The following is a 44,947-nucleotide window of genomic DNA, read 5'->3' as shown; positions in this document are numbered from 1 at the left end:
GCAGGTCGCCCAGGTGCTCAAGCCGGGCCAGTGGATCAAGCTGATCGACCGCATCGCCGGCATCGACAACCCGACCGTGCTGGAGACCCCGTCCACCCGGTCGTCGGTCGTCCACCCGCCGGACCGTACCCCGGCCGCCACGGGACCGCCAGCGCCCCGTGGACCGGGTGGCGGTGGGCCGGGTGGCGGGGCGGCACGGGCGTCACTCGTCGGCGCGGGGGCGGGGCCGGTCTGGAGGCCGGACGGCCCGTTCCGGCTCGAGTTCGCCCCGGTATGCGCGGACAACTCGGTCCGAAGCGCGGCGGCCGCACCGGCCCGCGTGCGCCGGAACGGTGGGGGCGAACCCGGACCGGAGCCGGGACCTACACCGTGCTCCTTCGCGTGGACGCCCCGTGGAACCCGACGAGGACATCGATCCACGCGACGGACCTGCGGTGCGCGTGGCCCGCCCGAGCCTCGACTTCAGTCGCCACCCACCCGTTTTGTGGGTCGCCCACAGCCCGTCGATGTGGCGCACCGCAGGGTCCACGGGCGGGTTCGGTGCGCCTATCCTGGTCGCCCGATGGCCCCCGTGACCACCACCGAGGACGCCCGCCGGTCGGCCGCGGACCAGGCCTCCGACGCCCGCGACGCGCTGCTGCAGCGGCGGACCGCGCTGTGGTCGCTCGCGGCCGCAATGGTCCTCGTCGTCCTGAAGCTCGGCACGGGCCTGATCACCGGCAGCCTCGCGCTCGTGTCCGCCGGCATCGAGTCGTCCGGCGACGTCATCGCCGCGTTCCTGACGCTCGTCGCGATCCGGATGGCGATGCAGCCCGCCGACCGCGACCACAACTACGGGCACCGGCGCGCGGAGAACATCGCGGCGCTGGGCGAGGCGGCGATCGTCTTCGTCGGCGGCGTGATCATCGCGTTCGAGGCGGTGCGGCAGCTGATCCAGGGCGGGAACCACGTCGACGCCTCCTGGTACGTCTTCGTCGTGATCGCGCTGGCGCTGGCGATCGACGTCAGCCGCATCGTGATCTCGCTGCGGGCGGCCAAGCGGTGGGGCAGCGCGGCGTTCCGCTCCAACGCGTTCAACTTCGCCGGCGACATGGCGGGCTCGATCGCCGTGCTGCTCGGGCTGGCGCTCGTCGCCGCGGGCTTCGAGCAGGGCGACGCGCTCGCCGCGCTCCTGGTCGCGTGCGTCATCTTCGCGGCGGTCACGCGGCTGGCGTTCGAGAACGTCCGCGCGCTCATGGACTTCGCGCCCGCGGCGTCCCGCGACGCGATCGAGGCCGCCATCGCCCAGGCCGCCCCCGACGCCGAGGTCCGGCGCCTGCGCCTGCGCGAGGTCGGCGGCCAGGTCTTCGCCGACGTCACGCTCGGCGTGGCGCCCGCCACGACGGTCGCCGCCGACCACGAGACCGCCGACCGCGTCGAGGCTGCGATCCGCGCGGTCGTGCCGTCGTCCGACGTCGTCGTCCACGCCGAGCCGCGGATGGCCGGCGCCGACCTGCGCGAGCAGGTGCTGGCCACCGCGCTGACGGACCGCGACGTCCGCGACGCCCACGACATCGCGATCTACACGGACCGCGGGGACGCGATCGTCGCGCTGCACCTGAAGCTCGACGCGGAGAGCTCGCTGCGCGACGCCCACGACGCGGCCGAGCGCGTGGAGGCCGCGATCGCCGCGCTGCGCCCCGGCGTCCGCGCGGTCCACACGCACCTCGAGCCGCTCGAGGGTCCGGTCGCCCTGCGCCCCGACGCCGTCCACGCGGACGAGGTCGACGACCTGCACGCCACCGTCCGCCGGCTGCTCGGCGCCGAGCCGCTGGAGTGCGACCTGCGCGAGACCGACGTCGGCCCGGTGCTGTTCCTGACCGTGGCGACGGACGCGGCGGCGGGCCTCCTGGCCGCCCACGACCTGGCCAGCGACCTGGAGCGCGACCTGCGGATCGCGCACCCGCGCCTGGCGGACGTCGTCGTCCACACGGAGCCCGGGGCACCGGCCGCGGGCTGACGGCGGCGGCGCCTGGAGCGACGGATCGCCCGCCCCGGCCGATGCGCAGCGGGGCGGCGCGATCCGCCGCGGCCGAAAGAACGCCCGTGCCGGGGGACGGACGCGGAGCACCGGCTGGACCTGCCGCGACCGACGGCCCCACCCGCCCGGGGGAAGAACGCGGAGGGGCGGCGGGGCAGGAGCACGCGGACGTCGCGGCCGCGGGCGCCGCCGAAGGCGGGGAGCCTTCGGCGGCGCCGGCGTGCGGGGACGGGACAACACGTAACGGGTACGCATCCTTAACAACGGGCGGGCCTCCCGGTTTGTGACGAGAATTCGCAAACTCGCCCGGGGCGCGTCCCGCGGCCGGGGTCCGGGAGGGGAACGGGCCATCGTCGGCCGTGGGGACGATCGCGGTCCGTCGTCCGGCGGGCCGCCCAGAACGGTCGCGAGGCCATCGTCTGCCGGCCCCCGAGAACGGCCGCGCCGCCCTCTCCCGACGGGCCGCCGGACGGCTCCAACCCGCGTCCGGCCCCGCCGCGGGGATCCGGTGGGGGAATGGGTAGCGGCTCCCCGGCACCGGGATCGGTGAACGCCGGTCCGGGATCGTGTCCCCTGGATCGTTCGAGTGGACGGGCCGTTCCGCGACAGGGCGGCCCGTCGCCGAGCGGGCGCGCCGGAGCCCGTTTGGCGCCCTCGCGGGTGCGGTGTGGCGCCGCGCCGCCCACGGCGTGGGACTTCCGTCGCACGCGCCGGGACCGGGGGCCGCGGGGGCGGGGGAGCTTCGGCGCATGTCCGCCTCCCGCACCGCCTCGCTGTCCGCCGTCCTGATCACCGCCGCCCTGACCGTCGCGGGCTGCGGGAGCGACGACTCCGACCCTACGACCTCGACGGCGGCCACCGCCGCCTCGACCGCCGCGACGACGACCGCGGACACCGCGTCGACCGTCGCGCCCTCGTCGTCCGGTGCGGTCGCGGTGTAGGGCGGCAGGATCACGATCGACGCGTCGGAGTTCGACTTCGCGCCCAAGGCGATGACGGCGAAGGCCGGCAAGCTGACGATCACGATGCGCAACGTCGGCAAGGTCGAGCACGAGCTGGTCCTGCTGAAGACGACCACGAAGGTCGACGGACTGAAGGTCACCGGCGGACGGGTGAGCGAGGACGACTCGGTCGGCGAGGTCTCCGAGACGGAGTGCGGCGCCTCGAAGTCGCACGCCTTCACGCTGAAGCCCGGCACGTACGTCTACGTCTGCGACATCCCGGGTCACGACATGCAGGGCATGCGCGGCACGCTCACGGTGCAGTAGCGGCGGACTGCACGCGGCGCATCCCGGCGATCCAGCGGTCGTGATCGGCCGCCCGCCGCTGCGCGAAGGTCGCGACCTCGGGGTGGGGGAGGAGCAGGAAGCGCTCCTCTCGCAGCCCGTCGACGACGACCCCGGCGACCTCGTCCGGGGACAGCACCGCGCCCGCGCCGCGCACCGCGGCGGTCGCGGCCGACGGCGCCCCGTCCGCGCCGGCGAACCCGCCGTCCAGGAGCGGCGTGTCGACCCCCATCGGGCAGAGGCACGACACGCGCAGCCCGCGGTCGCCGTAGGTCACCGCGAGCCACTCCGCGAACGCGACGGCCGCGTGCTTGGACACCGCGTAGGGTGCCGAGCCCACCTGCGTCAGCAGCCCGGCGGCGGACGCGGTCGAGAGGAAGTACCCGCGTCCGCGGGCCAGCCAGCCGGGGACGAGCAGCCGCGCGGCGGTGACGTGCGCGCGGACGTTGACGCCGAGCGCGAGGTCCCAGACCGCGTCGTCGCTCTGCTCGTCCTCGCCGACCGCCACCCCGGCGTTGGCGCAGAAGAGGTCGACCGGGCCGAACGCGTCCTCCGTCGCGGCGATCAGGGCGGCGACCGCGTCACCGTCGGTCACGTCGCAGGCCACGCCGAGCGCGCGGTCGCCCCACGGCGCGGCGACCGCCCGCACCGCCCCGGCGTCGAGGTCGGCGACGGCCACCCCGCGGGCGCCGTCGCGGAGGAACCGATCCGCCAGTGCCCGGCCGATGCCGGACGCGCCCCCGGTGACGACGACGACCTGCCCGGCGATCTCCATGGGGCGATCGTAGGCGGGCGCGGGTCCGGCCGGGGCGGGACGGGGCCGGGCTCCGCCGGTCGGCCGAGCGGGGCAGGGCGACGGCGCGCCCCGCTCGGCCGTCCTCGGATCAGCCCTGTGCCACCTGCGCCAGCGTCGGGTAGTCGGTGTAGCCCTTCGGGCCGCGCGAGTAGAAGGTGTCCTCGTCCGGCGTGTTCAGCTCGGCGCCGGTGCGCAGGCGCTCGGGCAGGTCGGGGTTGGCGAGGAAGTCCCGGCCGACCGCGATCAGGTCGAGCGTGCCGTCGCCGATCAGCTCGTCGGCGCGCGCGTAGTCGTACGCCTCGCCGAAGCCGTGGTTGCCGATCAGCGTGCCGCTCCAGCGCTCGCGGGCGAAGCGGGTCTTCGGCAGCGCGTCGTCCGGGGCGGGCTCCAGCACGTGCAGGTAGGCGAGGCCGATCTCCCCGAGCCCGGCGATCAGCAGATCGTAGGTCTCCTCCCAGCCCGCGTCCTGCATGTCGTTGAACGGGTGCTCGGGCGAGATCCGGATGCCGACCCGCTCGGTGCCGATCGCGTCGGCGGTGGCGCGGGCGACCTCGAGGACGAAGCGGACGCGGCCGGCGGCGTCGGAGCCGTAGCCGTCGGTCCGCAGGTTCGTGTTCGTGCCCAGGAACTGGTGCAGCAGGTAGCCGTTGGCGGCGTGCAGCTCGACGCCGTCGCCGCCCGCGGCCACGACGCGCTCGGCGGCCTGGACGTAGTCGTGCTTGACGCCCTCGAGCTCGGCGGTCTCGAGCTCGCGCGGCTCGACGAACGGGACCATGCCTTCGGGCGTCCAGACCTCGCCGTCGGCCAGGACGGGCGACGGCGCGACCGGCGTGACGCCGTCGGTGTAGTGCGGGTGCGCGACGCGGCCGCAGTGCATGAGCTGGACCCAGAGCCGGCCGCCGGCGTCGTGGACGCGGTCGGCGACGTGCTTCCAGCCCGCCTGCTGGGCGTCGGTGTGGACGCCGGCGATGTCGAGGTAGCCGTGCCCGACCGCGGCCGGGGACGAGCCCTCGGAGATCGTGATGGCGGCGGTCGCGCGCTGGGCGTAGTACTCGGCGTTGATCTCGGCCGGCACGGTGCCGACGGCGCGGTTGCGGGTCAGCGGGGCCAGGGCGATGCGGTGGGGCAGCTCCAGGCCGGGGGCGGAGTAGGGCGCGAAGAGGTGCTCGTAGGGCATGCGGGGGCCTTCAGGAGGGGAGGGCGGACCCTGGTCCGCTACCCGCCGAGGCGCCCGCCGAACTCGTTGTGTGCGCAATCGACCGCCGAGGCGCGGGCCTTGGCGACACCCGCGTCCGGCGCCGGCCGGGGTCCGGCGTCTCGGCGACCCTCAGCCCCGCGCGCTCGGCCGCAGCCCGTCGAGCGCGAGGTCGAGGATCCGCGCGTGCTGCTCCGGATCGGCGGTGCGGACGGCGGCGATGCCGACGACCATCCGCGCGACGTCGAGGAAGACGGCGTCGTCGCGGACGACGCCGGCCTCCTGGGCGCGCTTCAGGAGCGGCTCGCCGGCCTCGGTGATCGCCGCGCCGCTGCGCTTGAAGACCGGGTCGTCGCGCTCGACGTAGACCGCCAGCGCGTCGCCGATCGCGCGCTTCGTCGCCGCGAAGGTCGCGAACCGGCGCAGCCAGGTGATCAGGGCGTCCCACGGGTCGAGGTCCTCGAGCCCGTCGACCCGGGACATCTCCTCGACCTCGCCGGCGTAGACGGCCTCCAGCAGGTGCTGGCGGGACGGGAAGTTGCGGTGCAGCGTCGCGCTGCCCACCCCCGCGTGACGCGCGACCTCCTCCAGCGACACCGCCGCGCCGTCCTTCGCGAACAGCTCGCGGGCGGCCGTCACGAGCTTCTCGTAGTTGCGGCGGGCGTCGGCGCGCATCGGGCGCTGGGCGGGATCGGTCGGCGTGCTCATGGCTGTGTGCGCTCCCCCACTTGTGAAGTGGGGTGGTCCTCCGTATCGTAAGTGGGGCGGCACCCCACTTCAACTGATCGCCCCGCGGCCTATCCGGGGTGTCGCCCCACTTTAGCGATCTTCGCGCCCAGAAGGACCACGTATGACCACCTCCCTCGCACCGAACACCCGTCGCGGTCGCCCCGGCGCCGCGGCGACCGGCGGCCCCGCGCCCGGCAACGGCGCCCCCGACGGCACCGCCCGGCGCGCCGGCCCCGCCGTCCTCGCCCTGATCGTCGTCTCGTACCTGATGATCATCCTCGACGCCTCCGTGGTGATCACCGCGCTGCCGGACATCGAGACGTCCCTCGGCTTCTCCCCGACGGGGCTCTCCTGGGTCCAGAACGCGTACACGCTCGCCTTCGGCGGGCTGCTCCTCCTCGGTGCCCGGGCGGGCGACCTGCTCGGCCGGCGCCGCATGTTCATCGTCGGCATCGGCCTCTTCACCGCGGCCTCGTTCGCGGGCGGCCTCGCCCAGAACGCCGGCTGGCTGCTGACCGCCCGCGCGGTCCAGGGCATGGGCGCCGCGATCGCCGCGCCGGCGACGCTGTCCCTCCTCATGGTGAGCTTCAGCGAGGGCACCGAGCGCGTGCGGGCGATGGCCGCCTACAGCGCCGCGGCCAGCGCCGGGGGCAGCCTCGGGCTCGTCCTCGGTGGCATCCTCACGACCACCGTCTCCTGGCGCTGGGGCCTCTTCATCAACGTGCCGATCGGCATCGCGATGGTCGTCCTCGCCCCGCGCTGGCTGCCCGAGACGCCCCGCCGCACCGGCGTCTTCGACCTGGCGGGCGCGATCACCTCGACGGGCGGCATGACCGCGCTGGTCTACGGCTTCGTCCGCGCGGCCGCCGACGGCTGGGGCGACACGGGCACGCTCGCCTCGTTCGCGGTCGGCGTCGTCCTCCTCGCCGCCTTCGTCCGCGCCGAGGGCCACGCGCCGCAGCCGATCACGCCGCTGCGCCTGTTCCGCGACCGCCGGCGTACCGGGGCGCTCGTCACGCGCATCTTCGTCGTCGGCGCCATGTTCTCGACGTTCTTCTTCATGACGCAGTACCTGCAGGGCGTGCTCGGGTTCACCGCGCTGAAGGCCGGCCTGGCGTTCCTGCCGATGACGTTGATCATGTTCGCGATGGTCCGGCTGGTCCCGCGGCTGGTCGCCCGCTTCGACGGCGCGCACCTCGTGATCGGCGGCCTGGCGACCGCGCTCTTCGGTCTCGCCTGGCTGAGCCGGATCGACGTCGGGACGGACTACTTCCCGCAGATCGCCCTGCCGCTCGTCCTGCTCGGCACCGGCATGGGCGTCGCCTTCGGGCCCCTGACGACGGCCGGGATCGCCGGCGTCTCCGAGGCCGACGCGGGCGCCGCCTCCGGGCTCGTCAACGTCGCGCACCAGCTGGGCGGGTCGCTCGGTCTCGGGATCATGGTCACCGTCTTCGCGGCGGCCACCCGCTCGGCGGCCGACCACCCCGTCGCCGGCGGCGCCGCGGCCGAGTCCCGCTACGAGCTCGGCCACGCGGTCGGCGTCGCGATGACCGGCGCCACGATCTCGATGGCCCTCGGGCTGCTGGTCGCGGTGCTGGTCATGCGGCGGCCGTCGGCCACGACGGTCCCGGTGATCAGCGGGGCGGCCTCGCCGGCGCGCTGACGGACGGCACGGCGGGCGTCAGGTGACGCCCGCCGAATGCTCTTGTTGCAATACCCGATGGGGTTTGGGTATATTGCGTCGCGGTCAAGAGTGCCAGCGCGAAGCCCCGGCTCGCTGGCCGGCAACCCTCCACCGCGGTGGGGTGCCCCGGGTGAACGACCAGGCCGCGCAGGCCCCTCGAGGTCCTGTGCACGCAAGCGCGGACCCCTCGGTGTCGATGTGGGTCCGGAACCCCACGGAGACCCCCATGAGCACGACCCTGAGCACCGTCCCGCACGTCCTCTGCGCCGAGGAGCCCCTGCTGCCGGTCGTCGGCGGCGACCTCCAGGTGCCGCTCCTGGACGGCAGCACGGTCCGCTTCGCGAACCTCGACTACGCCGCCACCGCCCCGGCGCTCGCGTCGGTCGCCGAGCGCGTCGCCCGGGTCCTGCCCTACAGCGGCAGCGTCCACCGCGGCGCGGGCCTCCCGTCACAGGTCTCCAGCGCGCTCTACGAGGCCGCGCGTCGCAGCATCGGCGCCGCCCTGGGCGCCCGCGCGGACGACCTCGTCGTCTTCACGCGCAACACGACGGACGCGACGAACCTGCTGGCCTCGGTGGTCCCGATCGGCTCGGGCGACGTCCTCACGCTCGATCTCGAGCACCACGCCAACCTCCTGCCCTGGCACCGCGCCGGCGACGGCCACCGCTGCGTCGCCCACGCCGACACGGTCGACGGCACCTTCGAGCGGCTCGAGGCCGAGCTCCGCCGCCGCCCCGTCGCGCTCCTGGCGCTGACCGGGGCGTCGAACGTCACGGGCGAGCTGCTGCCGATCCGCCGCGCCGTCGCCCTGGCCCACGCGCACGGCGCCCGCGTGTTCGTCGACGCCGCCCAGCTCGCGCCGCACCGCGCGATCGACCTCGCCGCGATCGGCGCCGACTACCTCGCGTTCTCCGGCCACAAGCTCTACGCCCCGTACGGCAGTGGCGTGCTCGTCGGCCGCCGCGACTGGCTCGACGCCGCCGAGCCGTACCTCGCCGGCGGTGGCGCCGTCCGCGAGGTCACGACGACCGCCGTCGAGTGGACGACCGGCCCGGCGCGGCACGAGGCCGGCACGCCGAACCTCGTCGGCGCCGTCGCCATCGCGGCCGCCTTCGAGGCCCTCGGCGCGCTGCAGCCCGAGGCCCGCGAGACCCACGAGGAGGCGCTCCGCCAGCGGGTCCTCGACGGGCTCGCCGCGATCGACGGCGTCGACGCGCTGCGGATCTGGGAGGGCGACGGCGAGGCCATCGGCGTCGTCGCGTTCGCCGTCGACGGGTACGCGCCGGGCCACGTCGGCGCGTACCTCTCCGCCGAGCACGGCATCGGCGTCCGCGACGGTCGCTTCTGCGCGCACCCGCTGCTGGCGCGCTTCGGGCGGACCGCGGGCGCGCTGCGCGCGAGCTTCGGCGTCGGCTCCCGCGCGGAGGACGCCGACCGCCTGGTCGAGGCCCTGCGCCGCCTGGTCGAGGAGGGCCCGCGGCACGCCTACTGCGACGGCCCGGCCGGCTGGGTCCCCGAGCAGGACCCGCGCGACCTCGCCGCCTGGACGGGCCTCGAGCTCGGCCTCGACACCGCGCCGGCGACGCGCTCGCCCTGCGGCAACGGCTAGTAGCGCTTCTTCAGCTTCACGGTCTTCTTGACCGTGGCCGTGTTGCCGGCCGTGTCCTTCAGCGAGACCGTCAGCGTGACCGACGTCTTCTTGCCCTTCTTGATCTTGATGAGGTTCTTGACGGCCTTGTCGCCGGCGTCCGGGATGCTCGCCTCGATGAAGCCGCCGGACTGGTTGTAGAAGTTCCGCGTGTCGATCGACTTGGCGACCACGACCGTCCGGCCCTTGACCTTGATCGTCGCCTTCGCGGTGTAGGTGACGTCTTCGCTCGGGTCGGCGCTGAACGTCAGGCCGCTGCCGATCATCGAGTCGATCGAGTTCAGCGTCGTGTTGATCTTCAGCGCGGCGCTGGGCGGTGTGGTGTCGGCGGGCGCTGGATCCTGGGCGAGGGCCGCCGCGGGGACGGCGAGTCCGGCGAGGACGGCGGCGGCGAGGAGGGGCTTCTTCGTCATACCGTCGATCCTGTCGGGCGGGACCCCCGGGCACGACCGGGGTGGGACCCGGGTGTTTTGCGCCGGCGGACCGGGACGACCGTTCGGCGCGGGCGGGCGAAGCTCCCGGGGGGTGCCGGCCGCGCGTGGTCGCCGCGGATGCCCCGCGTGCCCGCCGGGCCCGCGTCTCCCGATCCATGACATCCCGGGGAATCCGCGCGCTAGAACCGTCAGACGTGCCCCTTGCGGGTGGCCCCGGTCCGCCAGACGAGAGGTCTTCGTGATGCTCGTCACACACGTCCTCTCGGGCGGTCTACGTTCGGCCCAGTAGTCCCCGAAGCACCCCCCTGGAGCACCATGCCCGCGACGCAGAGTCGGCAGGTCGAGCGCACGCTCGGCGAGGAACTCGAACGGAAGATCCGGAGGCGCGGCGACGCGATCCACCAGCCCGCCGATCCCGGGACGACGCGGGAGCGGCTCCAGGCCTTCCTGTCCGCGGAGCTCGACGAGCCGTTCGCGCTCGGCGACGTGCGGCGGCTCACCGGCGGTGCGTCGGCGGAGCAGTTCACCTTCGAGCTGGAGCGGGGAGGCGTCACGGAGAAGCTCGTCCTGCGGATGGATCCGCCCGCCCAGCTCCTGCCGGGAAACCGGCTCCGCGAGTTCCAGGTGATCCGGGCCGTCGCCGGCGTGCTGCCGGTGCCGCGCGCCCTCTGGGTCGCCGACGCCGACTCGCCCTTCGGGACGTCCGCGCTGATCACGAGCTTCGACCGCGGCGTCGCCGCGCCGACCGGCGTGGTCGGCAAGGCCACCGGCCTCTCCACCGCCTACGGCGACCACCGCGCGGCGCTCGCCCCGCAGTACGTCCAGCACCTCGCGAACCTGCACACGCTGGACTGGTCCGGGGCCGACCTCTCCGCGCTCGACGTCCCCGCCGAGGGCACGACCGAGGCCGTCGACCGGCGGATCGCGCTGTGGGACCGGATCTGGGCCGAGGACGCGTACGAGGCGCACCCGACGGTCGCGCTCGCGAGCGCCTGGCTGTGGGAGCACCGACCGGTCGTCGACCACGTCTCGCTGATCCACGGCGACTACCGCAACGGCAACTTCCTCTTCGACGAGGCGACCGACGAGATCACCGCCGTCCTGGACTGGGAGACCGCGCACCTCGGCGACCGCCACGAGGACCTCGCCTACATGATGCTGCCGGGCTACGGCCACCGGGACGACGAGGGGCGCTACCTCTGCGCCGGGCTCGAGACCGCGGAGACGATCATCGCCGACTACGAGCGGCTCTCCGGCCTGACCGTCGACCGCGAGCGGCTGCGGTACTACACGGTCCTGAACATGTACTGGGCGATCATCGCCTGCATCGGCACCGCCCCGCGCCTGGCCGGCGAGCGGATGACCCACAACGGGCCGATGCTCAACGTCGTCCCCGGGCTCGCGGCGTTCTTCATCGCCGAGCTCAACACGATCCTGCGCGAGGAGTCGTCCCGATGATGCCCACCGTGACGCAGACGCTGAGCACGATGCGCCTGACCCTGGAGCAGACCGTCCTGCCCGCCCTGCCCGCCGACGGCGCGTTCGTGCAGGAGCAGGTCGGCCTGATGATGGCCACGCTCGACTGGCTCGTCGACGTCCACGAGTCCGAGTACCGCTACGAGCTGACCGAGAACGAGGAGTACCGGGCGTTCTTCGCGGCCGTCGGACGCGAGACCGACGCGGCCCCGCCCGCCGGCGACCTCGCGGCGCTGCGCGACCAGACCCGCGCGCTCAAGCGGGCTGCGGCCGACCTGGTCGGCGACGACGAGCCGGCGCGCGAGCTGCTGCTCGGCCTGGCGGAGCGGCAGGGGCGCCGCGAGCAGGCGTGGTTCCGGATGACGGGCTTCCCCGAGGACGTCCCGGGCGACATCGCGACCGTGCTGGCGGGTGCCCGATGAGCGCGCTCCCCGACCCGATCGACGAGCTCGGCATCTACCTGCTCCCCGGCCGCGTCACCAACTCGTACGAGGGCGTCACCCAGGCGATCGAGGCGGAGCAGCTCGGCCTGACGTCTGCTTGGATCGCCGAGCGCTTCGACACGAAGGAGCTCGGCGTCCTGTCCGGTGCGGTGGCCGCGTCGACGCAGCGGATCAAGGTCGGCATGGGCTCGATCGCCACGAGCACCCGCAACCCGATCGTCGCCGCGGCGATGGGCGCGACGTTCGTGTCGGCCTTCCCCGACCGCCTGCTGCTGGGCCTCGCCCGCGGGCTGAAGGGCATCAACGACAAGCACGGCATGCCGTCGCAGAACATGCAGGGCTTCGAGGACTACACGGAGATCCTGCTGAAGCTCTGGCAGGGCGAGGAGGTCTCCTACGACGGGCCGGCCGGGTCGTACCCGTCGCTCAGGATGCCCGACCCGCCGGGCGCCAAGCGGCCGCCGATCATCCTCTCGAGCTGGGCGCCGAAGGCGAAGGCCACGGCGATCGCCGCCCGCCACTACGACGGCGTCTTCATCGGCTGCGAACTCACCGTCGAGGCGACGAAGAACATCTGCGACCGCCTGCGCGCGGAGTGCGAGCGCATCGGCCGCGATCCTGCGTCGCTGTGGATCTGCAACACGATGCTCTGCGCGCCCGACCTGACGGACGAGGAGATGAACCTGCAGATGGAGGCGCGCATGGTCACGCACCTGTCGTTCCCCTCGATCGGGCAGCTGATCATGGAGGAGAACGGCTGGGACCAGGAGCCGCTGGACCGCGTCCTCGCGCACCCGCAGATGCAGGGCGGCGAGATCGCGGACCAGGCGTTCACGCGGCAGGAGCTCGCCGACCTCGGCGCGACGCTGCCGAGCCACTGGGTCAAGGACGGCTGCGCCGTCGGCACCTCCGCCGAGGTCGTCGACCGCCTGCGGGAGTACCTCGACGCCGGCCTCGACCACCTCGTCCTGCACGGCTCGTACCCGAGCCAGCTGACCGACATGATCCGGATCTGGCGCGAGACCGGCGGGCGCCACGCGACCGTGGCGGGGGACCCGGGGGTCCAGGCGACCGCCTGAGCACCTCGTCGGCGCCGCCGGGTCGCCGCGCGCTCGTGGGCGCGGCGCGCGCCCGCCGCCCTCTGTGTCAGGCGTGCAGCGCCTGCAGGGCGTCGACCAGCGGCGCGAGCTCGGGCAGCTCGCGCGCGTCGTCCAGTGCAGCGGTCAGGACCCGGTCGTGGGTCGGTCGGGCGGCCTCCAGGAGCTCGCGGCCCTCGGGCGTGAGCTCCGTGTAGATCCCCCGGCGGTCCGTCGGGCAGAGGAACCGCGCGAGCAGCCCGCGGTCCTCAAGGCGCGTCACGAGGCGCGTCGTCGCGCTCTGGCTGAGGACGGCGGCGTTCGACAGCTGCTGCATCCGCATGTGGTGCTCGTCCTGGCGGTCCAGGACGTCGAGCACCGTGTACTCGCTGACGCTGACGCCGTGCTCGGCCGACAGCGCCCTCGCGAGGCCGTCCTCGATGCGTGCGTGCAGGGCGGCGAGCGTCCTCCAGCCCTGGGCTCGGGCCTCGATCGCGTCGGCGGGCATGGTCACGGCGGGGTCTCCGGGGTCGTCGCGTTGCAGAGCAGAACGATGCGTGCAAAGATAGCCCGCGTAAGCAATGACCCGCGTCTGCAACTACTGTGGTCGCGGGTTGTCTGCACCCGCAACTCTACTCCCCGAGGAGCGCCCGATGAAGCGCATGCCCCTCGCCCTCGTCGCGCTGGCCGTCAGCGCGTTCGGCATCGGCACCACCGAGTTCGTGATCGCCGGGCTGCTGCCCGAGGTCGCCGCCACCTTCGACACCTCCGTCCCGACCGCGGGCCTGCTGATCTCGATCTACGCGCTGGGGGTCGCGATCGGCGCGCCGATCATCACGGCGGCGACGACGCGGCTGCCGCGCAAGACCGTGCTGATGAGCCTCATGGGGCTCTTCATCGCCGGCAACCTCGTGTCGGCGATCGCCCCGACCTACGCCGTCCTGATGGTCGGCCGGGTCCTCGCCGCGCTCTGCCACGGCGCGTTCTTCGGCATCGGCGCCGTCGTCGCCGCGAGCGTCGTCGCCCCCGAGCGCCGCGCCCAGGCGATCGCATTGATGTTCACCGGCCTGACGCTCGCCAACGTCCTCGGCGTCCCGTTCGGCACCCTGCTCGGGCAGCAGCTCGGCTGGCGCTCGACGTTCTGGGCGGTCACCGGGCTCGGCGTGATCGCGATGATCGGCCTGCTGGCGCTCGTCCCCCGGCAGCCCGGATCGACCGTCGGACTGCGCGGCGAGCTCGTGGCGTTCCGCCGCCGTGGCGTCTGGCTCGCGTTCGCCATCACCGCGCTCGGCTACGGCGGCGTCTTCGCGTCCTTCACCTTCGTCGCGCCGATGATGACCGAGGTCGCGGGCTTCTCCGACGGGGCGATCACCGCGCTCCTGATCGTCTTCGGCGTCGGGCTGGTGCTCGGCAACCTCTACGGCGGGCGGCTCGCGGACCGCGGCCTGATGCCGGCGATCCACAGGATCCTCACCGGGCTGCTGGTGGTCTCGATCGTCTTCGCGTTCACGATCCACTCGCAGGTGGGCGCCGTGATCACGCTCTTCGCGTTCGGCTTCGCGGGCTTCGCGACCGTCCCGCCGCTGCAGTCGCTCGTGATGCACCACGCGCCGGAGTCGCCGACCCTGGCGTCGGCGGGCAACATCGCGGCGTTCAACCTCGGCAACGCGATCGGTGCGTGGCTGGCGGGCCTCGCGATCGGCGCGGGCCTCGGCTACACGGCCCCGAACTGGGTCGCGGCCGGCATGGTCGCCGCGGGCCTCGGCGTCGCGATCCTGGCGTCCCGGCTGGAGGCCCGGGACGCGCGCCGCGGGGTCGTGGCGGTGGGCACGGCGCGGCCGGTGGCGGGCTGACCGCGGGTCGCACACGACGAGGCCCGCGGGGGTGTCCGGCGTCCCCCGCGCCGGTGTCGCCGGGAGGGCGGCCCGGGGCGCCCCGGGCGCGTCCGCCCCGCATTGATCCCAACCGGCCGTGCGCACGGCGTAGGCTGGCGATCGCCCGGTTCCGCCCCGACCCGAGGAGCGTCGTTCGCGATGCTGATGCACGAGTCCTCCGCGCCAGCCCGGCGCACCCCCGAAGCCCCGCCCGCGCCGCTACGGAGCGAGCTCCTGTCCGCCCTGACGACGGGCGAGCTCTCCCGCGGGCGGCTGATGGCGACGTCGCTGCACGGCCGGATCCCCGAGCTCGGTGACGCCTCGGGCCACGCCACCCTGTACGCCGAGACCCAGGCCTGCTGCGCGGCCCACGTGTCCGCGATCCTGCAGCTGCTGGAGACCGGGGACCCGCTCGACGGCGTCACCGTCCCGGACGCCGGTCGCGAGTACGCGGTCAGCCTCGTGCACCGCCGGATCCCGCTCGCGGTGCTGATGCGGGCCTACCGCGTCGGGCAGAACCACCTGTGGACGACCTTCGCCGAGCGCCTGCGGCCGGTGGCCGCGAACGAGGCCGAGTCCGTTCAGGCGCTGGAGGCCGTCGCCGCGTTGCTCTTCGAGTACGTCGACCGCGTCGCCCGCGAGGTCTCCGACGTCTACCAGGAGGAGCGCGACCAGTGGGTCCGCAGCGCCTCCGCCGTGCGGGCCGACACCGTGCGGGAGCTGCTCGACGGCTCGCCGGTGGACGTCGACGTCGCGTCGCGGCGGCTCGGCTACGAGCTGCGGGGTCGGCACGTCGGCCTCGTGCTCTCGGCCGATCCGACGGCGGGTCGGCATCCCGAGCCCGGTGGCCTCGAGCGCGCCGCATCCCGCGCCGCCGTGGCGCTCGGCGCTCGGGATCCGCTCGTCGTCCCCGTGGGACGGTCGGTGCTCTGGGCCTGGGTCCCGGCCCCCGCCGAGGAGGACGCCGACCTCGCCGCGAGGCTGGAGGCCCGCGTCCTCGAGCCGGGGCTGCAGCTCGCGGCGGGCCGGCCGGCGAGCGGTCCCGACGGGTTCCGGATCACGCACGAGGAGGCTCGTCACGCCGCCGAGCTCCACGGCGATCTCGAGGGCCACGGCACCGGCGTCGCGTCCTACCGCGCGCTCGAGCTCGTCTCGCTGCTGTCGGCCGATCCCGAGCGGGCGCGCCGGTTCGTCCAGCACGAGCTCGGCCCGCTCGCCGGGGACGACGCCGCGAGCGCGAGCCTGCGCGAGACCGCCCTCGCCTTCCTCGACCACGGCGGCAGCCACCAGGCCGCGGCCCAGCAGCTGCACGTGCACAAGAACACGGTCTACACCCGGGTGCGCCGCGCGGAGCGCGAACTCGGCGTGCCGGTCGCCCCGGGCCGCGCCGCGCTGCACGCGGCGCTGACGCTGGCGGTCACGACGCCCCGGCGGGTCGTCGGGGAGCGGGCCGCCGAGCACTGACGCCGGGGCGGGGGTGCCGGCCGCCGATCAGCGGACGGCACCGGGGCCGGATTCGGGGTGGACGTGCCGGGACGCCGGCCGGACCGGCCCCGGCACGCCGTCCGCGCCGTAGTCGTTGAACGCGACCACGCAGCGGCGCTGGACCTGCATCGTCGGCTCGTCGGCGGGCGCGGCGAAGAGGGACGCGCGGAACTTCTGGACCTCGGTGGAGAAGCCGCCCCACACGATGTCGTTCTTCGGCTGCCTGGTGGGGCTCGTCGCCACCTCGTCCCGCGCCGCGGCGGCCGGCCGGCGCAGCGACCTGCAGACCCTCGTGATGTCGGGCCCCTACGTCGGCAACAACGGCGGGGCGCTCCCGGACGCGCCGTCGCCGGCCACGGTCGACGTCGTCCTGAACCCGATCCTCTACGCGCCCGAGAGCACCGGCCGCGTCGAGGTTCTCGGCGCCGACCCGGCCGTCCGGCCGCGCATCCACTACGGCTACCTCGCGTCCGCCGGCGACCGCGAGCGGCTCCGCGAGGCCGTCCGCCTGACCGCCGACGTGCTCGCCGCGCCGGAGTTTCGCGACCTGATCGCCGACGACGCGGGTGCCCCCGGGGAGGCCACGCGCGCGGACGACGACGCCCTGGACGCCTGGCTGCGCGCGAACCTCCAGAGCACCCTGCACGGCTGCGGCACCTGCCGGATGGGCTCGGACGACGACTCCGGCGCCGTCGTCGACGAGCACTGCCGGGTCCGGGGTGTCGAGGGCCTGCGGATCGCCGACCTCTCGGTCGTCCCGCGCGTCCCGTCGGCGCCGACCAACGCGACGGCGACGGTGGTGGGGAAGCGGGTCGCGGGCTGGATGTAGCTGCGTCGGCGAGCGGTGGGGTCAGTGCACCCCGTCGAGCTCCGGGTCCTCGCTCGTGCCCTCGAGCATCCCGGTGAGGAACGCGACGGCCAGGGGGCCGTCGGAGCCCTCGAGCGCGGCGGTCGCGAAGGCGGTCACGCGGTCGGGGTCGTGCAGCCCTGACGCGGCGGCGTAGACCTCGTCGGCGATCCGCAGCAGCGCGGACTCGTTCCGCGCGGCGTCGGCGGCGGCCTGCAGCCCGCCCTGCCAGCCGGTGCCGCCCTCGGCGTCCCCGGCGTCGCCCGTGACGAGGGCGACGGCGACGGCCTCCCCGTGGTGGCGAAGTCGCTCCTCGCGCGCGTTCTCCCGTCCCGGTCGGTTCGTCACGACGAGCATCTTGCCGGGCCGGCGCCGCGCGTGATGGGTGGGGTGGACGGGCGGTCCCCGAGGCGGCGCGCGAGCCCCGGCACCGACGTTCTCGGCGACGACCGACACCCGGGTTGGGGGTCGACGATCGCGGGCGGGCGACGGGACTACTGCCCGACGCAGGCCTGCCCGTCGCCGTCCGGGTCGTGCGGCGGATCCGCCCCCGGGGCGACCCGGAACGCGTGCCCGATCTCGGCGCACGAGAGCCCGAGGTACTCGGCGGGGGAGACGAGCTGGGTGCCGCTGCTGCCGGACCCGGGACCCGAGGTGCGGCGGACCGCGCGGCGGGCGCGGGAGACGGAAGCGCGCGTCGCCGTGGTGCTCGCGAGGTCGTCGGCGGCCCGGGCGTCGGCCAGTGCGTCGTCCGCTCGGCCGGCCGTCAGCGCGACCCGCGCCCGGTCGAGCAGCCGCGCCTGTCGGAACCGCACGCGCTCGGCTCCGGTCACGCGCGTCTCGCGCCCCCGGCACACGCCCGGCGCCCGCCACGACAAGGCGACGTACGAGTCGACCGTCCGCGTGCGCGCCCGCACGAGCGCCGTCCGCCGCACCCGGTCCGGGTCCGCCGCACAGGCCGCGCGCCGACGCCGCAGATCCCCGACGTCGAGCCCGCCGTCGCCGCGCAGCACCACCGTCTCGACGGTCCCGGGCGCACGGGGCACGTCGCAGTACCCGCGAGCGTCTGATGACCCGGTGATCTTCCCGCCGAGCCGGTCACACGTCGCCGCCTGCCGCGCGACCCCGTCGCCGTCGCCACCCCGCGTGAGGATCACCGCGGCGAGCGCGACGAGCACCAGGACGAGTGCCCCGATCACCACGGGCAGTCGACGCCGCTCGTCGGACCGGGCACTCATCGGCCTGCGCGCCCGTCGGACGCGGGCGAGAGGCCCTCGGGGGCGGACATCACGGCGGCCACGGTACCGACCACCGCCGCGCGGCCGTCACCTCGCTACCCTTGCCGTTCGCGGGGCCTTAGCTCAGTTGGTAGAGCATCTGCTTTGCAAGCAGAGGGTCGGGGGTTCGAATCCCCCAGGCTCCATCGGAAGAACCGATCCGCGAAGGCGAGCGGGTAGCAAACCCGCCTGATCAGTGGGGACGCGGAATCGCAGTGAGCGACGCGATCTCGCCGACCCGAGCCGTGGAGCGCCCTGAGCGCCAGGACTCGGTGCAGCAGGCTGATCAGGCACCGCTGGGGGCGAGCGGGTCGGGCACGGGGCGAAGCAGGTGGCAAGCCGGGTCGTCAGGGCATCGCGTCGGAAGGCTGGGAGCAGACGTCGCTCTGGGCGCCGCCGCACCCAGAGCGGTCTCACGCAGGTGGGATCCAGCGCTGTTGAGTTGCGCCTCCTGCCCGGCAGCGCCCTCGCATCCGTGCTGGCACGAGCGGCGCTCGGCGCTGGAGAGCGTGTCGTCGAGACTCGAAGTAGGCAAAACGCCGGACCGCTGGTAGTTTCGTGTAAATGCCGTCTTCCGCTTCAGGCAGAACAAGCTCTTTTCGCGAAACAACGAAGCCGACCGACCCGGCCGAGATTCTTCGCCTGGGGATCGAAGCCCTGCAGGAGCGGCTCCCTCCGGGCTGGGCGCTCTCGGCTCGCCAACAGCGTCCGTGGCGTGGCGATGACGGCTTCGACGACGTGCTCGATCTCGACGGTCCCGGTGGTGCGCGCGCGTCGTTCGCGGTCCAGGTGAAGGGCCTCGTGACCACGCGAGACGTCCTCGGCGTGCTCGATCAGCTGCAGCGATCGATACAGGCTGGTGACTTGGCGAAGAAGTCACTCTTGCCCTTCGTCATCGCGCGCTACCTCGCGCCGGAGACGCGCGAGCGCATCATCGCCGAAGGAGCCGGATACGCGGACGCGACGGGGAACGTCTATCTGGCCCTCGAGCGGCCGGCGATCTTCATGCGGGATCGCGGTGCCGATGCGGATCCGTGGCGTGGTCCGGGGCGGCCGCGGGGGACGCTCAAGGGGCAGCCGGCGGCGCGGGTGGTGCGCGCGCTGGCGGACTTCGCTCCCCCGTACGCGGTGCCGGACCTGGCGGATCGTGCCGGTGCCTCGCGAGGGGCGACGTATCGCGTGGTCGAGTTCCTGGAGAGCGAAGCGCTCCTCGACCGTGAGCGGTACGGGCCGATCACCGCGGTCCGCTGGCGGGCGGTGCTGGAGCGCTGGAGTCAGGACTACGGTGTCGCGTCCACCAACGCGGTCCGGACGTTCCTCGAGCCCCGCGGTCTGTCGGCTCTCACCGAGAAGCTGAGGGCGAACCCCGCGCTCGGCTACGTCCTGACCGGCACGGTCGCCGCGGAGCGCCTGGCGTCCTACGCGCCGGCGCGACTCGCCACGCTCTACGTCCGCGACACCGCGGAGGTCGCCGACGCGCTCGGGCTGCGCGAGGTCGAGCGAGGTGCGAACGTCGCGCTGGCGTCCGCCGCCTTCGACGTCGTGTTCGACCGCGGGGAGACCGTCGACGGGCTCCGGATGGCGGCTGCGAGTCAGGTCGCGGTAGACCTGCTCACCGGTCCGGGCCGGAACCCGGGCGAGGCGGTCGCGCTGCTCGACTGGATGGAGGGCAACGAAGATGCCTGGCGGCGCTGACCTGCTCGTCGCCGCACGGACGGCGCTCCTCGACGCACTGGAGGCGCTGGCGGACCACCGGGAAGCGCTCGTCCTCGTCGGCGCCCAGGCGGTCTACCTCCACACCGGCAACGCACCGGTTGCGCTCGCCGAGGCGACGAAGGACAGCGACCTCGCGATCGACCCCCGCATCCTGGACGACGAGCCGCTGCTCGACCGGGTCATGCGCAGCGCCGGGTTCCATCTCGACGTCACCCGCCCGCAGCCGGGCAGCTGGCTCTCGCGCACCGGGATCCCGGTGGATCTGATGGTGCCGGAGGCCCTCGCCGGCCCCGGGAAGCGCGGTCGGCGTGGCGCGCGGATCCCGCCGCACGACAACGCTTCGACGCGCCGTACGCCGGGACTCGAGGCAGCAGTCGTCGATCACGCACCCATGACCGTGACGGCGCTCGACCGGTCCGACGCCCGATCGATCGAGATCGCGGTCGCCGGCCCCTCGGCGCTCCTGGTCTCCAAGCTGCACAAGCTCGCCGAGCGCGTCGACGACCCAGGTCGGCTCGTGGACAAGGACGCGCACGACGTCTATCGCCTGCTCGTCGCGACGGACACCGCAAAGCTCGCCGACACGCTGACGACCCTGACCGCCGACGAGCTGGCCGGGCCTATCACGACCGCCGCCGTCGTGCACCTCGCCGAGCTCTTCGGTCGGCCCGACGCGCTCGGGGCGACGATGGCGGGCCGGGCGGAAGAGCTCGTCGGCGATCCGGCGGTCGTGGCCGCGGCGGTCGCGCTCCTCGCGGACGACGTCCTCGCCGCGCTCGAGCGCTAGAAATAGCGGGCTCAACTCGCCGGAAACCGCCAAACCACCTGATTGCAAGCAGAGGGTCGGGGGTTCGAATCCCCCAGGCTCCACCTCACAGGACGCTGTCTGCAACAGGGGTTCTGGCCTCTCCGGCGTCGAAACGCGGACGCCCTGGCTGTGAAGTTGATCGCTATGTGGCGCGAACGTCGCAGCGCTCGTTGGCGCTGGCCCGCCGTCCGGAAGGGATGGGTTGCTGGGACGCGTGACGCGTTAGCCGCTCTGAGCGTTACGGTCGACCGGTGCGTGAGGAGCAGGTGGAGGTTCCGGGTGGGTCTCTGTGGACCGTCACCCACGGCCTTGGTCCGCCCCTAGTCCTGTGCCATGGAGGCCCAGGCCTCTCGGACAACCTCGGTCCGTTGGCGTCGCTGATCGACGACGAGTTCCGGGTCCATCGCTTCGATCAGCGAGGAGCTGGACGGTCCTCCACCAGCGGACCGTTTGACGTGCCGACGTTCGTTGCGGACCTTGAGGTGCTGCGGCGGCACTGGGGCCACGACCGGTGGGTCGTTGGTGGGCACTCGTGGGGCGCGACGCTTGCCGTGCTCTACGCGCTGGCCCACCCTGACCGCGTCGACGCAGTGCTCTATGTCGCTGGCACCGGAATCAGGTGGGGCTGGCAAGAGGAGACCCGGCGACACCGCCTCGCTCGGTTGACCGACGCCGAGCGCGCGGAACTCGCCCTTCTCGAGTCGCAGGACCATCCGCTCTCGCCCGATGCGCAGCGGCGCGTTCTTCGACTGATGTGGCAGACGGACTTCGCTGATCCCGCCCGCGCAGCGGAAGTGCTCGCCCGTGAGCCGCTCTACGCGTTTCCGCGCGACCCGCGCGTGTTTCGCGAGGTGTCCGCGAGCCTGAAGCATGAGCTGGAGGGACCGGTGGAAACGTCCTTGCGGCACCTGGCGGCGCCGGTCTTGGTGTTGCACGGAGACCACGACGCCGACCCCAGCCGAACCCGCCGGGTCGCTGACCTTGCCCCCGCCGGCCGGTTCTGCGAGATAGAGCGCGCCGGACACTCGCCGTGGCTCGAACAACCCGATGCCGTCGGCACCGCCATCCGTCAGTTCTTGTCGGAATCGCCTTCTGAACCCGCCGGCATGCAGGACGGGCACCGTCCCGCCGAGGACGCGCGGTGAACCCGAGGGACGATGCACGATCGAGGCGCGGGCCAGGCCGGAGCGGCCGGGTACGGTGCGTCGATGACGGTCCGGGCGGCGGTCTTCGACCTCGGTGGCGTGCTCGAGGTCGTGGACGACGACCGGTGGCAGCGGGAGTGGACGGCACGCTGGGAAGACGCCGCCGGGCGTGAGCGCGGCGCGCTGGAGGCCGGCGCCGATCCCGCGACGGCTTCCGCGCTGGAGGGCAGGACGATTCCCCGACCGACCCCGTCGGGCGGCTGCTCTTCAACGTCTGGCGATGGTCGCCGAGTTCGAGTCCGACCTGATCCGCATGCGCACCCGCGAAGGGCTCGAGGTCACCCGTGCGGCCGGCAAGCGGCGCCAAGTAGCGATCACAGAGCCGTGCCATGTAGCGATCAACTCCACATCCCTGCGCGAGCCGCTCGGTGCGCTACCCGCCCCATTCGTCGAGGGTTCCGGCTTCTGCGCAAGGACGCTGCCGCCCGGGCCGACGACACCGGTGCCCACCTCACGAGGAGCAGCACCACCATGCGTCGTTCCGTCCTGATCGTCCTGGCCCTGTCCGCGTCGGTCGGCATCGCCGTCCCGGCGGCCGCCACCGGCAGCGCCCACCCAGCCGTCGTCGCCAAGGCGAGCAAGAAGAAGCAGCGGTGCGACCCGAACTATCGAGGGCGCTGCCTGAAGCCCAACGTCTCCGACTACGACTGCGCGGGTGGGAGCGGCAACGGGCCGTACTACGTGCGCGGCCCGGTCCGGGTCGTCGGCCAGGACCACTACCGCCTCGACGCCGACCACGACGGCGTCGGCTGCGAGCGCTGACCGGGGCGGCCCGCGGCGCCTGAGGACGGTGGGCGTTCCGACGCCGTCGATGCCTGCTCCGACGGGCGAGCGCCGTCGTCGCGGTGCCTCAGCCCCCGAGCACGATCGCCGAGAACTCCAGCCGCGTGCGGAGCTCGGCGATCTGGTCCGCGACTGCCAGGATCTCGGCGCTCGTGACCGGGTGACGGGCGGTCATCTCGGTGCTGAGGCGGGTCAGCTCGTCGACGATGTCGTCGGAGACCGTGCGGTTCCGGGCACGGAGGGGCGCCGCCTGCCGGGGCGGTAGTCGGGCCTGGTGGGCGACGCGGGTCGGCGCTGCGGAGACGGTGCGAAACGGCACGGTCTCCGTTGTAATCGACGGATCAGTTGTGCGGGGCGAACGTCAACGGGTGGACGATGCGTTGATGGGACGGCCAGTATCGGTGGCCGATGGTGGGCGGGCCGCAGGCTGCGATCGCACGCAGAGCGCCCTCTGTAGGGCACCCGGGGTGGGGGTGGTCGTCGTGGGTTCGCGCCGGGCGAGGGAATGACGACCAGTCCCGTGACGACGGCCCGGCGCCGGGGGGTGGTCGTCGTGGGGTCGCCCTGGGCGAGGGAATGACGACCAGTCCCCGCGAGGGCGGTGGCGCCCGGGGGATCGAGGCCGGGCCGGCGTGGACGCGTTCCGGCCACCCCGAACGCTGTCCGAACACGGGCGAACGGGCCCCGGATCGGCACGAACGCACGTTCGCTTGCACGCCGTCCGAGGCGTTCCAGAGGATCGGTCGGGCCATGAGCACCATCGCCCAGCCCCTTCCCGCCCTCCGCCCGCGCCGCCGCCCGACGCCGCGCCTGCTCGCCGTCGCGCTGATGCCCGGCGCGGCGTCGGCCGCCGACGTCGTCCCGGCCATCCACGCCGGCGAGGCCCAGGAGCGCCTCGTCGACCTCGGCCTGTTGCCGCCGGCCGCCGTGACCGGCGCCTGGAACGTCGCGACCGTCGACGCGGTCCGGCGCTTCCAGGCCGGTCACGGCCTCGAGCCGAGCGGCGTCGCCGGGGTCGCGACGGTCCAGCGACTGCGGGGCGCGTGAGCGGCCGGGCGGCGCGCCACCGGCGGCGCGCTCGCGAGGGTCCGCGGCGGCGCGCGGACCGTTTACCCGGTCAGGCCGTCGCCAGCGTCGAGGAGTCGATCACGAAGCGGTAGCGGACGTCGGACTTCATGACGCGCTCCCAGGCCTTGTTGATCGATTCGGCGTCGATGACCTCGATCTCCGGCGCGATGCCGTGCTCGGCGCAGAAGTCGAGCATCTCCTGCGTCTCGCGGATGCCGCCGATGGCGGACCCGGCGAAGGTCCGGCGCTGCAGGAGCAGGCCGAAGACCGCCACGTCCATGGGCTCCGGCGGCGCGCCGACGTTCACCAGCGCGCCGTCGGTCGCGAGGATGCGGATGAACTTGTTGATGTCCATCTGGGCGCTGACCGTGTTGATGATCAGGTCGAAGCGGCCCGCGAGCGTCTCGAACGTCGACTCGTCGCTCGTCGCGTAGTAGTGGTCGGCGCCCAGGCGCTTGCCGTCCGCCTCCTTGCTGAGGGTCTGCGAGAGGACGGTGACTTCGGCGCCCATCGCGTGGGCGATCTTCACGGCCATGTGACCGAGGCCGCCGAAGCCGACGACCGCGACCTGCTTGCCCGGGCCGGCGTTCCAGTGCTGCAGCGGCGAGTACGTCGTGATGCCGGCGCAGAGCAGCGGGGCGGCGGCGTCGAGCTCGAGGCCGTCGGGGATGCGGACGACGAAGTCCTCGTTGACGACGACGTCGGACGAGTACCCGCCCTGCGTCATCGTGCCGTCGACGTCCGTGGACCCGTAGGTCCCCGTGTTGCCGCGGAGGCAGTACTGCTCGTCGCCCTTCTCGCAGTTCACGCACTCGCCGCAGGAGCCGACCATGCAGCCGACGCCGACGCGGTCGCCGACCGCGTGCTTGGTGACGTCGGACCCGACCGCGGCGACGATGCCCGCGATCTCGTGGCCGGGGACGAGCGGGTACTGGATCTCGCCCCACTCGCCGCGGACGGTGTGGATGTCGGAGTGGCAGATGCCGCAGAACTTGATGTCGATGTGGACGTCGTGCGGGCCGACGTCGCGGCGCTCGATCGTGAGCGCCGAGAGGGGATCGGTGGCGGAGGTACCGCCGTAGGCGGAGGCGTTCGACATAGGGAGGTCCTTGGGTGGGAGGGAGGGAGTGCCGGGTGGCTCAGCCGTCGATCGACGGCTGCGCGGCGTACTGCTCGTCGGTCACGTGTGCGCCCCAGACGACGGGGACGCCGTGGTCGTCGGCCTGCTGCATCGCGACGTGGACCATGAAGCGGGTCGCGGACGCGCCGTGCCAGTGGTTCTCGCCGGGGGCGAAGAAGACGCGGTCCCCGGGACGGATGACCTCGATCGGGCCGCCCTCGCGCTGGCAGAGGCCGACGCCCTCGGTCACCCAGACGGTCTGGCCGTGGGGGTGCGTGTGCCACGCCGTGCGGGCACCCGGGGTGAAGTGGACGTTGGCCGCCGACAGGCGGGACGACGCCTCGGGCGCCGCGATCGTGTCGATGAAGACCGATCCGGTGAACCAGTCGGCCGGCCCCGCCGCGGTCGGGAGCGTGTTGCGCGTGATGTTCACGGTCTGCACGATGCCACCGACCGGGGCGGGCGTGAAGCGGCGGGTTCCGTCCCGGGAGGGATCGCTCCCGGGGAGCGAACTGTCCCCCTCGGAGGACGCGCGCCCGGTGGGACAATGCGCGGATGAGCGACGGCACCGCCAACCGGAACGAGCTCGGCGCGTTCCTGAAGGCCCGCCGCGCGGAGCTCTCGCCGGACGCGGTCGGGCTGCCCGACACCGGCACGCCGCGGCGGGTCCCCGGCCTGCGGCGCGAGGAGGTCGCGCAGCTGGTCGCGATCAGCACCGACTACTACACGCGCATCGAGCAGGGCCGCATCCGCGCGTCGGGCCCGGTGCTCGACGCGATCGGCCGGGTCCTCTCGCTCGACGAGACCCAGACGGCGTACCTGCTCGGGCTCGCCGGCCGGACGAGCGACCGGCCCCGGCGCCGCGCCCCGCAGCGCCTGCACCCCCAGATGCGCCGGCTGCTGGACCAGCTGACCGAGAGCCCCGCGCTGGTGGTCGGCCGCCACCACGACATCCTGGGCTGGAACCCCCTCGCCGCGGCGCTGATCGCGGACTTCGGCGCGATCCCGGAGCAGCGCCGCAACTACATGCGGATGATGTTCACCGACCCCGACGTCCAGGGGCTCTTCCCCGACTGGCAGAGCGTCGGCCGGATGTGCGTCGCGTCGCTGCGGCTCGAGGCCGCGCAGTTCCCCGACGACCCGCGCCTGGCAAGCCTCGTCGGCGAGCTCTCGATGAAGAACGCCGACTTCCGCGAGTGGTGGGCGGCCCGCCACGTGCAGAGCGCCGCCACCGGGACGAAGACCTTCCGCCATCCCGTCGCCGGCGACATGGCGCTGGACTGGCAGACCCTCGCCTGCCCGGCGGACCCCGAGCAGCACCTGACGATCTACTCCGCGGAGCCCGGGACTCCCGCGCACCAGGCGCTGCGGTTCCTCGCGTCTTGGGCGGCGGAGCACGTCGAGGCGCCGGCGGCGGGCGCGGCGGACTGAGGCCGGTGGCTCCAGGCTGAGGCGACGACGCGGCCCTCGCGCCGCCGGCCACCGCCCGCGAACTACCCTACGTCCCGCATGGCCGACCTCCTGAACCCGCGTCCGCCCGCCCCGGAGGGCGCACCGCGTCGCCCGCGACTGGGGATCCTCGGCGCGGGCCAGCTCGCGCGGATGGACCAGCAGGCCGCGATCGCGCTCGACGTCGACCTGCGGCTGCTGGCCGACGGTCCCGGCGACGCCGCGGTGCTGGCGGGGGCCGAGGCGCTCGTCGGCGACCACGGCGACCTCGACGTCCTGCGCGCCTTCGCGGCCGGCGTGGACGTCGTGACGTTCGAGTTCGAGGGCGTCGACAACGCGCTGCTGCAGACGCTCGTCGACGAGGGCCACCGGCTCGTCCCCACGCCCACGGCGAAGCTCTACGCGCAGGACAAGCTCCACCAGCGCCGTGGCCTGGGCGCCGCGGGCTTCCCGGTCCCGCCGTTCGAGCAGGCACGGACCGCCGACGAGGTCGCCGCGTTCGCCGCGACGCACGGCTGGCCGGTCGTCCTGAAGGCCCCGCGCGGCGGCTACGACGGCCGCGGCGTCGGCGTGATCGCGGACGTCGCGGAGGCCGACGAGTTCCTCGCGCCCCTCCCCGACGGCGCGCTCGTCGAGCCGGCGCTGACGATCGTCCGCGAGCTCGCGGTCCAGGTCGCCCGCACCTCCGACGGCACCGCCGTGGCGTACCCGGTGGTCGAGACCGTCCAGGTCGACGCGATGCTCCGCGAGCTCGTCGCGCCCGCCGGGGTCGACCCGGCCCTGGCCGCCGAGGCGTCGGACCTGGCGCTGCGGATCGTCGAGCACATCGGCGCGACGGGCCTCGTCGCCGTCGAGCTCTTCCTCACCCCCGACGGGCTGCAGGTCAACGAGCTGGCGATGCGGCCCCACAACTCGGGGCACTACTCGATCGAGGGCGCCGTGACGTCGCAGTTCGAGCAGCACGTCCGCGCCGCGCTGGACTGGCCGCTGGGCTCGACCGCGCTGACCGCCCCGGCCGCGGTGACGGTCAACGTCGTCGGCCCGGCCGACGGGAGCGACCCGCGCGAACGCCTGCCGGCCGCGCTCGCGGTCGCGGGCGCGCACGTCCACCTGTACGGCAAGGGCGCGCGCGCCGGCCGCAAGCTCGGCCACGTCACGGCCCTGGGCCCCGACGCGGCGACCGCCCGCGCGACCGCGTGGCGCGCCGTCGAGATCCTCGAGGGGACGGCGTCGTGATCCCCGTCACCGCCCGCCGCACCACCACCCGGAGCACCGCATGAGCACCCCCGTCGTCGGCATCGTCATGGGCAGCGACTCGGACCTGCCGACCATGCTCGCCGCCGCCGAGGCGCTCGACGAGTTCGGCATCGCCCACGAGGTCCGCGTCGTCTCGGCGCACCGCGCGCCGCGCGACATGATCGCCTACGGCACCGAGGCCCACGAGCGCGGGATCCAGGTGATCATCGCCGGCGCCGGCGGGGCCGCCCACCTGCCCGGCATGCTCGCGTCGACCACCCCGCTGCCCGTCATCGGCGTCCCGGTCCCGCTCAAGCACCTCGACGGGATGGACTCCCTGCTCTCGATCGTCCAGATGCCCGCGGGCGTCCCCGTCGCGACCGTGGGCATCGGCAACGCGCGCAACGCGGGCCTGCTCGCCGCCCGCATCCTCGCCACCGGCGACCCGGACCGCACGGCGGCGATCCTCCGCGCCCAGGAGGCCCTCCTGGCGTCGTCGCACGAGAAGGACGCCCGCGTGGCGCGGGAGACCGGCCGCGCGGACGGCTGAGGGCGCGCCCTACGTCTCGAGCACGATCAGGACCAGCATCCCGAGGCCGATCGCGACGCCGAGCGCCGAGAGCACGAGGGTGACCGTGCGGTCCAGCAGCGGGAACGCGCCGCGGCGGAGGGCGTCCTCGACGGCGATCCGGCGCCGGTGGCCGTAGGCGATCGCCAGGACGCCGGCCAGCGCGAAGAGCACGCCCAGCAGCGTGTAGGGCCAGCGGTGCTTCGCGTCCGCGAGCTCCGGGACGACCCGGGCGGCGGCGAGCGACGCGGCCAGCGACGTCAGGCCGGTCCGCCACCAGGCGAGGTAGGTCCGCTCGTTGGCCAGCAGCGTCCGGCGGCTGTAGTCCCGCGCGTCGAGCGGCCGGGCGACGAGGTCCGCCTCGAGGCCCGCGTCTGCGGCGGGTGGGGCGTCGGCGGGCTCGGGCACCTCAGGGACGGTAGTGGCTCTACGCCACCCGGCTGCGCCAGCGCAGGCCCAGCCCGAGCGCCAGCGCCAGGGTCAGGAGCCCGCCGCCCGCGAAGCCGGCCGTGATCTCGCGCTGCTCGGCCTCGGACGCCACGCGCGTGCCGAGCGACTCGTAGATCTTCTTCAGCTCGCCCGCGTCGGCGACGGAGTACGACTCGCCGTCGGAGATCTGCGCGATCTGGCGCATCAGCTCGGGGTTGGGAGGCACCTCGACGACGCTGCCGTCGGAGTAGGTGACCGTGCCCTGCGGCGTGCCCAGGGACACGGTGTAGATCGGGATGTGGTCCTGCTTGGCGCGCTGCGCGGGGATCAGGGGGTCCTGGCCGCGCTGCGGGGTCCCGTCGGAGAGCAGGACGATCGCGCCGGGCGGCCGGGTGCCGTCGTTCTTGCTCGGGTCGCCCTCCGCCCGGATCGCGTCGAGGGCGACGTCGAGGGCGTCCTGGGTGAACGTGCCGCCGCTGGCCTGCAGGGCGTCGAGGCCCCGCTGCACGACGCCGCGGTCGGTCGTCGGCTCCTGCACGACGTTCGGGGTGTCGGAGAAGCCGACGAGGCCGATGCGCGTCTGCTTCGGGATCCCCTTCACGAACTGCTTCGCGGCGCTCTTCACGGCGTCCATGCGGGACGGCTGGACGTCGTCGGCGGCCATCGAGCCCGAGGAGTCGATGACGAGCGTCACCGTGGAGCGGGAGACGGGGGAGGAGACCGTGACCTCCGGGCGCGTCAGCGCGACCGACAGGAGCGCGACGGTCAGGGCCAGCAGCGCGATCGGCAGCCACCGGCGGTGCGACGGCTGGCCGGCCACGACGGCCTTCAGCGTGGCGGTCGCGGGCATCCGGATGGCGGAGCGCAGCCGCCGAGCCCGGGCGGCGTGGATGGCGTAGAGGCCCGCCGGGATCACCAGCAGCGTCAGCAGGAAGAGCGGCGCGTCCAGCGCGAACGCCAGCGGGGTGGCGACGGTCATCGCAGCGCCCGCCCGAGGTCGCGCAGCCAGTCGCCGTCGGTGCTGACGGCGAGGTGCTGGACGCGGCAGCGCCGCAGCCGCTCCGCGACGTCGGCGCGCCGCTCGGCCTCGGCGCGGCCGAACGCCTCGCGGACGCGGGGCGACGACGTGTCGACCTCGACGTGGTCGCCGTTCTCGGGGTCGACCATCACGACGATGCCGGCGTCGGGCAGGGCCTGCTCGCGCGGGTCGGAGACCTCCGCGACGATCACGCGGTGCTGGCGGGCCAGCATCGACAGCGAGCGTTCCCAGCGCGAGTCGTCGCGCAGGTCCGACGCGATCACGACGAGCCCCGGCCGCCGCGCCACGCGGTGCAGCCGCTCCAGCGCGCCGGCGAGGTCCTCGGTGTGGATCGACCGGTCCGCGGCGACGCCCTCCGCCAGCGCGCGGTCGACCGCGCCGAGCGCCGGCCGCCCGCCCTTGGGCGGCAGGACGCGCGTGGCGGACGCGTCGGCGCCCCAGCGCAGCAGCGCGACCCGGCCGCCGCGGCGGACGCCGAGCCGCGAGACGACGCGGACGACGCCCTCGGCGACGTCGGACTTCAGCCGGCGGGTGGTGCCGAACGCCATCGACGCGGACACGTCCAGGGCGATCCAGGTGGTCAGCGTGCGCTCCGGGACGTGCAGGCGCACGTGCGGCTCGCCCGTCCGCGCGCTGGCGGCCGGGTCGAGGTGGCGGACGTCGTCGCCCTCGACGTACGGGCGCAGCTGGCTGAGCTCGGTGCCGCTGCCGAGGCCGGCGGAGCGGTGCTCGCCCGGCAGGACGCCGTCGCTGCGGCGGGCCAGCGCGAGCTCGAGCGCCCGGACGGCGTGGCCGCCGATCCGGCCCGGTCCCTGCCGCCCGGGCGGGTCGATGAGCAGGTCGCTCACGCGGGCCTCAGGCGACGTCGGTCGCGGCGGTGCGACCGTTGTGGCGCTCCGGCGCGGCGGGGCCGTCGCTCCAGCGACCGTCGCCCGACGACGGGACCTGGGCCTCCGCCAAGAGCGGCGCGGGCTCGCCGCCGTTGGGGTCCACGGCGCGCAGCACGCGCTCGAGGACGTCGTCCGGGGTCAGTCCGTCGGCGTGCGCCTCGTAGGAGAGGACGAGCCGGTGGCGCAGGACGTCGAGCGCCAGGGCGCGCACGTCGCGGGACGTCACGTAGTCGCGGCCGCGCAGCACCGCGAGGGCCTGGGCTGCCTGGACGAGGCCGATCGGCCCGCGGGGGCTCGCCCCGACGTCGATCGCGCCGCGCAGCTCGCCGAGGCCGTAGCGCTCCGGGTGCCGGGTCGCGTCGGCCAGCGCGACGGCGAAGCGGACGACCTGCGGGTCGACGTGGGCGCCGCGGACGGTGTCGCGGTGCTGGAGCAGCCGCTCCGGCGTGATGATCTGGCGCACGTCCTCGGGCACGCCGACCGACGCGTGGACGACGGAGGCCTCGTCCTCGATCGTCGGGTAGCCGACGACGACCTTCAGCAGGAAGCGGTCGACCTGGGCCTCGGGCAGCGGGTAGGTGCCCTCGGACTCGATCGGGTTCTGCGTCGCGAGGACGAGGAAGGGCGACGGCAGCGGGAAGGTCTCGCCGCCGAGCGTGACCTGGCGCTCCTGCATGACCTCCAACAGCGCCGACTGGACCTTGGCGGGCGCGCGGTTGATCTCGTCCGCGAGCAGCAGGTTGCCGAAGACCGGGCCGAGCTGGGTCTCGAACGTGCCGGTGTCCGGGCGCCAGATCCGCGTGCCGACGAGGTCGGCGGGGACGAGGTCCGGCGTGAACTGCACGCGGCGGAACTGGCCGCCGAGCACGGTCGAGAGCGTCTTGACCGTCAGCGTCTTGGCGAGGCCGGGGACGCCCTCCAGCAGCACGTGGCCGCCGGACAGCAGCGCGACGAGCACCCGCTCGAGCATCGCGTCCTGGCCGATCACGACCCGCTTGACCTCGTGCAGCACGGCCTCCAGGTCGCGTGCGGCGTCCTCGATCGGCGTGCTGGCCACCGGCTGCGTGGCCTGCGGGTCGGTCGGGGGGTGCGGCGTGCTCACGGTGCGGTCTCCGGCGGTACGGGCGGTACGTCCCCGACGACGGTAGGCCGTCGGTCGTCACCTAGGGATAAGGACCCGTCCCCTCGGGGTGGGCCCGGGGAGCCGGCCGCCGGTGAGGACCGCGGGCTCCCGTGGATGCGTACGTCACTTCCTACCCGATGGACGCCCGCGACGTGCCGGTAGCGGGCCGTCAGCCCGACGGTCGCGTGGTGCCGCCCGCGCCGCCGGTCGGGGAGAGGACGACCAGCGTGGCGTCGTCGGTCAGCGGCTCGTCGGACGCGTGGAGCACGGCGGCCTCGATCGCGGTGACGGTGTTGGCGGCCGTCGGGTTGGGCGCGGTGCGCGCCGCGGCGACGATGCCCGCCGCCCCGAACGTCCGCCCGCCGCCGGTCGGCCGGTCACGGATCCCGTCGGAGTAGAGGATCACGCGGTCGTCGGGCTCCAGCCGCCGCGTGTTGACGGGCACGCCGCCGGCGCCCCGGCCCTCGTCGTCCTCACCGGCGACGCCCAGGACCTCGCCGGTGCCGGCCCCGAGGCGCTCGGCGCGTCCGTCCGCGCTGATCAGGATCGGCTCGGGGTGCGCGCGGTTGATCCACGTCAGCTCGGACGACCCGGCGTCCCAGCGGGCGACGATCGCCGTGGCCGTGGCGTCGGGCATCCCCAGGCCGGTGAGCGTGCGGTCCATCAGGCCGACGGTGCCGGCGAGGTCGTGGTCGTTGCGCCGGCCGGCGCGGAACGCCCCGAGCAGGACCGCGGCCAGGCCGGCGGCGCGGGGGCCGCTGCCGGCCGCGTCGGCGATGCCGATCCAGGCGCCGTCGGGGTTCTCGGCGTAGTCGAACCAGTCGCCGCCGACGTCGTAGGAGGGCAGGACGTTGCCGGCGAGCCCGGCACCGCCGATCCGGGCGACCCGCGGGGGCAGCAGGTTCTGCTGCATCTCCGACGCGGGCGAGATGCGCTGGCGGCGGGCGGCCGACGCGAAGACGTCGGTGTAGGCCCCGCCGAGCCCGAGCGCGGCGGCGCCCTGACGGGCCAGATCCTGGAGGGCCTCCTCCCGCGCACCGACCGCGATCAGGGCGCCCGTCGCCCGGCCGCGCAGGTACATCGGCACGACGGCCGCGCCGGGCATCCGCTCGCCGACGACGTGCCGGAGGCTCGCGATCGCGCTGCGCGGCAGCTCGGGGCCGACGCCCAGCGACACCGGCAGCTCGGCGGGGAAGCCGTCGGGACCGTGCAGGCGCAGCAGGCGCGAGCCGTCGATGTCGACGACGTAGAGCGCGACCTCCTCGACGCCGGCCAGCCGGCGGGCCTCGGCGACGATCTGCTCGCCGAGCAGGTGCGGCGGGACCTTGTTGAGGACGTCGGCGACGTCGAGCACCGCGGGGGTCGTGCCGGCCAGCTCGCCGGCGGGGCGCAGCGCGTCGCGCTCGTTGGCCTCGGCGTCGTCGCGGGCCTGCTGCGCGGCGGCGGCCACGAGGTCGCTGCGGCGCGGGAAGTGCCGGTAGGCCGTGGCCCGGCCGACCTCGGCCGCGGCGGCGATCCGCTCCATGCCGGCGTCGGGCTGCTCGCGCAGGACGCGCATCGCCGCCGACACCAGGCGCGTGTAGTTGAGCGCCGCGTCGCTGCGCTGCCGCCGGGCGGAGCGGGGCGCGCCGGTGGGCATCACGGCGTCGGGGGTCGGGTCGCGGTCGGGCTGCTCGCCGGGCACGGGTGGGCGCTCCTCTCGGCACCGGCGGAGGGGAAGTGGGGCCGCCGACGCCCGTCTACCGAGACGCGACGTCCCAGTAGGTCTCCCGATGCTACCGCCGGAGGCGTGTTTGTGGGCCGATCGGCCCGGATTCGCTAAAGTGAGACACATTGGGCGCCGTACCCCGAGGAACCGAGACTCTACGTATCGGTTACGTGCGGCCCCTCCGACCCCGACCGCCATGACGCAGCTCGAACCTCCCGTCAGCCCGACCGCCCGCAGCCCGCTCCAGGCGGTCGCCGACGCCGTCGCCCGGCACTACAAGGAGCAGTTCGGGCGCGGCCCGCAGCGCTGCCGCGCGCATTTCGCCGGCCGCGACGCGATCCTCGTCGTCCTCGACGGCACCATGTCCCCGGCGGAGCGCCGGCTGACCGACCTGGGCGAGGGCGAGCGGGTGCGTGGCGCCCGCTCAGCGCTCCAGCGCGCGGTCCAGGGCGACCTCGTGGCCGCCGTGCAGGAGGTCGCCGGGCGGCCCGTGCAGCACGCGGTGAGCGGGATCGACGTCGAGCACGACGTCGCGACCGAGCTGTTCACGCTCGATCCGCCGGCCGGGTCGGCCGACGGCCCCCTCAGCGCGTCGGCCCCGGCAGGCTGACCGTCACGTCGAGCCCGCCGGTCTCCGGCGCCTCGATCCGGGTCGAGCCCCCGTGCGCGTCGACGACGGCGCGCACGATCGAGAGCCCGAGCCCCGAGCCCGTGCCGTGGCGGCCCAGCCGCTCGAACGGCTCGACGATCCGCGCGATGTCCGCGGCGGGCACCCGCGGCCCGCTGTTGGCGACCCGCAGGGTGGCCCAGGGCCGTCCGTCGCGCTCGCCCTCGGCGGTCTCGACGCGGACCCAGCCGCCGTCCTCGTTGTAGCGGACGGCGTTGTCGACCAGGTTGATCGCGACCCGGCCGAGCATCGTGCCGTCGCCCCACGCGCGGGCGGCCGGGGTGCGCGGGTGGACGGACAGCTGCAGCGTCGGGCAGGCCGGGGCCTCGGCGACGGCGGCCCGGGCCGTGGCGGTCAGGTCGACGTCCTCGTGGCGGTCCACCCCGCGCCGCGAGCGGGCCAGGACCAGGAGGCCCTCGAGCAGGTCGTCGAGCTCGTCCGCGCCGGCCAGGACCCGCTCGCCCATCGCCCGCAGCTCGGCGTCCGTCGCGTCGGGGTCCGCGAGCGTGACGTCGACCTCGGTGCGGATCGCGGTCAGCGGCGTGCGCAGCTCGTGACTCGCGTTCTGCACGAAGCGCCGCTGGGCGAGCATGCCGGCGGAGAGCCGGTCGAGCATCGCGTCGAACGTGTCGGCGAGCTCGCGGACCTCGTCGTGGGGGCCGTCGAGCGCGAGCCGCTCGTCGAGCCGCTCGTCGGAGACCCGGCGGGCGGCGGCGGTGACCCGGCCGATCGGGCGCAGCGCGCGGCGGGCGGCGACCCACCCCAGGGCGATCGCCAGCAACGTGGTGCCGACGAGCACGAGGACGAGCTGCAGCGCGACGCGGTCGAGGATCGGGTCGGCCAGCCGGTCCGACAGCGTGCGGTGCAGGTGGCCGCTCAGCAGCCCGTAGGCGACCACCAGGACGACGAGCGTGGACGCCGCGAAGAGCGTCGCGTAGAGCGCGGTGAGGCGGGCCCGGAGCGGCAGCCGCGGGACGCGGGGCCGGCGCACCGGGCGCCTCAGATCCGGTAGCCGGCGCCGCGCACCGTCTGGATGACCCCGGGCTCGCCGAGCTTGCGCCGCAGGGTCACGAGGACCATCCGCACCGTGTTGGTGAACGGGTCGACGTTCTCGTCCCAGACGCGCTCGAGCAGCTGCTCGGTCGTCACGACCTGGCCGTCGGCGGCCAGCAGCTCCTGCAGGACGCCGAACTCCTTCGGCGAGAGCTCGAGGTCCTGCCCCGCGCGGCTGGCGACGTGGCGGGCGGGGTCGAGCTCGACGTCGTCGTGCCGCAGCACGCTGGGCCGCACCCGGCCGCTGCGGCGCCCGAGGGCGTCGACGCGCGCGGCGAGCTCCGCGAAGCGGAACGGCTTGCTCATGTAGTCGTCGGCGCCCAGCGCGAGCCCCTCGACCATGTCGTCCAGGGCGCCGGCGGCGGTGAGCATCAGGATCTTCGTGCCCGGCTGCTCGGCGTTGAGCGTGCGGCAGACCTCGTCGCCGTGCGTGCGCGGCAGGTCGCGGTCGAGCACGATCACGTCGTAGGGGTTCACGCGCGCCTTGTAGAGCGCCGCGTCCCCGTCGGCGGCGATGTCCACGGCCAGGCCGCTGCGGCGCAGGCCGCGCGCGACGGCGTCGGCGACCCGCTCGTGGTCCTCGGCGACGAGCACGCGCATCTCAGACGTCCCCCGCCCGGCGGCCGCGGTCCTGCTCCCAGGGGCAGGCGACCCGGTGGACCGTGACCTCCGGGGCGGTGCGCCCCGGCGTGGAGCGGTCCGGGGCGGGGCGCTCCTGCTTGACCGTCTCGGCCGCGCGCTGCAGCTGCGGATCCATGCCGGACAGCCCGCCGATCCCGAACGCGAGCAGGGCGACCCCGCTCGTGCCGGTGAGGAGCAGCGGGGCGACACCGCGGAGCGACAGCATGACGCGTCCATCGAACCACCCGGGGCTGAGCCCCGCGTAAACGGGAGCGCGGAAGCGTCCCCGGGTCCGCCGCCGCCCGGCGCGCCCCGGGCGGCGCGGCTCCGGGGACCAGGGTCCGGCTAGACGATGCGGCCGGTGAGCCGGAGCGACACGCCGGCGCCGACCACGAGGAGGACCAGCGCGATCCCGACGGGGAGCGACGTCAGCTGGTCCTTGCCGGGCTGCTCCGCGACGGCGGACCCGAGCCGCTTGTAGACGGCCTGCAGGGCCTCGGTCGTCGGGGCGTCCGAGGTCGTGCCGCCCGACGCGTCCGCGATCTGCCGCATCGCCTCGCGGTCCGGCGGGACGCGCTCGGTCTTCGTGGTGCCGTTCGCGCGCTTGGAGGTCAGGGTGCCCTCGTCCGTGCCGAGGGCGATCGTGTAGACCGGGACCTTCAGGCGGCCCGCCCGGCGCGCGAGCGCGATCGGGTCGCGGCCGCGGACGTTCGCGCCGTCGGAGAGCAGGACCACGGCCGCGGGGGTCTGGACGCCCGCGGCGCCCTGCGGGCGGACGATCGCCAGGGCGGCGGCGAGCGCGTCCCCGGTGGCGGTCGAGCCCGCGCCGGTCAACGTGTTCAGGGCGTTCTTCACCCGCGCGCGATCGGTGGTCGGCGACGCCAGGAGCTTCGTCTTCTGGTTGAACGCCAGCGCGCCGACCCGGATCTGCGCCGGGACCTGGTCCAGGAACGACGACGCCGCGGCCTTGACGGCCTCCATCCGGTTGGGCTTGAGGTCCGCGGACCGCATCGAGCCGGAGCGGTCGGTCACGAGCATCACCGTCGCCTGCTCGATCTTCTTCGTCACGTCGTGCTGGGGCCGCGCGAGCGCCACGATCAGGACGGCGGCCGCCAGCAGGTAGATCGCCGGCGCGACGTGGCGGTGCCGCCGGCTGCCGCCGCGGGTGACCGACGGCATCAGCGGGGCGGTCGCCCACGGCTCCGCACCCCGGGTCCTGCGCCGCTCCCACCAGACGTAGACGGCCGCGGCCGCCGGCACCAGCAGGAGCGCGACCAGGAACCACGGGGCGACGAAGCTCACGGGATCGAGGGCGTCTGCGGGTTCAGGGGGTTGGTCGGGTCGCTGGGCGTCGACGGGGACGACGGGGTCGTCGGCGTCGCGGTGGTGGGCGTGCTCGACGCGGGCCGGTCGCCGAGGGTGACCTGGACCTTGCGGGTGTCGCCTCCGCGGCGGACCTCGAGCTCGATCTTGTCGCCCGGCTTGTGCGCGTTGATCGTCCGGGTGACGTCGGAGGACTGCTGGACGTCGGTGCCGTCGATCTTCACGATCACGTCGCCGTCGGGGTCCGCCACGCCGTTCTGGGCGGCGAGGCTGTTGGCCTGCAGCTTGGCCTGCTGCGCCGGGCTGCCGGGGCGGACCTCGGCGACCAGCGCGCCGGAGCCCTTGTTGACGTCCCCGACCGAGACGCCGAGGTAGGCGTACTGGACGGACTTGCCGGCCTCGAGCTGCGGCACGACGTCGCGGATGGTGTCCGACGGGATGGCGAAGCCGATGCCGACGCTGCCGCCGCCCCCGCTGGCCGTGGCGATCTGCGAGTTGACGCCGACGACCTCGCCCTTGACGTTCAGCAGCGGGCCGCCGGAGTTGCCGGGGTTGATCGGCGCGTCGGTCTGGAGGACCTTGTCGATCTGGAAGTTCGTCTGGGCCGGGATCTGCCGCCCGACGCCGGAGATGATGCCCGCCGTCGTCGTCTGGTCGAGCCCGAACGGGTAGCCGATCGCGACGACCGGGTCGCCGGTCTGGACGTCGTCGGACTCCGCGATCTTCAGCGGGACGAGCTTGTCGGCCTCCTTCGGGTCGATCCGCAGGACCGCCAGGTCGGAGGAGACGTCGGTGCCGAGGACGCGCGCGGGGATCTGCTTGCCGTCGTCCTTGAAGCGGACGCGGACGCTGGAGGCGCCGGCGACGACGTGGTTGTTCGTGACGATCGTGCCCTTGTCGTCGTAGACCCAGCCGCTGCCGCTGGCCTCGTTGGTCTTGATGAAGACGACGCCCTCGTGGGCGGCCTCGTACGCGGCCTTGACCTGCGACGCGGTGGACCCGCCGTTGCCGCTGCCGGCCACGACCGTCCGCTCGACGGTCTTCTGGTCGACGAGCTGGGTGCCGATCGCGATGCCCGAGACGACCAGCGCGACGACGCAGAGCGCCACCAGCGGCCAGATCAGCGCGCGGCGGGCGCGCTGCCAGGGCGACGGGCCGTCGCGAGGCGGGCGGCCGGCCGGTGGCGTCAGCCGCCCGGTGCGGTGGACCTGCGTGTCGTCCTGCTTCGAGGAGAGCGGCGGGCCGGTCGGCGCCGCCGGCGCGTCGGGCTCGGCGTCGAGCCAGCCGTGGTGGTCGTCCTCGGAGGGACCATCGGACCAGAGGGAGCGGTTGTCGGGCATCAGGGAGACGTTCGGGGCAGGCTCCGCGGAACGCGGAGTCCGAGGAGCATCCCGCAGACCGCGTCAGCGGTGCGTAAGGACCTCGGTCCCGGGCCCGTCCTGCGGGCCCAGGTCGCGCCGCGCGGGGCGGAGGGCATCCCCCGGCCGGTGCCCGGGTGCGCCGGCGCACGAACGTGCGCGCGGCCGGGCGGTACCGTCAGGGGGCGCATGAGTACCGCCTCCGACGTCCCATCGCCCGCCGTGGAGCTGCCCAGCGGCGTCGTCGCGATCTCGATCCCGACGCCGTTCGCGGTCGGCCCGGTCAACCTCTACCTCGTCGAGGACTCGCCGCTGACGCTCGTCGACGCCGGGCCGGCGACGGCCCTGGCGCTCGAGGCGCTCGAGGCGGCGCTGGCCGCGCGCGGACACCGCGTCGAGGACCTCGAGCGGATCGTCCTGACGCACCACCACGTCGACCACTTCGGCCTGGCGGCGCAGCTGATCCGCCGCTCGGGCGCCGAGCTGCACGCGTTCGGCGGCATCGCGGACTGGCTCGGCGACTACGCCCGCCGCTCGGCGCAGGAGATGCGCTTCATCGAGCAGCGGCTGCTCCGTCACGGGCTGCCGAAGGAGGTCGCGCTCGGCGGCCGCGCGGCCGACGCGATGGTCCGCGGCTTCGCCGAGCCCGTCCGGGTCGACCGGCCGCTGGCCGAGGGCGACGTCCTCGCGTTCGACGACCGCGAGTGGCAGGTCCACCACCGCCCCGGGCACTCGACCAGCGACACCGTCTTCCACGACCGCGCGGCCCGGTTCCTCGTCGCCGGCGACCACCTGCTGTCGCAGGTCTCCTCCAACGCCGTCCTCTCCGAGCCGCTCCTGGTGGCCGAGGAGGAGGCCGACCCGACCGTCCGCCTGACGCCGCTGCGCGACTATCGGGCGTCGCTGGCGCTGACGCGCGAGATGGACCTCGACCTCGTCGTCGGCGGCCACGGCCCGCCCGTCACCGACCACCGCGCCCTGATCGACGAGCGCGCGGCGGCGACCGAGCGGCGGCTGGACCGGATCGTCGACGAGATCGCGGCGGGCAACAGCACCGCCTTCGACATCGGCCGCGCGATCTGGGGCCGCACCGCCTACGTCCAGGCCCACCTCGTGATGTCCGAGGTGATCGGCCACCTGGAGCTGCTCGAGGGCGACGGCCGGGTCGCCGGCGAGGAGCAGGACGGGGTCCTGCGCTTCTCCGAGGTCTGAGCGGGTCCGGGGCCCCGCGCGTCGGCGCGCCGCCGCCGGCGGCCTACTCGCAGACGGGGATGGCGGGCAGTCCCAGCTGCGTGATCCGCCCCTTCTCGGCGAACCCCGCGATGACGTCCTTCCCGCCCTCGGTGACGGTCACGAAGGTGCCGCCGAAGAGCTCGGAGCGCTCGGCCTTCGCCGTGAAGCCCGCCGCCCGGTAGCGCGAGACCATGCGGCTGCTCGTCGTCCCGACCGTCACGCCCTGGTCGGTCCGGACGCCCTTGCCGAACGTCAGGACGGTGAGCTTGCCGCCGTCGAACTGGGCGGTCCCGCGCAGCGCCTTCGGGGCCTTCGGGCCGTGCAGCACGTAGGTGATCGGCAGCGGCGGGCCGCCGAGCGGGCAGCCGGTGCCGCGGCCCGACAGCCAGCCGGTCTTCACCGCGGCGGTGCGGGTCATGCCGAGCTTCAGCGGGCCGGCGCCCTGCGCGGTGACGGTCGTGGGCGCCGGGCCGGCCGCGGCGGGGCCCGTCGGGCCGCCGATCGCCGCGACGGTGGCGGCGCCGGCGAGGAGGGCGAGGGCTGGTCGGGTGGCGCGCATGGCGCCACCGTACCGGGCGGGTCCGGGTGCCGCGCGGCGTGCGGACGCGTGTCCGCACCGGATGCCGGGGCCCCCGCGCCCGGGTCCGGCGCGGGCGTGCGCGCGGGCCCCGGGGTCGGTCAGACGCCCTCGGGCAGCGGCAGCAGCGGGCCGTAGTCGCCCGGCTGCTTCGTCATCGCTGCCGTCGCGGCGGCCATCTGGTTCGGCGAGCCGATCAGCGGGCGCTGCAGCTTGGACTCGAGCAGCAGCCGCGTGGCGTCGTCGCCCTCCCAGGCGTCCTGCAGGAGCGTCTTTCCGAAGCGGATCGCGTCGGGCGACTTGCCGGCGATCTCGGCGGCCAGCGCCTTCGCGGCGGCGAGCGGGTCGGCGTCGGTGCGCGTGACGACGCCGTAGCCCTGGGCCTCCTCGCCGGAGAAGATCCGGCCGGTGAACGTCAGCTCCTTGGCCACGTCCTGGCGGACCAGCGGCGGCAGCGTGACCATGAGGCCCATGTCGGGCACGAGGCCCCACTTGATCTCCATGATCGAGAGCTTCGCCTCGGGCGTCGCGATCCGGATGTCGGCGCCCAGGGCGATCTGCAGCCCGCCGCCGAAGCAGTTGCCGTGGATCGCGGCGACGACGGGGACCGGCACGGTCCGCCAGTCGTACGCGACCGCCTGGTAGAGGTTCGTCAGCTCGCCCGGCAGGCGGTCCTCGAGCGTCGCGGCGTTCGCCAGCGCGCCGTTGGTGAACGCGTCCTGCACGTCGAGCCCGGCGCAGAAGCTCTTGCCCTCGCCGGACAGGACGACCGCGCGGACGTCGTCGTTGCCGCGCAGCGCGACGGCCGCGTCGTGCAGCCCCTGGAACATGGCCCCGTCGAGGCCGTTGTGCTTGTCGGCGCGGTTGAGGCGCACGTCGGCGACGTGGTCCTCGATCGTCACGGTCACCCGGTCGTTGCTCATGCCTCCATGGTCCCGCTTCCGGCCGCGTCGTGCCATCGCGGTGACGCGGACGTCAGGTTCGCGACCGGAGATACCGCACGAGCACGACGACGCCCACGGCGACGAGGACCACGAAGAGCACCGTCATCGTGATCGCCGTCCAGTCCGGCGCGACCAGGTAGGACCCGTTCTCCTCGTCGCTGCCGCGCAGCTCCTGTGCCGCCACGGCGGGGGTGGCGGCGTGGACGACGGAGAGCGGGACGGCGGACACCGACGTGCAACGTACACGCCGGTGCCGGTCGTCGGGTCAGGCTGGGACGACGCCCGTCAGCAGCTCACCGGCGACGCGGTCCGTCGCTCCGGCGGCCCCGCCGACGAGGCGGCGCGAGAGCTGCGCGCGGCGGAAGTACAGCGGCGCGTCGTGCTCCCACGTCGCGCCGATGCCGCCGTGCACGGAGATCTGGACGCGGGTCGCGACGTCCAGCGCGTGCTCGGCGCCGGAGCGGGCGGCCGCCGCGGCCAGCGCGAGCTCGCCGGGCGCGTTCGCGTGCGCCCAGGCCGCGTAGATCAGCAGCGACTTGGCGTTCTCCAGCAGGCGCAGGACCTCGACGAGCTGGTGCTTCACAGACTGGTAAGAACCAATTGCGCGCCCGAACGTGTGGCGCTCCTTGGCGTAGGCGATCGCGATCGGCAGCAGCGCGTCGACGGTGCCGACGGCCTCGGCGGCCAGGAGGCCCTGGGCGACGTGCCAGGCGCGGCGGAGCGCGAGCTCGTCGGCCTGGATCACGCGGCCCTGGGCGTTCTCCAGCGTGACGTGCCCGAGCGGGCGGGTCGCGTCGTAGCGCCAGAGGCCCTCGACGCTCACCCCCGGGGCGGACGCGTCGACGAGGACGGCGACCGGGCCGTCGGGCCCGTCGGCGGTGACGAGCAGCTGGTCGGCCTGCGCGGCGTCGGGGACCCAGTGGGCCGCGCCGGTCAGCGTCGCGGCGTCGCCGTCCAGCTCGGCCGTCGGCAGCGCCGCGCGCAGCACGCCGCGGTGCGGGTCGCCGGTCCAGCGGGGCTCCTGGTCGGTCGGGGGCGCGGCGGGCAGCCACGCGATCCGGACCTCGCCGCTGGCGACGGGCTCGGAGGCCTGGTCGTCGGCGGCGTCGAGGATCGTCGCGGCGGGCAGCGTCGACACGAGCGGCACCGGGGCCAGGACGCGCCCGGCCTCCTGCGCCACGAGCATCGCGTCGTACAGGCCGAGGCCCGCGCCGCCGCCGTCCTCGCTCGTCAGCAGGCCGGTCCAGCCGGCCTCGACGACGGTCTTCCACAGGTCGGGACGCTTCGTCTCGTCCTCGAGCGCCTCGCGGGCGGCGGCGACGGTGTCGACGCGCTTCAGCGCGCCGCGGGCGGCCTCGCGCAGGAACTCCTGCTCGTCGGTCAGCGACAGATCCATCTCAGTGCTCTCCTCGGATGAGGTTGTGGAGTCGTGCCGGTCGGGGACCGAGGAGGCCTCCGACGGGGGCCGAGAGCCAGGCTCCTGCCTGACCGAGGTGCCCGGTGGGGGCATCCGAAGCGTCCGCGGCCGTCACGGACCGCAAGATCATCGAGGGGAGCACTAGCCCACCTGCTCCGTCTCGCGCGCCTTCAGCTCGCTGAAGGGCACGCCCTTGTCCGACCGCGGCTCGGGCGGCAGCCCCAGCACGCGCTCACCGATGGTGTTGCGCAGGATCTCCTCCGTGCCGCCGGCCGACTTCAGGCCCGGCAGGAACGAGATCATGTAGCCCCACTCCGACCCCTCGTCGAGGGCGTCGGGGCCGAGCACGTCGGCGATCAGGTCGCCGGCGTCGATCGCGGACTTCACGACCGTGACCTTGCCGAGGCCGAACTCCGGGCCGGGCAGCTTGCCGCCGGCCAGGTCCGACAGCAGGCGATGGCCCGCGAAGCGCGACGCGATCATCTCGGTGCCGACGTGGCCGAGGCGCTGGCGGACCTCGGGGTCCTCCGCGGCGCCCGGGGCGGACGCGACGCCGGCGGCGAAGCGCTCGGCGGAGTAGCCGATCGACGTCGTGCCGATCGAGAGGCGCTCGAACATCAGGACGGTCAGCGCGGTGCCCCAGCCGCCGCCGACCTGGCCGAGGACCGCGTCGGCGGGGACCTCGACGTCGTCGAGGAAGACCTCGTTGAACTCGGCCTCGCCGGAGATCTGGCGCAGGCCGCGGATCGTGATGCCCGGGGCGTCCATCGGGACGATGAACATCGTCAGGCCCTTGTGCTTGGGCACGTCCGCGTCGGTGCGCGCGAGCAGCACGCCGAAGGCGGAGAACTGCGCGTTGGTCGTCCAGACCTTCTGGCCGGAGATCTTGAACGAGCCGTCGTCCTGCTGGACCGCGCGGGCGGTGACGCCGGCGAGGTCGGAGCCCGCGGCGGGCTCCGAGAAGAGCTGGCAGAAGACCTCGTCGCCGTGCAGCAGCGGGCCGAGATACCGGCGCTTCTGCTCGTCGGTGCCGTGGACGATGATCGCCGGGCCCATCATCCCCAGGCCGATGAAGTCCAGGGCGCCCGGGACCTGGGCGCGTGCCAGCTCCTGGTTGACGATGACCTGCTCGATCGGCCCCTTGCCGGCGCCGCCGAACTCCTCGGGCCACGTCACGCCGCAGAGGCCGGCCTCGGCGAGCTGGCGCTGCCAGCCGCGCCAGGCCTCGATGCGCTCGTGCTCGTCCTCGATCTGGCCCTCGCCGAACACGATCGGCGCCTCGGCCTTGTGCTCGTCCAGCCATCCGCGCACCTGCGCGCGGAACGCCGCCTGCTGCGGGTCGTCGTTCAGATCCACCGTCTGCTCCTTCGCGTCCGTGGGGGACGCTCGCCGGGATTCGCCTGGCCGACCAGCCAGTCAAGCGACAGCGTAGCGCCAAAAGCGAGAGGTGCCACCTACCGCTTTCGGCGCGATCGCTCCCGATGGTCGGGGGCGAGGACGCGGGCTGCTGTTGAGGCTGATGCGCGAGAGCGGTCGGAGGGCCGGTGGGTGTGGGGTGTGGGTGCGGCGGGGGCGGCGTGCCGCCGCGGGGGGAGGTGTTGGGACTGGTGCCGGGGAGGAAGGTTTGGTGGTGGGCGGCGCGGCGCCGGGTCGACTTCCCTGCCCCGGCCCAGGCGGGCCGCCCCGGCCGGCACGGGCGGCGAACTCGACATGCTCACCAACCTGGCCAAGCGGGCGAACAACTCCACCGCCGTCCGTCGCGCAAGACCGCGAGACGACGCTGCTGCGGATAGGGTCCGCAGCGCTCGGCGCCGATCGCGCCGTCAAGGCACTGGGGCCGCGCGAGGGCCTGGCCCCCGCGGACCAGCGCCGCTACGACCAGCTCGCCGGCCGGATGGCCGTGCGGCAGGCGGTGAACACCCAACGCACCGACGACCCCAGCGGGGGTGGTCGTCCGCGGCCGCGAAGAATGTCGCTCGGGACATCGCGACCTGGCGCCACACGCACGACCTGCCGTTGAACGATCGTCAGCAGGAAATCGTCGACCGCATCAAAACCGTCCAGTCGCCCGAACGCGCGCCGGACCGGAATCCTGGCTATAGCTCCTGAACACAGCCTCCGGAGCGAGGTGGACCGTCCCGACGTCCTGATGTCCCGCGTCAAGATCTCTCGCACACCTGTTAGTTGAGCCCGGCGGTCCCGCGGAGACGCGGCTGGCGGCTCGCGAAGGGCGCCCGGAGGGCGACCGAGTCAAGTCGCGTTTTGTGGTGTAGCTCGGTTTCGTGATCGAGAGTGGTTCGTGGTCGGAGGTCGTGGGTCGCGTGGTGCCCGGCCCGCGAAGC

At 74.4% G+C, this 44,947-nt stretch carries 47 protein-coding genes, 1 tRNA gene, 1 pseudogene and 1 riboswitch; of the genes and pseudogenes, 23 read left to right on the top strand and 26 right to left on the bottom strand.

Translation table 11 applies throughout. The annotated features are described in order from the left end of the window. The first annotated feature begins 562 nt into the window (after positions 1-562). The 3 genes from AB0L40_RS07965 (at position 563) to AB0L40_RS07955 (ending at position 3,288) form a co-directional block, all read left to right on the top strand. The gene (locus tag AB0L40_RS07965) at positions 563-1,999 is read left to right on the top strand and encodes a cation diffusion facilitator family transporter (protein WP_364351783.1); all 1,437 of its coding nucleotides are present in this window, start codon (positions 563-565) and stop codon (positions 1,997-1,999) included. A gap of 770 nt (positions 2,000-2,769) precedes the next feature. After that, positions 2,770-2,961 carry a hypothetical protein gene (locus tag AB0L40_RS07960; protein ID WP_364351780.1) on the top strand — a complete coding sequence of 64 codons (192 nt, stop codon included), beginning with the start codon at positions 2,770-2,772 and terminating at the stop codon, positions 2,959-2,961. 51 nt (positions 2,962-3,012) lie between these two features. After that, on the top strand, positions 3,013-3,288 hold the full coding sequence (locus tag AB0L40_RS07955; RefSeq protein WP_364351777.1) for a plastocyanin/azurin family copper-binding protein: 276 nt from the start codon (positions 3,013-3,015) through the stop codon (positions 3,286-3,288). On the opposite strand, the gene AB0L40_RS07950 is transcribed toward AB0L40_RS07955, so the two are convergent. From AB0L40_RS07950 to AB0L40_RS07940, 3 genes are all read right to left on the bottom strand, one after another. After that, positions 3,275-4,081, bottom strand: coding sequence for an SDR family oxidoreductase (locus AB0L40_RS07950; protein ID WP_364351774.1), 807 nt, complete (start codon positions 4,079-4,081; stop codon positions 3,275-3,277). The two genes, AB0L40_RS07955 and AB0L40_RS07950, sit on opposite strands and share 14 nt — an antisense overlap. Positions 4,082-4,190: 109 nt before the next feature. Further along, positions 4,191-5,279, bottom strand: a complete 1,089-nt coding sequence (locus AB0L40_RS07945; RefSeq protein ID WP_364351771.1) for an alkene reductase — start codon at positions 5,277-5,279, stop codon at positions 4,191-4,193. Between the two features lie 150 nt (positions 5,280-5,429). Further along, on the bottom strand, positions 5,430-6,005 hold the full coding sequence (locus AB0L40_RS07940) for a helix-turn-helix domain-containing protein (protein ID WP_364351768.1): 576 nt from the start codon (positions 6,003-6,005) through the stop codon (positions 5,430-5,432). Positions 6,006-6,147: 142 nt separating this feature from the next. Here AB0L40_RS07940 and AB0L40_RS07935 point away from each other — a divergent pair, with 142 nt between their 5' ends. Beyond that, entirely contained in the window at positions 6,148-7,689 is a 1,542-nt protein-coding gene (locus tag AB0L40_RS07935) for an MFS transporter (RefSeq protein ID WP_364351765.1), read from the top strand. Between the two features lie 82 nt (positions 7,690-7,771). Further along, positions 7,772-7,895, top strand: a riboswitch (SAM riboswitch). 41 nt (positions 7,896-7,936) lie between these two features. Beyond that, positions 7,937-9,319: an aminotransferase class V-fold PLP-dependent enzyme gene (locus AB0L40_RS07930; RefSeq protein ID WP_364351762.1), complete on the top strand. Its 1,383-nt coding sequence runs from the start codon at positions 7,937-7,939 to the stop codon at positions 9,317-9,319. Here the strand turns inward: AB0L40_RS07930 and AB0L40_RS07925 are convergent. Further along, positions 9,316-9,771 carry a hypothetical protein gene (locus tag AB0L40_RS07925; protein ID WP_364351759.1) on the bottom strand — a complete coding sequence of 152 codons (456 nt, stop codon included), beginning with the start codon at positions 9,769-9,771 and terminating at the stop codon, positions 9,316-9,318. The two genes, AB0L40_RS07930 and AB0L40_RS07925, sit on opposite strands and share 4 nt — an antisense overlap. 336 nt (positions 9,772-10,107) lie before the next feature. On the opposite strand from AB0L40_RS07925, the gene AB0L40_RS07920 reads away from it, so the two are divergent. Genes AB0L40_RS07920 through AB0L40_RS07910 form a run of 3 tightly spaced genes read left to right on the top strand, consistent with a single transcriptional unit; the run spans position 10,108 to position 12,790 of the window. Then, entirely contained in the window at positions 10,108-11,250 is a 1,143-nt protein-coding gene (locus AB0L40_RS07920; protein ID WP_364351756.1) for a phosphotransferase family protein, read from the top strand. Further along, entirely contained in the window at positions 11,247-11,690 is a 444-nt protein-coding gene (locus AB0L40_RS07915) for a hypothetical protein (RefSeq protein WP_364351753.1), read from the top strand. Before AB0L40_RS07920 ends, AB0L40_RS07915 begins: the two co-directional genes overlap by 4 nt. Then, on the top strand, positions 11,687-12,790 hold the full coding sequence (locus AB0L40_RS07910; RefSeq protein ID WP_364351750.1) for a TIGR03857 family LLM class F420-dependent oxidoreductase: 1,104 nt from the start codon (positions 11,687-11,689) through the stop codon (positions 12,788-12,790). The genes AB0L40_RS07915 and AB0L40_RS07910 overlap by 4 nt, the downstream gene beginning before the upstream one ends. Before the next feature lie 67 nt (positions 12,791-12,857). On the opposite strand, the gene AB0L40_RS07905 is transcribed toward AB0L40_RS07910, so the two are convergent. Continuing rightward, positions 12,858-13,301 carry a MarR family transcriptional regulator gene (locus AB0L40_RS07905; protein WP_364351747.1) on the bottom strand — a complete coding sequence of 148 codons (444 nt, stop codon included), beginning with the start codon at positions 13,299-13,301 and terminating at the stop codon, positions 12,858-12,860. Positions 13,302-13,449: 148 nt separating this feature from the next. Between AB0L40_RS07905 and AB0L40_RS07900 the strand changes: the two genes are divergently transcribed. Both AB0L40_RS07900 and AB0L40_RS07895 read left to right on the top strand, forming a co-directional pair. Further along, a complete protein-coding gene (locus AB0L40_RS07900) occupies positions 13,450-14,640 on the top strand; it encodes an MFS transporter (RefSeq protein WP_364351789.1) in 1,191 nt (396 codons plus the stop codon). A 180-nt stretch (positions 14,641-14,820) separates the two neighbouring features. Continuing rightward, complete coding sequence (locus tag AB0L40_RS07895) at positions 14,821-16,125, top strand: helix-turn-helix domain-containing protein (RefSeq protein ID WP_364351744.1); 1,305 nt, start codon at positions 14,821-14,823, stop codon at positions 16,123-16,125. A 27-nt stretch (positions 16,126-16,152) separates the two neighbouring features. Here the strand turns inward: AB0L40_RS07895 and AB0L40_RS07890 are convergent, their stop codons facing one another. After that, entirely contained in the window at positions 16,153-16,350 is a 198-nt protein-coding gene (locus AB0L40_RS07890) for a hypothetical protein (protein ID WP_364351741.1), read from the bottom strand. Between AB0L40_RS07890 and AB0L40_RS07885 the strand changes: the two genes are divergently transcribed. Beyond that, entirely contained in the window at positions 16,331-16,975 is a 645-nt protein-coding gene (locus AB0L40_RS07885) for a GMC family oxidoreductase (RefSeq protein WP_364351738.1), read from the top strand. The genes AB0L40_RS07890 and AB0L40_RS07885 overlap by 20 nt on opposite strands. 21 nt (positions 16,976-16,996) lie before the next feature. On the opposite strand, the gene AB0L40_RS07880 is transcribed toward AB0L40_RS07885, so the two are convergent. Further along, positions 16,997-17,341 carry a hypothetical protein gene (locus tag AB0L40_RS07880; protein ID WP_364351735.1) on the bottom strand — a complete coding sequence of 115 codons (345 nt, stop codon included), beginning with the start codon at positions 17,339-17,341 and terminating at the stop codon, positions 16,997-16,999. A gap of 146 nt (positions 17,342-17,487) precedes the next feature. Then, complete coding sequence (locus AB0L40_RS07875) at positions 17,488-18,231, bottom strand: hypothetical protein (RefSeq protein WP_364351732.1); 744 nt, start codon at positions 18,229-18,231, stop codon at positions 17,488-17,490. A 112-nt stretch (positions 18,232-18,343) separates the two neighbouring features. Between AB0L40_RS07875 and AB0L40_RS07870 the strand changes: the two genes are divergently transcribed. From AB0L40_RS07870 to AB0L40_RS07845, 6 genes and pseudogenes are all read left to right on the top strand, one after another. Next, positions 18,344-18,416: transfer RNA gene (locus AB0L40_RS07870), tRNA-Ala, on the top strand. Positions 18,417-18,834: 418 nt separating this feature from the next. Next, entirely contained in the window at positions 18,835-19,965 is a 1,131-nt protein-coding gene (locus AB0L40_RS07865) for a hypothetical protein (protein WP_364351729.1), read from the top strand. Continuing rightward, positions 19,949-20,773 (top strand): GSU2403 family nucleotidyltransferase fold protein, encoded by an 825-nt coding sequence (locus tag AB0L40_RS07860; RefSeq protein ID WP_364351726.1) that lies wholly within the window; start codon positions 19,949-19,951, stop codon positions 20,771-20,773. The genes AB0L40_RS07865 and AB0L40_RS07860 overlap by 17 nt, the downstream gene beginning before the upstream one ends. A 272-nt stretch (positions 20,774-21,045) precedes the next feature. Beyond that, positions 21,046-21,939, top strand: a complete 894-nt coding sequence (locus AB0L40_RS07855) for an alpha/beta hydrolase (protein ID WP_364351723.1) — start codon at positions 21,046-21,048, stop codon at positions 21,937-21,939. A gap of 239 nt (positions 21,940-22,178) precedes the next feature. After that, positions 22,179-22,303 (top strand): annotated as a pseudogene (locus AB0L40_RS07850) (recombinase family protein); the annotation flags it as partial. 167 nt (positions 22,304-22,470) lie between these two features. Further along, positions 22,471-22,761 carry an excalibur domain-containing protein gene (locus tag AB0L40_RS07845; RefSeq protein WP_364351720.1) on the top strand — a complete coding sequence of 97 codons (291 nt, stop codon included), beginning with the start codon at positions 22,471-22,473 and terminating at the stop codon, positions 22,759-22,761. Between the two features lie 88 nt (positions 22,762-22,849). Here the strand turns inward: AB0L40_RS07845 and AB0L40_RS07840 are convergent, their stop codons facing one another. Next, positions 22,850-23,101: a hypothetical protein gene (locus AB0L40_RS07840; RefSeq protein ID WP_364351717.1), complete on the bottom strand. Its 252-nt coding sequence runs from the start codon at positions 23,099-23,101 to the stop codon at positions 22,850-22,852. A gap of 431 nt (positions 23,102-23,532) precedes the next feature. Here AB0L40_RS07840 and AB0L40_RS07835 point away from each other — a divergent pair, with 431 nt between their 5' ends. After that, positions 23,533-23,829: a peptidoglycan-binding domain-containing protein gene (locus AB0L40_RS07835; protein WP_364351714.1), complete on the top strand. Its 297-nt coding sequence runs from the start codon at positions 23,533-23,535 to the stop codon at positions 23,827-23,829. 70 nt (positions 23,830-23,899) lie between these two features. Here AB0L40_RS07835 and AB0L40_RS07830 read toward each other — a convergent pair whose 3' ends face one another. After that, positions 23,900-24,949, bottom strand: a complete 1,050-nt coding sequence (locus AB0L40_RS07830) for an NAD(P)-dependent alcohol dehydrogenase (RefSeq protein WP_364351711.1) — start codon at positions 24,947-24,949, stop codon at positions 23,900-23,902. Between the two features lie 40 nt (positions 24,950-24,989). Then, positions 24,990-25,403 (bottom strand): cupin domain-containing protein, encoded by a 414-nt coding sequence (locus AB0L40_RS07825; protein WP_364351708.1) that lies wholly within the window; start codon positions 25,401-25,403, stop codon positions 24,990-24,992. Between the two features lie 122 nt (positions 25,404-25,525). On the opposite strand from AB0L40_RS07825, the gene AB0L40_RS07820 reads away from it, so the two are divergent. From AB0L40_RS07820 to purE, 3 genes are all read left to right on the top strand, one after another. Next, a complete protein-coding gene (locus AB0L40_RS07820; RefSeq protein WP_364351705.1) occupies positions 25,526-26,401 on the top strand; it encodes a helix-turn-helix transcriptional regulator in 876 nt (291 codons plus the stop codon). A gap of 78 nt (positions 26,402-26,479) precedes the next feature. Beyond that, positions 26,480-27,655 carry a 5-(carboxyamino)imidazole ribonucleotide synthase gene (locus AB0L40_RS07815; protein WP_364351702.1) on the top strand — a complete coding sequence of 392 codons (1,176 nt, stop codon included), beginning with the start codon at positions 26,480-26,482 and terminating at the stop codon, positions 27,653-27,655. 40 nt (positions 27,656-27,695) lie between these two features. Further along, positions 27,696-28,205, top strand: a complete 510-nt coding sequence (purE, locus tag AB0L40_RS07810) for a 5-(carboxyamino)imidazole ribonucleotide mutase (protein WP_364351699.1) — start codon at positions 27,696-27,698, stop codon at positions 28,203-28,205. Positions 28,206-28,214: 9 nt separating this feature from the next. Here purE and AB0L40_RS07805 read toward each other — a convergent pair whose 3' ends face one another. The 5 genes from AB0L40_RS07805 to AB0L40_RS07785 form a co-directional block, all read right to left on the bottom strand. Next, positions 28,215-28,631 (bottom strand): DUF202 domain-containing protein, encoded by a 417-nt coding sequence (locus AB0L40_RS07805; RefSeq protein WP_364351696.1) that lies wholly within the window; start codon positions 28,629-28,631, stop codon positions 28,215-28,217. 19 nt (positions 28,632-28,650) lie between these two features. Next, positions 28,651-29,631, bottom strand: a complete 981-nt coding sequence (locus AB0L40_RS07800; protein ID WP_364351693.1) for a VWA domain-containing protein — start codon at positions 29,629-29,631, stop codon at positions 28,651-28,653. After that, positions 29,628-30,539 carry a DUF58 domain-containing protein gene (locus AB0L40_RS07795; protein ID WP_364351690.1) on the bottom strand — a complete coding sequence of 304 codons (912 nt, stop codon included), beginning with the start codon at positions 30,537-30,539 and terminating at the stop codon, positions 29,628-29,630. Before AB0L40_RS07795 ends, AB0L40_RS07800 begins: the two co-directional genes overlap by 4 nt. Before the next feature lie 7 nt (positions 30,540-30,546). Then, positions 30,547-31,638, bottom strand: a complete 1,092-nt coding sequence (locus tag AB0L40_RS07790; RefSeq protein WP_364351786.1) for a MoxR family ATPase — start codon at positions 31,636-31,638, stop codon at positions 30,547-30,549. A gap of 235 nt (positions 31,639-31,873) precedes the next feature. Continuing rightward, entirely contained in the window at positions 31,874-33,388 is a 1,515-nt protein-coding gene (locus tag AB0L40_RS07785; protein WP_364351687.1) for a SpoIIE family protein phosphatase, read from the bottom strand. A gap of 220 nt (positions 33,389-33,608) precedes the next feature. Between AB0L40_RS07785 and AB0L40_RS07780 the strand changes: the two genes are divergently transcribed. Continuing rightward, positions 33,609-34,022 (top strand): Na-translocating system protein MpsC family protein, encoded by a 414-nt coding sequence (locus AB0L40_RS07780; protein ID WP_364351685.1) that lies wholly within the window; start codon positions 33,609-33,611, stop codon positions 34,020-34,022. On the opposite strand, the gene AB0L40_RS07775 is transcribed toward AB0L40_RS07780, so the two are convergent. The 5 genes from AB0L40_RS07775 to AB0L40_RS07755 all read right to left on the bottom strand — a co-directional run bounded on the left by AB0L40_RS07775 (position 33,997) and on the right by AB0L40_RS07755 (position 38,416). Further along, the gene (locus AB0L40_RS07775; protein WP_364351683.1) at positions 33,997-35,070 is read right to left on the bottom strand and encodes a HAMP domain-containing sensor histidine kinase; all 1,074 of its coding nucleotides are present in this window, start codon (positions 35,068-35,070) and stop codon (positions 33,997-33,999) included. The two genes, AB0L40_RS07780 and AB0L40_RS07775, sit on opposite strands and share 26 nt — an antisense overlap. A gap of 8 nt (positions 35,071-35,078) precedes the next feature. Further along, the gene (locus AB0L40_RS07770) at positions 35,079-35,732 is read right to left on the bottom strand and encodes a response regulator transcription factor (protein ID WP_364351681.1); all 654 of its coding nucleotides are present in this window, start codon (positions 35,730-35,732) and stop codon (positions 35,079-35,081) included. Between the two features lies 1 nt (position 35,733). Further along, positions 35,734-35,979 carry a hypothetical protein gene (locus tag AB0L40_RS07765; protein WP_364351679.1) on the bottom strand — a complete coding sequence of 82 codons (246 nt, stop codon included), beginning with the start codon at positions 35,977-35,979 and terminating at the stop codon, positions 35,734-35,736. Positions 35,980-36,098: 119 nt separating this feature from the next. After that, the gene (locus AB0L40_RS07760; protein ID WP_364351677.1) at positions 36,099-37,055 is read right to left on the bottom strand and encodes a VWA domain-containing protein; all 957 of its coding nucleotides are present in this window, start codon (positions 37,053-37,055) and stop codon (positions 36,099-36,101) included. Beyond that, positions 37,052-38,416, bottom strand: coding sequence for a trypsin-like peptidase domain-containing protein (locus AB0L40_RS07755; protein WP_364351674.1), 1,365 nt, complete (start codon positions 38,414-38,416; stop codon positions 37,052-37,054). The genes AB0L40_RS07760 and AB0L40_RS07755 overlap by 4 nt, the downstream gene beginning before the upstream one ends. Before the next feature lie 207 nt (positions 38,417-38,623). Here AB0L40_RS07755 and AB0L40_RS07750 point away from each other — a divergent pair, with 207 nt between their 5' ends. Then, entirely contained in the window at positions 38,624-39,646 is a 1,023-nt protein-coding gene (locus AB0L40_RS07750) for an MBL fold metallo-hydrolase (RefSeq protein ID WP_364351671.1), read from the top strand. Between the two features lie 43 nt (positions 39,647-39,689). On the opposite strand, the gene AB0L40_RS07745 is transcribed toward AB0L40_RS07750, so the two are convergent. The 5 genes from AB0L40_RS07745 to AB0L40_RS07725 form a co-directional block, all read right to left on the bottom strand. After that, positions 39,690-40,226, bottom strand: coding sequence for a hypothetical protein (locus AB0L40_RS07745; protein ID WP_364351668.1), 537 nt, complete (start codon positions 40,224-40,226; stop codon positions 39,690-39,692). A 119-nt stretch (positions 40,227-40,345) separates the two neighbouring features. Then, entirely contained in the window at positions 40,346-41,167 is an 822-nt protein-coding gene (locus tag AB0L40_RS07740; protein WP_364351665.1) for a crotonase/enoyl-CoA hydratase family protein, read from the bottom strand. 52 nt (positions 41,168-41,219) lie between these two features. Then, complete coding sequence (locus tag AB0L40_RS07735) at positions 41,220-41,417, bottom strand: hypothetical protein (RefSeq protein ID WP_364351662.1); 198 nt, start codon at positions 41,415-41,417, stop codon at positions 41,220-41,222. A gap of 36 nt (positions 41,418-41,453) precedes the next feature. Next, positions 41,454-42,584: an acyl-CoA dehydrogenase family protein gene (locus AB0L40_RS07730; protein ID WP_364351659.1), complete on the bottom strand. Its 1,131-nt coding sequence runs from the start codon at positions 42,582-42,584 to the stop codon at positions 41,454-41,456. Positions 42,585-42,746: 162 nt separating this feature from the next. Beyond that, positions 42,747-43,961: an acyl-CoA dehydrogenase family protein gene (locus AB0L40_RS07725; RefSeq protein ID WP_364351656.1), complete on the bottom strand. Its 1,215-nt coding sequence runs from the start codon at positions 43,959-43,961 to the stop codon at positions 42,747-42,749. Between the last annotated feature and the right edge of the window lie 986 nt (positions 43,962-44,947).

Origin of the sequence: Patulibacter sp. NPDC049589 (genome assembly GCF_040675535.1) — a bacterium.
Lineage (GTDB): Bacteria > Actinomycetota > Thermoleophilia > Solirubrobacterales > Solirubrobacteraceae > Patulibacter.
This window is presented reverse-complemented; position numbering and strand designations above follow the sequence as displayed.

Coding starts and splice junctions, on each gene's coding strand:
- AB0L40_RS07815 (WP_364351702.1), top strand. CDS start 26,480: ATGGCCGACCTCCTGAACCCGCGTCCGCCCGCCCCGGAGGGCGCACCG.
- AB0L40_RS07865 (WP_364351729.1), top strand. CDS start 18,835: ATGCCGTCTTCCGCTTCAGGCAGAACAAGCTCTTTTCGCGAAACAACG.
- AB0L40_RS07750 (WP_364351671.1), top strand. CDS start 38,624: ATGAGTACCGCCTCCGACGTCCCATCGCCCGCCGTGGAGCTGCCCAGC.
- AB0L40_RS07955 (WP_364351777.1), top strand. CDS start 3,013: ATGACGGCGAAGGCCGGCAAGCTGACGATCACGATGCGCAACGTCGGC.
- purE (WP_364351699.1), top strand. CDS start 27,696: ATGAGCACCCCCGTCGTCGGCATCGTCATGGGCAGCGACTCGGACCTG.
- AB0L40_RS07860 (WP_364351726.1), top strand. CDS start 19,949: ATGCCTGGCGGCGCTGACCTGCTCGTCGCCGCACGGACGGCGCTCCTC.
- AB0L40_RS07820 (WP_364351705.1), top strand. CDS start 25,526: ATGAGCGACGGCACCGCCAACCGGAACGAGCTCGGCGCGTTCCTGAAG.
- AB0L40_RS07900 (WP_364351789.1), top strand. CDS start 13,450: ATGCCCCTCGCCCTCGTCGCGCTGGCCGTCAGCGCGTTCGGCATCGGC.
- AB0L40_RS07960 (WP_364351780.1), top strand. CDS start 2,770: ATGTCCGCCTCCCGCACCGCCTCGCTGTCCGCCGTCCTGATCACCGCC.
- AB0L40_RS07935 (WP_364351765.1), top strand. CDS start 6,148: ATGACCACCTCCCTCGCACCGAACACCCGTCGCGGTCGCCCCGGCGCC.
- AB0L40_RS07925 (WP_364351759.1), bottom strand. CDS start 9,771: ATGACGAAGAAGCCCCTCCTCGCCGCCGCCGTCCTCGCCGGACTCGCC.
- AB0L40_RS07875 (WP_364351732.1), bottom strand. CDS start 18,231: ATGAGTGCCCGGTCCGACGAGCGGCGTCGACTGCCCGTGGTGATCGGG.
- AB0L40_RS07800 (WP_364351693.1), bottom strand. CDS start 29,631: ATGACCGTCGCCACCCCGCTGGCGTTCGCGCTGGACGCGCCGCTCTTC.
- AB0L40_RS07845 (WP_364351720.1), top strand. CDS start 22,471: ATGCGTCGTTCCGTCCTGATCGTCCTGGCCCTGTCCGCGTCGGTCGGC.
- AB0L40_RS07770 (WP_364351681.1), bottom strand. CDS start 35,732: ATGCGCGTGCTCGTCGCCGAGGACCACGAGCGGGTCGCCGACGCCGTC.
- AB0L40_RS07930 (WP_364351762.1), top strand. CDS start 7,937: ATGAGCACGACCCTGAGCACCGTCCCGCACGTCCTCTGCGCCGAGGAG.
- AB0L40_RS07910 (WP_364351750.1), top strand. CDS start 11,687: ATGAGCGCGCTCCCCGACCCGATCGACGAGCTCGGCATCTACCTGCTC.
- AB0L40_RS07740 (WP_364351665.1), bottom strand. CDS start 41,167: ATGAGCAACGACCGGGTGACCGTGACGATCGAGGACCACGTCGCCGAC.
- AB0L40_RS07945 (WP_364351771.1), bottom strand. CDS start 5,279: ATGCCCTACGAGCACCTCTTCGCGCCCTACTCCGCCCCCGGCCTGGAG.
- AB0L40_RS07830 (WP_364351711.1), bottom strand. CDS start 24,949: ATGTCGAACGCCTCCGCCTACGGCGGTACCTCCGCCACCGATCCCCTC.
- AB0L40_RS07950 (WP_364351774.1), bottom strand. CDS start 4,081: ATGGAGATCGCCGGGCAGGTCGTCGTCGTCACCGGGGGCGCGTCCGGC.
- AB0L40_RS07755 (WP_364351674.1), bottom strand. CDS start 38,416: ATGCCCGACAACCGCTCCCTCTGGTCCGATGGTCCCTCCGAGGACGAC.
- AB0L40_RS07940 (WP_364351768.1), bottom strand. CDS start 6,005: ATGAGCACGCCGACCGATCCCGCCCAGCGCCCGATGCGCGCCGACGCC.
- AB0L40_RS07745 (WP_364351668.1), bottom strand. CDS start 40,226: ATGCGCGCCACCCGACCAGCCCTCGCCCTCCTCGCCGGCGCCGCCACC.
- AB0L40_RS07915 (WP_364351753.1), top strand. CDS start 11,247: ATGATGCCCACCGTGACGCAGACGCTGAGCACGATGCGCCTGACCCTG.
- AB0L40_RS07835 (WP_364351714.1), top strand. CDS start 23,533: ATGAGCACCATCGCCCAGCCCCTTCCCGCCCTCCGCCCGCGCCGCCGC.
- AB0L40_RS07780 (WP_364351685.1), top strand. CDS start 33,609: ATGACGCAGCTCGAACCTCCCGTCAGCCCGACCGCCCGCAGCCCGCTC.
- AB0L40_RS07965 (WP_364351783.1), top strand. CDS start 563: ATGGCCCCCGTGACCACCACCGAGGACGCCCGCCGGTCGGCCGCGGAC.
- AB0L40_RS07895 (WP_364351744.1), top strand. CDS start 14,821: ATGCTGATGCACGAGTCCTCCGCGCCAGCCCGGCGCACCCCCGAAGCC.
- AB0L40_RS07730 (WP_364351659.1), bottom strand. CDS start 42,584: ATGGATCTGTCGCTGACCGACGAGCAGGAGTTCCTGCGCGAGGCCGCC.
- AB0L40_RS07765 (WP_364351679.1), bottom strand. CDS start 35,979: ATGCTGTCGCTCCGCGGTGTCGCCCCGCTGCTCCTCACCGGCACGAGC.
- AB0L40_RS07920 (WP_364351756.1), top strand. CDS start 10,108: ATGCCCGCGACGCAGAGTCGGCAGGTCGAGCGCACGCTCGGCGAGGAA.